This is a genomic window from Saccharopolyspora cebuensis (assembly GCF_039542665.1).
GTDB lineage: Bacteria > Actinomycetota > Actinomycetes > Mycobacteriales > Pseudonocardiaceae > Saccharopolyspora > Saccharopolyspora cebuensis.
Window position 1 is genome coordinate 1 of sequence record NZ_BAABII010000010.1, and the last position, 57,671, is coordinate 57,671.

At 71.4% G+C, this 57,671-nt stretch carries 47 protein-coding genes; 26 read left to right on the forward strand and 21 right to left on the reverse strand.

Annotated elements, in window-relative coordinates; translation table 11 throughout:
* The first annotated feature begins 96 nt into the window (after positions 1-96).
* From ABD976_RS14565 to ABD976_RS14605, 9 genes are all read left to right on the forward strand, one after another.
* Positions 97-1,326, forward strand: a complete 1,230-nt coding sequence (locus ABD976_RS14565; RefSeq protein WP_345363263.1) for a sarcosine oxidase subunit beta family protein — start codon at positions 97-99, stop codon at positions 1,324-1,326.
* Positions 1,327-1,338: 12 nt separating this feature from the next.
* Positions 1,339-1,602 (forward strand): sarcosine oxidase subunit delta, encoded by a 264-nt coding sequence (locus ABD976_RS14570; RefSeq protein WP_345363265.1) that lies wholly within the window; start codon positions 1,339-1,341, stop codon positions 1,600-1,602.
* Complete coding sequence (locus tag ABD976_RS14575; RefSeq protein ID WP_345363267.1) at positions 1,599-4,430, forward strand: 2Fe-2S iron-sulfur cluster-binding protein; 2,832 nt, start codon at positions 1,599-1,601, stop codon at positions 4,428-4,430. Before ABD976_RS14570 ends, ABD976_RS14575 begins: the two co-directional genes overlap by 4 nt.
* Positions 4,423-5,043, forward strand: a complete 621-nt coding sequence (locus tag ABD976_RS14580; RefSeq protein ID WP_345363269.1) for a sarcosine oxidase subunit gamma — start codon at positions 4,423-4,425, stop codon at positions 5,041-5,043. Before ABD976_RS14575 ends, ABD976_RS14580 begins: the two co-directional genes overlap by 8 nt.
* 52 nt (positions 5,044-5,095) lie before the next feature.
* Complete coding sequence (locus ABD976_RS14585; protein ID WP_345363271.1) at positions 5,096-6,178, forward strand: S-(hydroxymethyl)mycothiol dehydrogenase; 1,083 nt, start codon at positions 5,096-5,098, stop codon at positions 6,176-6,178.
* A complete protein-coding gene (locus tag ABD976_RS14590; protein ID WP_345363273.1) occupies positions 6,178-6,807 on the forward strand; it encodes an MBL fold metallo-hydrolase in 630 nt (209 codons plus the stop codon). The genes ABD976_RS14585 and ABD976_RS14590 overlap by 1 nt, the downstream gene beginning before the upstream one ends.
* A gap of 136 nt (positions 6,808-6,943) precedes the next feature.
* Positions 6,944-7,831, forward strand: a complete 888-nt coding sequence (locus tag ABD976_RS14595; protein WP_345363275.1) for a methylenetetrahydrofolate reductase — start codon at positions 6,944-6,946, stop codon at positions 7,829-7,831.
* A gap of 60 nt (positions 7,832-7,891) precedes the next feature.
* Positions 7,892-10,246, forward strand: a complete 2,355-nt coding sequence (locus ABD976_RS14600) for an FdhF/YdeP family oxidoreductase (protein WP_345363277.1) — start codon at positions 7,892-7,894, stop codon at positions 10,244-10,246.
* 284 nt (positions 10,247-10,530) lie between these two features.
* Positions 10,531-10,983 (forward strand): lactococcin 972 family bacteriocin, encoded by a 453-nt coding sequence (locus tag ABD976_RS14605; RefSeq protein ID WP_345363279.1) that lies wholly within the window; start codon positions 10,531-10,533, stop codon positions 10,981-10,983.
* Positions 10,984-11,613: 630 nt separating this feature from the next.
* On the opposite strand, the gene merA is transcribed toward ABD976_RS14605, so the two are convergent.
* Positions 11,614-13,035: a mercury(II) reductase gene (merA, locus tag ABD976_RS14610; protein WP_345363281.1), complete on the reverse strand. Its 1,422-nt coding sequence runs from the start codon at positions 13,033-13,035 to the stop codon at positions 11,614-11,616.
* Positions 13,036-13,111: 76 nt separating this feature from the next.
* Positions 13,112-13,987: an alpha/beta fold hydrolase gene (locus ABD976_RS14615; protein WP_345363283.1), complete on the reverse strand. Its 876-nt coding sequence runs from the start codon at positions 13,985-13,987 to the stop codon at positions 13,112-13,114.
* 78 nt (positions 13,988-14,065) lie between these two features.
* Between ABD976_RS14615 and ABD976_RS14620 the strand changes: the two genes are divergently transcribed.
* Positions 14,066-14,629 (forward strand): CGNR zinc finger domain-containing protein, encoded by a 564-nt coding sequence (locus tag ABD976_RS14620; RefSeq protein ID WP_345363285.1) that lies wholly within the window; start codon positions 14,066-14,068, stop codon positions 14,627-14,629.
* 252 nt (positions 14,630-14,881) lie between these two features.
* Positions 14,882-16,333, forward strand: coding sequence for an MFS transporter (locus ABD976_RS14625; RefSeq protein WP_345363287.1), 1,452 nt, complete (start codon positions 14,882-14,884; stop codon positions 16,331-16,333).
* A 305-nt stretch (positions 16,334-16,638) separates the two neighbouring features.
* On the opposite strand, the gene ABD976_RS14630 is transcribed toward ABD976_RS14625, so the two are convergent.
* On the reverse strand, positions 16,639-17,766 hold the full coding sequence (locus ABD976_RS14630; protein ID WP_345363289.1) for a diaminopropionate ammonia-lyase: 1,128 nt from the start codon (positions 17,764-17,766) through the stop codon (positions 16,639-16,641).
* Positions 17,767-17,892: 126 nt separating this feature from the next.
* Between ABD976_RS14630 and ABD976_RS14635 the strand changes: the two genes are divergently transcribed.
* From ABD976_RS14635 to ABD976_RS14650, 4 genes are all read left to right on the forward strand, one after another.
* Entirely contained in the window at positions 17,893-18,819 is a 927-nt protein-coding gene (locus ABD976_RS14635) for a LysR family transcriptional regulator (RefSeq protein WP_345363291.1), read from the forward strand.
* A gap of 270 nt (positions 18,820-19,089) precedes the next feature.
* Entirely contained in the window at positions 19,090-20,268 is a 1,179-nt protein-coding gene (locus ABD976_RS14640; RefSeq protein WP_345363293.1) for a M20 aminoacylase family protein, read from the forward strand.
* Between the two features lie 1,008 nt (positions 20,269-21,276).
* Positions 21,277-21,813: a DinB family protein gene (locus ABD976_RS14645; RefSeq protein WP_345363295.1), complete on the forward strand. Its 537-nt coding sequence runs from the start codon at positions 21,277-21,279 to the stop codon at positions 21,811-21,813.
* Positions 21,814-22,061: 248 nt separating this feature from the next.
* Positions 22,062-22,715, forward strand: a complete 654-nt coding sequence (locus ABD976_RS14650) for a GntR family transcriptional regulator (RefSeq protein ID WP_345363297.1) — start codon at positions 22,062-22,064, stop codon at positions 22,713-22,715.
* Between the two features lie 66 nt (positions 22,716-22,781).
* Here the strand turns inward: ABD976_RS14650 and ABD976_RS14655 are convergent, their stop codons facing one another.
* From ABD976_RS14655 to ABD976_RS14680, 6 genes are all read right to left on the reverse strand, one after another.
* Complete coding sequence (locus tag ABD976_RS14655; protein WP_345364259.1) at positions 22,782-24,122, reverse strand: MFS transporter; 1,341 nt, start codon at positions 24,120-24,122, stop codon at positions 22,782-22,784.
* Positions 24,123-24,433: 311 nt separating this feature from the next.
* A complete protein-coding gene (locus tag ABD976_RS14660; protein WP_345363299.1) occupies positions 24,434-25,420 on the reverse strand; it encodes a DUF2804 domain-containing protein in 987 nt (328 codons plus the stop codon).
* A 110-nt stretch (positions 25,421-25,530) separates the two neighbouring features.
* On the reverse strand, positions 25,531-27,030 hold the full coding sequence (locus ABD976_RS14665; protein ID WP_345363301.1) for an MFS transporter: 1,500 nt from the start codon (positions 27,028-27,030) through the stop codon (positions 25,531-25,533).
* Between the two features lie 331 nt (positions 27,031-27,361).
* Entirely contained in the window at positions 27,362-28,315 is a 954-nt protein-coding gene (locus ABD976_RS14670) for a sugar-binding transcriptional regulator (RefSeq protein WP_345363303.1), read from the reverse strand.
* A gap of 332 nt (positions 28,316-28,647) precedes the next feature.
* Entirely contained in the window at positions 28,648-29,427 is a 780-nt protein-coding gene (locus ABD976_RS14675; protein ID WP_345363305.1) for a MerR family transcriptional regulator, read from the reverse strand.
* Positions 29,428-29,431: 4 nt separating this feature from the next.
* Positions 29,432-30,199, reverse strand: coding sequence for an alpha/beta fold hydrolase (locus tag ABD976_RS14680; protein ID WP_345363307.1), 768 nt, complete (start codon positions 30,197-30,199; stop codon positions 29,432-29,434).
* A gap of 608 nt (positions 30,200-30,807) precedes the next feature.
* Between ABD976_RS14680 and ABD976_RS14685 the strand changes: the two genes are divergently transcribed.
* The 4 genes from ABD976_RS14685 (at position 30,808) to ABD976_RS14700 (ending at position 35,961) form a co-directional block, all read left to right on the forward strand.
* The gene (locus ABD976_RS14685) at positions 30,808-32,673 is read left to right on the forward strand and encodes a helix-turn-helix domain-containing protein (protein WP_345363309.1); all 1,866 of its coding nucleotides are present in this window, start codon (positions 30,808-30,810) and stop codon (positions 32,671-32,673) included.
* A 90-nt stretch (positions 32,674-32,763) separates the two neighbouring features.
* Complete coding sequence (locus ABD976_RS14690) at positions 32,764-34,029, forward strand: hydroxymethylglutaryl-CoA reductase, degradative (protein ID WP_345363311.1); 1,266 nt, start codon at positions 32,764-32,766, stop codon at positions 34,027-34,029.
* Between the two features lie 142 nt (positions 34,030-34,171).
* Complete coding sequence (locus ABD976_RS14695; protein ID WP_345363313.1) at positions 34,172-34,591, forward strand: hypothetical protein; 420 nt, start codon at positions 34,172-34,174, stop codon at positions 34,589-34,591.
* Complete coding sequence (locus ABD976_RS14700) at positions 34,588-35,961, forward strand: tripartite tricarboxylate transporter permease (protein ID WP_345363315.1); 1,374 nt, start codon at positions 34,588-34,590, stop codon at positions 35,959-35,961. The genes ABD976_RS14695 and ABD976_RS14700 overlap by 4 nt, the downstream gene beginning before the upstream one ends.
* Before the next feature lie 70 nt (positions 35,962-36,031).
* On the opposite strand, the gene ABD976_RS14705 is transcribed toward ABD976_RS14700, so the two are convergent.
* Together ABD976_RS14705 and ABD976_RS14710 are read right to left on the reverse strand one after the other, a co-directional pair.
* Positions 36,032-37,429 carry an amidase gene (locus ABD976_RS14705; protein WP_345363317.1) on the reverse strand — a complete coding sequence of 466 codons (1,398 nt, stop codon included), beginning with the start codon at positions 37,427-37,429 and terminating at the stop codon, positions 36,032-36,034.
* Positions 37,426-38,706 (reverse strand): Nramp family divalent metal transporter, encoded by a 1,281-nt coding sequence (locus ABD976_RS14710; RefSeq protein ID WP_345363319.1) that lies wholly within the window; start codon positions 38,704-38,706, stop codon positions 37,426-37,428. The genes ABD976_RS14705 and ABD976_RS14710 overlap by 4 nt, the downstream gene beginning before the upstream one ends.
* A gap of 150 nt (positions 38,707-38,856) precedes the next feature.
* Here ABD976_RS14710 and ABD976_RS14715 point away from each other — a divergent pair, with 150 nt between their 5' ends.
* Together ABD976_RS14715 and ABD976_RS14720 are read left to right on the forward strand one after the other, a co-directional pair.
* Positions 38,857-39,537 (forward strand): GntR family transcriptional regulator, encoded by a 681-nt coding sequence (locus ABD976_RS14715; RefSeq protein WP_345363321.1) that lies wholly within the window; start codon positions 38,857-38,859, stop codon positions 39,535-39,537.
* 84 nt (positions 39,538-39,621) lie between these two features.
* Complete coding sequence (locus ABD976_RS14720; RefSeq protein ID WP_345363323.1) at positions 39,622-40,629, forward strand: 1-aminocyclopropane-1-carboxylate deaminase; 1,008 nt, start codon at positions 39,622-39,624, stop codon at positions 40,627-40,629.
* Positions 40,630-40,819: 190 nt separating this feature from the next.
* On the opposite strand, the gene ABD976_RS14725 is transcribed toward ABD976_RS14720, so the two are convergent.
* From ABD976_RS14725 to ABD976_RS14750, 6 genes are all read right to left on the reverse strand, one after another.
* On the reverse strand, positions 40,820-41,392 hold the full coding sequence (locus tag ABD976_RS14725) for a DUF6461 domain-containing protein (RefSeq protein WP_425570095.1): 573 nt from the start codon (positions 41,390-41,392) through the stop codon (positions 40,820-40,822).
* A 192-nt stretch (positions 41,393-41,584) separates the two neighbouring features.
* Positions 41,585-42,235: an aspartate/glutamate racemase family protein gene (locus ABD976_RS14730; RefSeq protein ID WP_345363327.1), complete on the reverse strand. Its 651-nt coding sequence runs from the start codon at positions 42,233-42,235 to the stop codon at positions 41,585-41,587.
* A gap of 11 nt (positions 42,236-42,246) precedes the next feature.
* Positions 42,247-43,608, reverse strand: a complete 1,362-nt coding sequence (locus tag ABD976_RS14735) for an MmgE/PrpD family protein (protein ID WP_345363329.1) — start codon at positions 43,606-43,608, stop codon at positions 42,247-42,249.
* A gap of 2 nt (positions 43,609-43,610) precedes the next feature.
* Positions 43,611-44,891, reverse strand: a complete 1,281-nt coding sequence (locus ABD976_RS14740) for an MFS transporter (protein WP_345363331.1) — start codon at positions 44,889-44,891, stop codon at positions 43,611-43,613.
* A gap of 130 nt (positions 44,892-45,021) precedes the next feature.
* Positions 45,022-46,488: a dihydroorotase gene (locus tag ABD976_RS14745; RefSeq protein WP_345363333.1), complete on the reverse strand. Its 1,467-nt coding sequence runs from the start codon at positions 46,486-46,488 to the stop codon at positions 45,022-45,024.
* Complete coding sequence (locus tag ABD976_RS14750; protein WP_345363335.1) at positions 46,485-47,879, reverse strand: FAD-dependent oxidoreductase; 1,395 nt, start codon at positions 47,877-47,879, stop codon at positions 46,485-46,487. The genes ABD976_RS14745 and ABD976_RS14750 overlap by 4 nt, the downstream gene beginning before the upstream one ends.
* A 194-nt stretch (positions 47,880-48,073) precedes the next feature.
* Here ABD976_RS14750 and ABD976_RS14755 point away from each other — a divergent pair, with 194 nt between their 5' ends.
* Genes ABD976_RS14755 through ABD976_RS14775 form a run of 5 tightly spaced genes read left to right on the forward strand, consistent with a single transcriptional unit; the run spans position 48,074 to position 53,175 of the window.
* Positions 48,074-48,877 (forward strand): IclR family transcriptional regulator, encoded by an 804-nt coding sequence (locus tag ABD976_RS14755; RefSeq protein WP_345363337.1) that lies wholly within the window; start codon positions 48,074-48,076, stop codon positions 48,875-48,877.
* A complete protein-coding gene (locus tag ABD976_RS14760) occupies positions 48,874-50,070 on the forward strand; it encodes a CaiB/BaiF CoA transferase family protein (RefSeq protein WP_345363339.1) in 1,197 nt (398 codons plus the stop codon). The genes ABD976_RS14755 and ABD976_RS14760 overlap by 4 nt, the downstream gene beginning before the upstream one ends.
* Positions 50,067-50,945 (forward strand): HpcH/HpaI aldolase/citrate lyase family protein, encoded by an 879-nt coding sequence (locus ABD976_RS14765; protein ID WP_345363341.1) that lies wholly within the window; start codon positions 50,067-50,069, stop codon positions 50,943-50,945. Before ABD976_RS14760 ends, ABD976_RS14765 begins: the two co-directional genes overlap by 4 nt.
* Positions 50,942-51,763 (forward strand): cyclase family protein, encoded by an 822-nt coding sequence (locus ABD976_RS14770; RefSeq protein WP_345363343.1) that lies wholly within the window; start codon positions 50,942-50,944, stop codon positions 51,761-51,763. The genes ABD976_RS14765 and ABD976_RS14770 overlap by 4 nt, the downstream gene beginning before the upstream one ends.
* Complete coding sequence (locus ABD976_RS14775) at positions 51,760-53,175, forward strand: MmgE/PrpD family protein (RefSeq protein ID WP_345363345.1); 1,416 nt, start codon at positions 51,760-51,762, stop codon at positions 53,173-53,175. Before ABD976_RS14770 ends, ABD976_RS14775 begins: the two co-directional genes overlap by 4 nt.
* A gap of 67 nt (positions 53,176-53,242) precedes the next feature.
* On the opposite strand, the gene ABD976_RS14780 is transcribed toward ABD976_RS14775, so the two are convergent.
* The 4 genes from ABD976_RS14780 to ABD976_RS14795 all read right to left on the reverse strand — a co-directional run bounded on the left by ABD976_RS14780 (position 53,243) and on the right by ABD976_RS14795 (position 57,577).
* Positions 53,243-54,541: an Nramp family divalent metal transporter gene (locus ABD976_RS14780; protein WP_345363347.1), complete on the reverse strand. Its 1,299-nt coding sequence runs from the start codon at positions 54,539-54,541 to the stop codon at positions 53,243-53,245.
* A gap of 107 nt (positions 54,542-54,648) precedes the next feature.
* The gene (locus tag ABD976_RS14785; protein ID WP_345363349.1) at positions 54,649-55,809 is read right to left on the reverse strand and encodes a sialidase family protein; all 1,161 of its coding nucleotides are present in this window, start codon (positions 55,807-55,809) and stop codon (positions 54,649-54,651) included.
* A complete protein-coding gene (locus ABD976_RS14790) occupies positions 55,806-56,567 on the reverse strand; it encodes an HpcH/HpaI aldolase family protein (protein WP_345363351.1) in 762 nt (253 codons plus the stop codon). The genes ABD976_RS14785 and ABD976_RS14790 overlap by 4 nt, the downstream gene beginning before the upstream one ends.
* A 26-nt stretch (positions 56,568-56,593) precedes the next feature.
* Entirely contained in the window at positions 56,594-57,577 is a 984-nt protein-coding gene (locus ABD976_RS14795; protein WP_345363353.1) for an aldo/keto reductase, read from the reverse strand.
* Positions 57,578-57,671: the final 94 nt, after the last annotated feature.

Below are 57,671 nucleotides of genomic sequence, written 5' to 3' on the forward strand. Positions count from 1 at the left end.
CGGCTTCGACGAGGCCACCGCCACCGCACTGCGCGGCCGGGTCGAAACCCTGGCCAAGGCCAACCCCCTCTACCCCGAACTGGACGGAGGACGCTGATGCCGCGCACTCCCGGCGCCGACCTGCCGGAGCACCCGGATTTCCTCTGGGACTCGGCAGCTCCCGGGTCCTCCTACGACGTGGTGATCGTCGGTGGTGGCGGCCACGGGCTGGCCACGGCCTACTACCTGGCGGTCAACCACGGCATCACCAACGTCGCCGTGCTGGAGAGCGGGTGGCTGGCGGGCGGCAACATGGCGCGCAACACCACGATCATCCGTTCGAACTACCTGTGGGACGAGAGCGCCGGTCTCTACGAGCACGCCCTGAAGCTGTGGGAAGGGCTCGACGAGGAGCTGGACTACCCGCTGCTGTTCTCGCAGCGCGGGGTGCTGAACCTGGCGCACTCGCTGCAGGAGGTGCGCGACGGCGTCCGGCGGGTCGGGGCGAACCGGCTCAACGGCATCGACGCCGAGTGGCTCGATCCCGACCAGGTCGCCGAGATCTGCCCGATCCTGAACACCTCGGCGGACCTGCGGTATCCCGTGCTCGGGGCGACGTGGCAACCGCGGGCGGGAATCGCCAAGCACGACCACGTCGCGTGGGGATTCGCCCGCGCGCTGAACCGCATGGGCGTGGACCTGGTGCAGAACTGCCAGGTCACCGGGTTCGAGCGGGTCGGGGACAGGGTGACCGGGGTCCGCACCACCCGCGGCACGATCCGGGCCGGCAAGGTCGCGCTGGCCGCCGCGGGCCACACGTCGGTCCTCGCCGACGAGCTGGGGCTGCCGCTGCCGTTGCAGAGCCACCCGCTGCAGGCGCTGGTCTCCGAACTGCTGGAGCCGGTGCACCCCACCGTGGTCATGTCCAACGCGGTGCACGTCTACGTTTCCCAGGCGCACAAGGGTGAACTCGTGCTCGGCGCGGGCATCGACGCCTACAACTCCTACGGGCAGCGCGGGTCGTTCCACACCATCGAGCGGGAGCTGACCGCGGCCGTGGAGCTGTTCCCGGTCTTCGCCCGCGCGCACGTGCTGCGCACCTGGGCCGGAGTCGTCGACGTGACCCCCGACGCCTCGGCGATCATGGGACGCACCCCGTTCGACGGCCTGTACCTCAACTGCGGCTGGGGCACCGGGGGCTTCAAGGCCACCCCGGGAGTGGGTTGGTGCTACGCCCACACCATCGCCCACGACGAACCGCACCCGCTCAACGCCCCGTTCAGCCTCGAGCGGTTCACCACCGGTGCCCTGGTCGACGAGCACGGCGCCGCCGGTGTGGCGCACTGAAGGAGTCCTGCGATGATGCTCATCCCCTGCCCGTGGTGCGGGCCGCGAGACGAGACCGAGTTCCACTACGGCGGCCAGGCGGGCGTGGCCTACCCGGCCGATCCGCATGCCCTGTCCGATGCGGACTGGTCACGATTCCTCTTCTACCGCGCCAATCCGAAGGGCGTGTTCGCCGAGCGGTGGATGCACCAGGTCGGCTGCCGCCGCTGGTTCACCCTCCACCGGGACACCGCCACCAACGAGATCCACCCCGCGGCGAGGACGGTGACGACGTGAGCAACGAGTTCAGGCTGCCCGAAGGCGGCCGCATCGACCGGGCCCGTCCGCTGCGCTTCCGCTTCGACGGGTGCGACTACACCGGTTACGCGGGGGACACCCTCGCTTCCGCGCTGCTGGCCAACGGCGTCCACCAGGTCACCACGAGCATCAAGTACGGCCGCCCGCGCGGGATCATGACCGCCGGGCCGGAAGAGCCGAACGCGCTGGTGCAGATCGACAAGCCGTTCCCGGAGCCGATGCTCACCGCGACCACGGTCGAGCTGCGCGACGGGCTGGAGGCCACCGGACTGCCCGGGCAGGGCCGGCTGGCCACCGAACCGGATCCGGCCCGCTACGACTCGACCAACGCGCACTGCGACGTGCTGATCGTCGGAGCCGGCCCCACGGGCCTGGCCGCGGCGTTGTCCGCGGCACGCAGCGGTGCGCGCGTGATCGTCGCCGACGCCGGGACCGAATTCGGCGGCAGCCTCCTGGGCAGCGGCGAGGAGCTCGACCGAGCCCCGGCCCGGCGCTGGATCCGGCGGGTGGTCTCCGAGCTGGAGTCCACGGCGGACGTGGCGGTCCTGCCGCGCACGACGGTGTTCGGGCACTACGACGACAACTACCTGGTCGCGCTGGAGGACCGGGGGGAGGACGCCTTCACCCGCCAGCGGGTCTGGCACGTCCGGGCCCGCGAGGTGGTGTACGCGACCGGCGCGCACGAGCGCCCGCTGGTCTTCCCGGGCAACGACCGCCCCGGCACGATGCTGGCCGGATCGGCGCGGACCTACCTGCACCGCTACGGCGTGCTGCCCGGCCGGCGCGCTGTCGTGTTCACGACCAACGACAGCGCCTACGCCGCCGCGGTCGACCTGCACGACGCGGGGGTCGAGATCGCCGCGGTGGTGGACGTCCGCCCGGTGGTGCCGACGGTGTGGGCCGCCCGGTGCGTCGAGCGGGGCATCCCGATCCTCACCGGGTGCGCCGTGGGAGGCACGTCGGGCGTCGATCGGGTGTCCGCCGTGGACATCGAGCGGTTGCCTGGTTCCGACGTGGAACCTCCATCGGAGCTCGACTGCGACCTGCTGCTGGTATCCGGGGGCTGGAACCCTGCGGTGCACCTGCACAGCCAGGCGCGCGGCACCTTGCGCTACGCACCGGAGCTCGGCGCGTTCCTCCCCGGCCGCGGCGCGCTCGGCACCCGCTCGGCCGGCGCTGCCGCGGGCACCTTCGCCACGGCGGACTGCCTCCGCACCGGTGCGGCGGCGGGCAGCGACGCGGCGCGGGCCGCCGGGTTCGAAGCCGACGCCGCCGAGGTGCCCACCGCGCCCGCCGGCCCGGGCGTGGCGCCGCAGCCCACGTGGCTGCCGCCCACCGGGCCGGAGGCCGAAGCCGAGCAGTTCGTCGACCTCGCCCGCGACGCCACGGTGGCCGACCTCCGCAAGGCGATCGGGGCGGGGCTGACCTCGGTGGAGCACATCAAGCGCTTCACCACGATCGGCACCGGGCACGACCAGGGCAAGACCTCCGGGACGCTGTCGTCGGGGATCATCGCGGAACTGCTCGACGCCGAGCTCGCCGAGGTCGGTGCCACCACGTTCCGCCCGCCCTACACGCCGGTCCCCTTCGCGGCACTGGCCGGCCGGGACCGCGGCGACCTCTACGATCCGATCCGCGTGACCGCCGTGCACGACTGGCACGTCGAGCGGGGCGCGCCGTTCGAGGACGTCGGCCAGTGGAAGCGGCCCTGGTACTACCCGCACGACCGCGAGAGCATGGAAGACGCTGTGCTGCGCGAATGCCGCGCCGTCCGCACCGGGGTGGGCATGCAGGACGTGTCGACCCTCGGCAAGATCGACGTGCAGGGGCCCGACGCGGCCGAGTTCCTCGACCTCGTCTACACGAACAAGATGAGCACGCTGCGGGTCGGCCGCATCCGGTACGGGCTGATGTGCACCGCCGACGGCATGGTCTTCGACGACGGCACGGTGATGCGCACCGGTGAGCACCGCTACCTGCTCTCCACGACCTCCGGCGGCGCGGCCGGGGTGCTCGAGTGGCTGGAGGACTGGCTGCAGACCGAGTGGACCCACCTGCGCGTGCACCTCACCTCGGTCACCGAACATTTCGCCACCGTCGCGCTGGCCGGACCGCGCTCCCGCGAGGTGCTGTCCCGGGCGGCACCGGACATCGACCTGGACAACGAGAGCTTCCCGTTCATGTCCTGGCGGGACGGGGTCGTCGCGGGCCGCCGGGCGCGGGTGTGCCGGATCAGCTTCTCCGGTGAGCTGGCCTTCGAGATCAACGTGCCCTGGTGGCACGGACGCGAGGTGTGGGAGGCCCTCATCGACGCCGGTGCACCGTGGGACATCACGCCCTACGGCACCGAGACGATGCACGTCCTGCGCGCGGAGAAGGGGTTCCCGATCGTCGGGCAGGACACCGACGGCACGGTGACCCCGCACGACCTGGGCATGAGCTGGGCGGTGTCGAAGAAGAAGGACGACTTCCTCGGCAAGCGGTCCTTCACCCGGGAGGACACCGCGCGTGCGGACCGCAAGCATCTCGTCGGCCTGCTGCCGCCCGAGGGGTCCGCGGTCGTGCCGGAGGGCTCGCAACTGGTGGACGGCGCCGAGCTGCCCGAACCGCCCGTGCCGATGCTCGGGCACGTCACCTCCAGCTACCGCAGCGCCGCGCTCGACAGGCCGTTCGCCCTCGCCTTGGTCAAGAGCGGGCGCGAGCGCATCGGGCAGACGATCTACGGCCACGTCGGCGACCGGCTGGTCCCGCTCGAGATCACCGAGCCCGTGTTCTACGACAAGGAAGGAACGCGCCGCGATGGCTGAGCTGTACGGCGAATCCCCGCTGGCCGCGCACGCCGACGTATTCGCCCGCGCCTCGGCGCCGGGCTCGGTGCGCTTGTCCGAAGTGGCCTTCACCGCTCAGGTCGTGCTCCGGGTCGACCCGAAGGGCCCGGCGGCGGAGCGCATCGGCACCGCGCTCGGCGTGATGCTGCCCAACCAGGCAGGGCAGGTCGCGCACACCGACCGGCTGACCGTGCTGTGGCTCGGACCGGACGAATGGCTGCTGGTCGGACCGGAAGGCGGCGCGGAGCCCATCGAGGACGCCCTGTCCGAGGCGCTGGACGACGAGCACGGCGCCGTCGTGGACGTCTCGGCGCACCGCACGATCATCGCGGTGTCCGGGCCGAGCTCCCGCGAGCTGCTGGCCAAGGGCTGTGCGCTCGACCTGCACCGGCGCGCCTTCGGCCCGGACCAGTGCGCGCAAACCTCGCTGGCGCGCGCCGGCGTCGTGCTGCTGTGCCGCGACGCCGAGCTGCCGAGCTACTGGATCTTCGTGCGCGCTTCCTTCGCGCGCTACCTCGCCGACTGGCTGTCCGACGCGGCAGCCGAGTACCGCGAGGTGGTCCCGCACGCCGCGTCCGGGAGACACGGGTAGCGGCACCTCAGCGGGCTTCCCCCGAAACGCAACGGACGAACTGGAGCAGCAAGTGACCGAAGTGCGCGCAGTCGTGGCCACCGGCAAGGGCAAGCCGGTCGAGGTCACCACGATCCACGTGCCCGACCCGGGCCCGGGTGAGGCGGTCGTGCAGGTGCAGGCCTGCGGCGTCTGCCACACCGACCTGCACTACCGCGAAGGCGGCATCAACGACGAATTCCCGTTCCTGCTCGGTCACGAGGTGGCCGGGGTCGTCGATGTGGTCGGCGAGGGCGTGCGGAACGTCGAGCCGGGCGATTTCGTCGTGCTGAACTGGCGCGCGGTGTGCGGAACCTGCCGCGCCTGCAAGCGCGGTCGCCCGCAGTACTGCTTCGCCACGCACAACGCCGCGCAGCCGATGACGCTGGCAGACGGCACCCCGCTGTCGCCCGCGCTGGGGATCGGGGGATTCGCCGAGCGGACCCTGGTCCACTCCGGGCAGTGCACCAAGGTCGACCCCGCAGCGCGGCCGGCCGTGGCCGGGCTGCTCGGTTGCGGCGTGATGGCCGGCATCGGCGCCGCCGTCAACACCGGTCAAGCCGGTCCCGGCGATTCCGTGGCCGTCATCGGCTGCGGTGGTGTCGGTGACGGGGCCGTGGCGGGAGCGGCGATGGCCGGAGCGCGGCGGGTCATCGCGGTCGACAAGGACCCGGTCAAGCTGGAGTGGGCGCGCGGATTCGGCGCCACCCACACCGTCAACGCCGCTGAGACCGACCCCGTCGAAGCGATCCGCGAGCTCACCGGTGGCCACGGCGCCGACCTGGTCGTCGACGCCGTCGGCGTGCCCGCGACGTTCGAGCAGGCCTTCTACGCCCGCGATCTGGCAGGCACCGTCGTGCTCGTCGGCGTGCCCGACCCGCAGATGCGGCTGGAGCTGCCGCTGCTGGACGTCTTCGCCCGCGGCGGCGCGGTGAAGTCCAGCTGGTACGGCGACTGCCTGCCGGAACGGGACTTCCCGATGCTCATCGAGCTGTACCGGCAGGGCCGGTTGCCGCTGGAGAAGTTCGTCAGCGAGGAGATCTCCCTCGACGGCGTCGAAGACGCGTTCGAGAAGATGCACCGCGGCGAAGTGCTGCGCTCGGTGGTGACGTTCTGATGGGCCTCCGCGTCGATCGAGCCACCGCGACGGGCAAGTTCTCGCTGGACGGCGAGGTGCACGACGTCGAGAACAACATCTGGGTCGTCGGCGACGACCAGCGGTGCGTGGTCATCGACGCCCCGCACGACGTCGAGGCGGTCCGCGAACTCGTAGCGGGCCGCGAGGTGCTGGCCGTGCTGGCCACCCACGCCCACGACGACCACATCCGGGTCGCTCCGGACCTCGCCGAGGCCGTCGGGGCGGGGGTGTACCTGCACCCCGACGACCTGCCGCTGTGGGAGCTCACCCATCCGGCGCGGAAACCGCACAAGCTCCTCGCCGACCGGCAGGTCTTCCGGATCGGGCGCGCCGGGCTGAAAGTGCTGCACACCCCAGGGCACTCGCCCGGTTCGGTGTGCTTCTACTGCCCGGACCTCGGGACGGTGTTCACCGGTGACACGCTGTTCGCCGGCGGACCCGGGGCGACCGGGCGGTCCTTCTCGAACTTCGGCACGATCCTGACGTCCATCCGGGACCGGCTCCTCCCGCTGCCCGGGCGGACCAAGGTCCGCCCGGGGCACGGGCCGGGCACGACGATCGGCGAGGTCGTGCCGCAGTTCGACGACTGGGTCGCGCGGGGGTACTGAGATCTCTCCGGGGCGCGTCCGAATCCGATGGGGGGACGCGCCCCGTCCCGGCCGGCCTCGTCGCGGCTGGGACCGATCGCCGCCGAGTGCGGAACCGGACCGGCAGCCGAACGGAAGAACGGGAAGTGGTGCTTCGATGGCATCTCCGCATTGGTCCCCGAGATCGGACGACGAGCCGTCCGCGGCGTCCCGACGGAAGGCGGCCCTCGCCGAGGCCCTGCGCAACGCCACCTACGAGGTCCTGCCCTTCCGCAGCACCGAGGACAAGGTGCTCGACCACGTGCCGCAGGACGTGCCGCTGACGGTCACCACGACCGAGGCCAGAGGGCTGGAAGCCACCGTCGATCTCACCGTCCGGCTGGTCAAGAACGGCTACGCGGCCGCGCCGCACCTCGCCGCCCGGCTCGTCCGGGACCGCGCGGAGCTGGGCGAGCTCGCCGCGCGCCTGCAGGAGTCCGGTGTGGACCGCGTCTTCGTCATCGGCGGGGACGCCGCCGAACCGGCCGGTGACTTCCCCGACGCGCTGAGCCTGCTGGCCGCCCTCGACGAGGACGGCCACACCTTCACCAACGTCGGCATCGCGGGATATCCGGAGGGCCACGGCACGATCCGCGATGACGTGATGGAGGAGGCGCTGCGGCGCAAGGCCGGTTACGCGGACGAGATCATCACCCAGTTGTGCTTCGACGCGGGCACCACCCTGCGTTGGGCTCGGAGGCTGCAGGCTGCGGGGGTGCGGACGCCGATCCGCGTGGGACTGCCCGGCGCGGTCAACCGCCAGAAGCTCGTTCGCGTGTCGGCAGGTCTGGGCCTGGGGCAATCAGCCCGCTTCCTGGCCAAGCAGTCCGCCCTGTTCTGGCGGTTCTTCCTTCCCGGTGGCTATCGCCCGGACAAGCTGGTTCGCGGCGTGGGTGACCAGATCGCCTGCCCGGGCAGCAACCTCGGCGGCTTCCACCTGTTCACCTTCAACGACGTCGCCGGCACGGAGCGTTGGCGGCAGCGCTGGCTGACCCGCTTGTCCTGAGACGCCCGCGTCCGCCCCCGCTCGACACCAGCCCGGCCGACCAGACCGATCCGAGGACCCATGACCCGAGACAGCTCCCCAGGTCGTGCTGGACCGCCCGTCGACGAGGAGGAGGCCCGGATTCGCGTCGGCAGGCCGGCGAAGCACGCCGCTGGGATCAAAGCGGTGCAGGTTTCGCTGACCCGGGCCGTCAAGCAGATGGGCCTGGTGAAGTCCGCCAAGAACCTCCTGGCGCTGAACCAGGAGCAGGGGTTCGACTGCATGTCGTGCGCCTGGCCGGACCCGCAGGACCACCGCCACACCGCGGAGTTCTGCGAAAACGGTGCGAAGGCCGTCTCCTGGGAAGGCCAACGCGAGACCGTCGGTCCGGAGTTCTTCGCAGCCCACCCCATTTCCGAGCTGTACCAACGGACCGATCACTGGCTGGAACGGCAAGGTCGGCTGGTGCATCCGATGGTCCGCCGCGACGGAGCAGATCACTACGAGCCGATCTCCTGGGACGCCGCGTTCGCGCTGATCGCCCGGCACCTGACCGCGCTGGACTCGCCCGACGAAGCGGAGTTCTACACTTCCGGGCGCGCCTCGAACGAAGCCGCTTTCGTCTACCAGCTGTTCGCCCGCGCCTTCGGGACGAACAACCTGCCCGACTGCTCGAACATGTGCCACGAGTCGACCTCGGTCGCGCTCGCGCAGACCACCGGTGTGGGCAAGGGATCGGTGACCCTGCACGACCTCCACGACGCCGACCTGATCATCGTGTCCGGGCAGAACCCGGGGACCAACCATCCGCGGATGTTGTCCGCGCTGGAGAAGGCCAAGCGCGGCGGTGCCCGCATCCTGGCGATCAACCCGCTGAAGGAGCCGGGACTGCTGCGGTTCGGCAACCCGCAGACCCCCCGCGGGCTCACCAAGGGCACCAGCCTCGCCGACGAGTACCTGCAGATCCGCTCCAACGGTGACCTCGCGTTGTGGCGAGCATTCGCGCACCTGCTGCTCCGAGCCGACGACGAGAATCCGGGCCAGGTGGTCGACCGGGAGTTCATCGACGCCCACACCGTCGGGTTCGAGGCTTGGGAGAAGCACGTCCGCGCCCTCGACTGGGACCAGGTCCGCACCGCGACCGGTCTGACCCGCGCGGAGATCGAATCCGCCGCGCACCTGCTGGCGACGTCCCGTCGGATCGTGAGCTGCTGGGCCATGGGAATCACCCAGCACCGCAACGGGGTGGCGACCATCGAGGAGATGGTCAACGTCGCCCTGCTCCAAGGCATGATCGGCAAGGAAGGGGCAGGTCTGTGCCCGGTGCGCGGGCACTCCAACGTCCAGGGCGACCGCACCATGGGCATCTGGGAGCGGTCTCCCGACTGGTTCCTCGACGCGCTGCGGGACGAGTTCGGCTTCGAGCCGCCCCGCGAGCACGGCCACGACGCGGCCAACGCGGTGCGCGCGCTCCGCGACGGGCGGGCGCGGGTGTTCCTCGGCCTCGGCGGGAACTTCGCCTCGGCGATGTCCGACACCGCCGTGACCGAGTCCGCGCTGCGCTCGGCCGCGCTCACCGTGCAGATCTCGACCAAGCTCAACCGCAGTCACCTCGCGGCGGGCCGGGATGCGTTGATCCTGCCCGCGCTGGGGCGCACGGAGATCGACCGCACCGCAGGGGTGGAGCAACGGGTCACCGTCGAAGACTCCATGTCGGTGGTCCACGCCTCACGTGGCCGGGCGGAACCCGCGGGCCCGCTGCTGAGGTCCGAGGTGGATGTGCTGTGCGGCATCGCGCACGCCACGCTCGGCGACCGGTACGGCATCCCGTGGCAGGAGTTCGCTCGTGACTACTCCCGCATCCGCGACCGGGTGGCGCGCGTGGTCCCCGGTTTCGAGGATTTCAACGACAAGATCCGGCGCCACGCCGGATTCACGCTGCCGCACCCGCCCCGGGACTCGCGTTCGTTCCCGACGCCCGAGGGCAAAGCGGTCTTCTCGGTGAGTCCGCTGGAAGTCATGACCGTGCCGGAGGGCCGGCTGGTCCTGCAGACGCTGCGCAGCCACGACCAGTTCAACACCACGATCTACGGCCTCGACGACCGCTACCGCGGCATCCGATCGGGCCGGAGGGTGCTGTTCATCAACGAGTCCGACCTGCACGACCAGGGGCTCGCCGACGGCGACCACGTCGACATCATCTCCGAATGGCCGCAACGCGACGGCACCACCGACGAACGACGTGCGGAGCGGTTCCGCCTCGTCGCCTACGACACGCCCCCCGGCTGCGTGGCCGCCTACTACCCCGAGACGAACCCGCTGATCCCCCTGGACTCCCAAGCGCTCGGGTCCGGCACCCCCACCTCGAAATGGGTCGTCGTCCGCCTGGACCCGGCTGCGGCGAGCGGGTCGACGGCGGAGGGAGACCAGGTGTAGGTCGGCGGGTTCCGCTTCCGAGGGACAGCACACCACCCGACCACGCCCACCACACCTTCGACCAGGGCCCCGAGCAGCGAGCCCATCCCCGGTGCCGCCGCCCGCCGCGTGCAACGCGGCGGGATTCGCCGCGGTCCCGACCCGCCGGTACGCCGAGAAGGGGGACGACATGAGGCCGGGCGGACGATTCGGAATCGTCCCTTCAGCCGGGAATGAGGCGAAATGATCCCCCTAGTCTGAGACGGCTGGAAGATCCCAGATCGAGCACGAGGAGAACGAAGACGATGAACCGATTCCCGCGCATGATGACGGTCGCCCTGGGTGTCACGACCGCCTTCGCCGGCACGGTCTTCGCGGCTGGTGCTGCCGCCGCCGACGGTCCCGACCACACCGCCGAGCAGTCCGGTATCCGCATCATCGCGCAGGGCGTGACGGCTGACGGCGGCTGGGTCGAGTACACCGGCGTGGGCCACATCGTCGTCGACGGCACTGCCGACGGCGTGGGAGCGCGGGCCGTGGAGGAAGTCGGTGGCGGCATCTGGAGCTACGGCTCCACGCGGAACGCCATCGGGCAGAAGAGCTGCTACTCGCAGTACCAGCACGACACCGTCGCCCACGGCTCGTCGGTCTCGATGGACGGCAGGGAAGACTCCGAATGGGTCGGCCCGGGCGCGGTGTCGAGCGCACGGCTCACCGAGTACACCACGGCGACGTGCAAGACCTACTGGCGCAAGTGATCCCGGCCGCCGGCGGCCAGATCGGGCCGCCGGCAACCCGGCTCGGCACAGCCAGCGCCCTGCGCTCACCGGCCGTCCAGACCCTCGAACTCGGTCACCCTGACCGCGCACTCGACCTCGGCCAGCAGCAGGCATGGATCACGGCCACGGCAGCGCATCCACCCACAGCCACCTGATGGACCGGCCTAACCGCACCCGGTAGGTCAAGAGGTCGATTTCGACGCTGTACGGCCAGACCAACTCGGAACGCCAAGGAAACATGGCAACTCCTCTCCCGAAAAGGCGTTCCCCCACGCCTCAAGGTGAGTTTGCACCAACACCCGCTGCAGCGACCACTCGATACCGCGCCGCACTTCCAGCACGGCACTGCAACAGGCGGGAACACCCACAGCCTGGCCAAGCTGTGGGTGCACCAGGCCGGAGCAACTGGGCAGGCCGCCGCGGTCCTCGCCGGCGCCATCACGGGCGGATGGTGCTGAAGTTGGGGGCATCGCCACCTGGCACCCGGAACAGGACCGGCCCGCCCTCGCCGCGCTGCGCCCCGACTCGACGATGCCCGGGCTGGTCGTGACCCGTTCCGGACTGCTAGCAGGGGACGCCCGCGCAGGAGCAGTTGTCGTGCTCGGGCCGTCACTCGCGCACGGCAGGCGGTGCTTGCGCCGTGATGCGCAACGACTCGGCCATCGTGAGGAACGGGGCCCAGGTACCGGCCAGCTGCTCGACGGTGAAGCCTGCCGAGAGCAGGTACGTAGCCGCCGTGATGACCTCCCCGGCTTCCTCGCCCACCATGTGCACGCCCAGGATCCGCCCTGCTGCTGGCTCGGACACCAGCTTCAGCAGGCCGCTGGTGCGTTGGTTGACCATGGCCCTGGGCACGAAGGCGAGCGGCAACTCGCGGGTTTCGCACGGCTGTCCCGCTGCTTCCGCTTCGCGCGGCGTCAGGCCGACCGATGCGATGGCGGGCGCGGTGAAGGTCACCCGGGGAACGGCGGTGTAGTCCAGCGCCCGGGGCGTGTCGCCGAACATGTTGGACACGGCCGCGACGCCTTGGGCGCCTGCCACGTAGACGAACTGCCGCTGTCCGGTGACGTCGCCCGCTGCCCAGATCCGCGGGTGGGCGGTGCGCAGGTGCTCGTCGACGACGACTTCACCGCGCGAGCCCAGCTCCACGTCGACGGCTGCGAGGTTCAGCCCGTCGGTGACCGGGCGTCGCCCGGTGGCGATCAGGATCTTCTCCGCCGACACCTCTCGCTGGTCGCTGTCGGCGGTCAGCTCGGCGAGGACCCCCGTCCCGGTCGGCTGCACGCGGGTCAGCGTCGTGCCGGTCAGGAACTCGACCCCTTCCTCGACCAGCGCCCGCTGCAAGGCCGCGGACAGGGACGGGTCCTCGAACGGGGCGATGCGCGGGGCCAGTTCCACGACGGTGGTCCTGGCTCCCAGGCGGGCGAACAACTGGGCTTGCTCCAGACCGATCGCATTTCCGCCGATCACGAGCAGCGACTCGGGAACCCGGTCCAGCGACATGGCGCTCGCCGACGTCAGGTGGTCGACGTCGCCGAGGCCGGGGATGTCCGGGATCAGCGGCTCGGCACCGGTGCCGATGAGGACGTGCTCCGCAGAGATCCGCGTCTGCGCACCGTCCTGGCCGGTGACGATCAGCGCGGGACGTTCCTGCCCGGAGGGCGAGAACGACGCCGTGCCGCGCAGGAGATCGATTCCCGCCTGCTCGGTTCCTTTGACGTGGTCTTCTTCGCGCCGTTCGCGGAGCAACGCGTCCTTGGCTGCGACCAGCGGCGGCAGGTCGACAGGTCCGGCGGAGGTCGGGATGCCGGGGAAGCTGCTGTTCTGGGCCGATTTCCGCGCCTCGGCCGCGGCGAGCAGGCTCTTCGACGGGATGCACCCGACGTTGAGGCAGGTGCCTCCGGGATCGGCTCGCTCCACCATGGCGACCGACTTGCCGCGCCGTCGTGCTTCCGTCGCTGCGGCCTTGGCCGCGGATCCGGCTCCGATGACCGCGAGGTCGTAGTTCTGGATGTGGCTGGTGCTGTGCATCACGTGCTCCGGGGGAGGTGGTGGTCAGGCCGCGCTGCCGGCCGGGTGAGGAGTGGTTCGCCGACCGGCTCGCGACCTACCGCCAGGTGCGGTCGAGGAAGTCGGCGATCAGCGGCGCGATCTGGCCCAGGTGGTCTTCGAGGGCGAAGTGGCCGGTGTCGAAGAGGTGGAGTTCGGCATCGGGCAGGTCGCGCAGGTAGGCGCGGCCGCCGGGTTCGGGGAAGAACGGGTCGTTGCTGCCCCAGGTGATGAGCGCGGGCGGGGTGTGCTCGCGCAGCCAGGCCTGCCAGCGGTCGTAGCGCTCGATGTTGGAGTGGTAGTCGAAGAGCAGCGACAGCTGCGCTCGCTGGCGCTCCGGCTTGTCGAGGAAGTACTGGTCCAGGACCCAGCCGTCCGGGGCGATGAGTTCGGGCGCGGCCACACCGGTCTCGTACTGGCCGCGCGTGGTGGCCGGGGTGAGGAAGTCCCGGAGGGTGTCCTCGGCGCCGGGGTCGTCGGGGTGTTGGGTGAGTACGTCGCGGGCGAGCGCGGAGAGCCCGTCCTCGTAGGCGTTGCCGTTCTGCACGACCAGCCCGGCGATCCACTCGGGGTGGCGTTCGGCGAGGCGGAAGCCCGTGGGGGCGCCGTAGTCGAAGACGTACATGACGAACCGGTCCAGTCCGAGCCGCTGGACGAAGCCTTCGGTGACCTCGGCGAGCCGGTCGAAGGAGAAGACGAAGCCATCCGGGGTTTCGGTGTGGCCGAACCCGGGCAGGTCCGGGGCGATCAGCCGGTAGTGCGATCCGAGGACGTCGATGAGTCGGCGGAACTGGTGCGAGGCCGAGGGGAAGCCGTGCAGGAGCAGCAGCACGGGCGCCTCCGCCCGGTCGGGCAGTGACTCGCGGTAGAAGACGCGGACACCGTCGACCTCGACGTGCCGGTGAGCGGTGCGCGTGATCCGATCGAACGCCATGCTAATCCTTTCTTTGTTCGTTGATGCATTAGTACTCGACGCGTGCTAATGCGTCAAGGAGCGAGGTAGCATTAGCCCATGTCTGATGGAACCCCGCTCGTCGGCGAGCCGCTGGCGTTGGACCTCGTCAACACCCGCCCGGTCACGGGTGATCTGCTCACCACGCTCGACGAGCTGCGCACCTGGCTCAGGCTTCAAGGTGATCGGCTCCCGGAGGCGTGCGAGGTGTTCGCCCAGCTCACCGAGGAGGACCTGGCCGGCGTCCGGGCGATCCGCGAGCACGCGGCCGGCGCTCTCGCCCGCGTTCGCCGGGGCGAACGCCCCGACGAGGCCGACCTCGAAGCGCTCAACCGCGCGCAGGGTGCCGCGCCCCTCATCAACGAACTGAGCTGGAACGGGTCGACCACCACTGGCGCCCGACGGCGCATCGGCCCGCCCGGAACGTGCGTGGCGGGCTGGCTCGCCGAAGCCGCCGCCGACCTGCTGTCCGATCCAGCGGTCGCCAAGGTCCGCGAGTGCGCGGCCGATGACTGCGTGCTGCTGTTCCTGCCGGCTCACTCGCGCCGCCGCTGGTGCTCAGCCACCCGCTGCGGCAACCGAGCCCGCGTCGCCCGCCACTACCAGCGCCACAAGGCCGGATAGCCCGGAACCCCCTGGGGGTGTTCCGCACCCGCTCAGGCGGGAGGGTGCTCAGCGGCCTGTCGCCGCCGGGGGTGCAGACCCTGTCGCGTGCTGCGGAGTTTCCAGCTCGCTTCCTGGCCTGCGGGCGAGTGCCGTCGTCGTCGACTGTGCTCTTCGCCTCGCCGGATTGACGCGGGCGTCGTTCACGAGTACCCCTACCCCCTAGGGGTATCATCCCCGGAACGGACGTCCTGGAGACACGTAGGAGACGGTGTGACAACGAGGACAGCACCGCGAGGCGGGTTGATCCCGCTGCTGGTGATCGCCACCGCGCAATTGATGCTGGTGTTGGACGACTCGATCGTGAATATCGCGCTGCCGAGCATTCAGCAGGCGTTGGGGGTGGATGCGGTGCATCTGCCCTGGATCGTCAACGCCTACATCCTCGCCTTCGGCGCCCTGCTGCTGTTGGGGGGCCGAATCGGTGACCTGTGGGGGCAGCGCCGCACCCTGCAGGTGGGCATCGCGATCTTCGTGCTCGCCTCCCTGGCCGGCGGCCTGGGGCAGAACACGACGATGCTCATCGTCGCCCGTGCGGTGCAGGGCCTGGGGGCGGCGCTGGCCTCGCCGAACGCCCTGGCGCTGATCGCCACGACGTTCGGCGAGCGCAAGACCCGGGATACCGCGTTGTCGCTCTACGGAGCGATGTCCGGGCTCGGCATCGTGGTCGGCCTGCTGCTCGGTGGCGTGCTGACCAGCACCCTCGGCTGGCGCTGGGTGTTCTTCATCAACGTCCCGATCGGGCTGCTCGTGCTGCTCGGCAGCCGCACCCTCATCGCCGCCGAGCGCAACCGGGGCCAACTCGGCATCGGCGGCGCGGTCCTCGGCACGGGCGGGATGATCGCCCTGATCTACGCCATCACGCGCTTCGGCGAGGACGGGTTCACCGACCCGCTCGCCCTCGCCCTGGTCGGTGTGGCGGCCGCGCTGCTCGCCGTGTTCATCGCCACCCAAGCCCGGAGCCGCAGCCCGTTGATCCCGCTGAGCCTGTTCCGGGACCGCAACCGCACCGGCGCCTACGCCAGCGTGTTGCTGCTGGCCATCGGCCCCATGGGCACGCTCTACGTCATCACCCTCTACCTGCAGAAGGTGCAGCAGTTCACCCCGATGCAGACCGGTGCGGCATGGTTGCCGTTCGCCGCCGGACTCGTGCTCGGCACCGCAAGCGCTCCGAAGCTGCTGCTGCGGATCGCCCCGCGCGTCGTCGCCGGAGCCGGCGCGCTGCTCAGCGCCCTGGCCGCGTTCTGGTTCTCCTCCATCGCCGCCGACACGAGCTACTGGCTGCACCTGGCACCAGCCATGTTCCTGCTCGGGCTCGGGTTCGGACTCGGCATCCTGGCGCTGATCCAAGCGGCGGTCTATCGCGTCGACGAGGACAAGGCCGGGATCGCTTCGGCCCTGTTCAACTCCGCCCAGCAGATCGGCGTCGCCCTCGGCCTGGCCGTGCTCGCCGGCATCGCCGCCACGATCACCGCCAGCCCGGAGAACGCCGACCTTCCCACCGGGGCGGCCCTGGTCAGCGGCTACAGCACCGCGATGACCGTCGCCGCCGGCGTGCTCGTCGCGGCCGGGGTCCTGGCCCTGACCATGCTCAGCGCACGACCGAGCACCAAGCCCGGCCCGCACGACACCGCCAAGGACGAACCCGCCGAATCGACGACCTGACCGGACACAACCCCCGCCAACGGACGGGGAGCCCGCACCGGCCGACGCGGGCTCCCCGTCCTGCGGCTCAGCGCATCCACGGGAATCAACGTCCACGACGAGGTCTTCGTCGACGAGGTCTCCGGCCCGGTACCCGAGTTCGACCGAGTCGACACCACGCTTGCGCCCGCGTCGGCTTGCAGACTGGTCTCGGTACGGGGCGCGCGAGGCGAGGCAGGCCGCCACGATCCGCTCGCCAGGCGGCTCGATGTCTTGGTGCACGACGCGAGCGGCAGCGCGAGCCTCATGCCTCGGACGTTCTGTGTTCAGCGCAGCGGGTTCGCGGCAAGGCCTTCGGTGATGAGCAGTACGAGGACCGAGCTCCGGGTGATGCCCAACTGCTCGCGCCGGCTGCTGTCGGCCAGCACCTTCCGGACGCCGGCGAGCGTCGCCGCACCACAGGGGCCTGCGACTTGGCCGAGGGCGGTGAGGTCCCGGACCGCCTGACGGCATTCGTCCTCGGTGACGCTGACCGCTGCGTCGAGTCCGGCCAGGAGGCTGGGCCATCCGAGCCCGGACGGCGTACCGCAGTTCAGGCCGGTCATGATCGAGGGGTAGCTGGTGTCGACGCTCACCGGATGGGCGGCCACCAGCGACTCCGCGATGCAGGCAGCGGTCTCGGGTTCGACGCTCAGCAGGGCGGGCGGGTCGCCGTCCGGGGACCTGTAGTGGTCGACCATCGCGTGGGCGAACGACCCGACGCCGACCGGGCACGCTACGAGGTGCGGGCCGGGTAGCTCGTAGGCTGCCATGGCGTCGTCGATCTCGCGGAACAAGGTTCCGTAGCCTTCGACGATCCAGCGCGGGATGTCGACGTAGCCCTCCCACGCCGTGTCCTGGATGAGCAGGTCCGTCTCGCTGTTGGCTGCTGCCTCGGCGGCGGCTTCGATGACCTCGTCGTAGGTCCGGTCCAAGGCGACGAGCTCGGCGCCCTCACCTCGGATGCCGGACACGGCGTTCTCGCTGACCCCGGTCGGGATGTAGACGCGCGCGGCGAGGCCGAGGAGAGCCGCGACGCGCGCCACCGCCCACCCGTGATTTCCGTCCGTCGCCGTGACCAGGACCGGGCGTGCCGCCACCGGCAACGCCGCGAGGAGGTGGTCGCGCAGCCGCGGGAGGGTCATGTCGACCGCTTCGAGCCCCAGCCGCTCGCACAGCGCGCGACAGGTGGCCCAGGACGCACCAAGCACCTTGAACGCGGGAAGTCCCAGGCGCTGGGACTCGTCCTTGGCATGCACCTGGCCGACGCCGAGCTCGTCGGCCAGGGCTGGCAGGGAGGTCAGCGAAGTCGGTTGGTAGCCGTCAAGGGACCGGTGGAACGCCAGCGCCGAACGAGGCGGCTCGGTGCGCCACTGGCGGGCGTCGGGGTTGTGGTACCAGTGCTTGAGCGACATGCACCCCATCCTCCGCGCGGAGACCGTGCAGGAAAAGCACGAGTTCCCGCACTACCATTGCAACTTCTGCTTCACGATTGGGTGGGGGCGCACCAGGAGCGCGGCCGTGCCGGAGGAGTGAGCAGGATGCTGAACGTCGGTCGACTGCGAGTGCTGCGCGAGCTCCACCACCGCAAGACGTTGTCCGCGGTCGCCGAGGCGCTCTCGTACAGCACCTCGGCCGTCTCGCAGCAGGTGCGCCAGCTCGAGAAGGAAGTCGGCGTCCGTCTCATCGAGCCTGTCGGGCGGCGAATCCGGCTCACGCCGCAGGGACTCCTCCTCGCCGACCACGCCGAGAAGATCCTCGGCCTGGTGGAGCGAGCGCAGGTCGATGTGGCGGCATCGCTGGAGCATCCGCGAGGCACGGTCCGGCTGGCGGCGTTCCAGTCCGCGGCGTTGACCTTCGTGCCGCGCGCCCTCCGTGAGCTGCAGGACCGGTACCCGGACCTGATCGTCGAATTCCACCAGGGCGAGCCGGAACGAACCCTGCCCGCCTTGAGCTCGGGCGACTTCGACCTGGTGATCGCTGAGTCCTACCCGGGTATCCCGCTGCCGTCGATGCCCGGCGTCGTAGTCGACACGCTCCTGGAGGACGGCCTGTGGCTGGCGATGAACGCCTCGATCGCGGACTCGATCGACCCCGCGTGCGACACCTTCGCCCAGTTGTCCGGTGCCGGGTGGGCCGTGGAAGTGGCGGCTTCGGCGCCTCGCACCTGGGTCGTCGACGAGTGCCGCAAGCACGGGTTCGAGCCGAGGATCGTCTGCTCCTCGGAAGACCTCGCCGTCCAGCTCCAGTTCGTCGAAGCCGGACTCGCGGTCGCCGTGCTACCCGGGCTGGCCCTCGAAGCCGCTTCAACGAGCCTGCGGAAGTTCCCGACGGCGCCCGGCATCCAACGCCGCCGAGTGCTCCTGGTGTCCCGTGAAGCCTCGTACTCGCTCCCGGCCTCCTCGGTCGTCCGCACGGCACTGGAACGCGCCTCCGCCCAGCTCCGGGTAGGCGAACTCGGCCGATAGGGGCCTGCACCCGATCGTCCACTTCTACTTCACTCGAACGAACACGAATCACCGCTTTTTCTTCCCCGTCGGGTTCACGGAGGATGAGGCCTCGTCCAGTGATGCAGGCCGCACGGTGCTGGTTCCAGCCCGCCTCGGAGCGCGGAGGTCCTCGCCGCTGGGCTCCACCGCCGTCGACTGGGCCGATCGAAGTACCGACGCGGCAGCGCTCGGGCACCTACCGCGCGGGGCGCTCGACCGGCGACGAACGAAGGAATGGGGATTGTCACCGTGGAAACAACGCTGACCTCCGAGCTCTGCGAGAACCTGCGCTCGTGGCGCCACCACCTGCACCGGAACCCCGAATTGCCGTTTCAGGAGCACGGCACTGCGGCCTATCTCGCCGGCATCCTGGAGACGCTCGGCGGGGTCGAGGTGACTGGTGGAATCGGGGGCACCGGTCTCGTCGCCACGCTCACCCGTGGCTCGGGAGCCGGAGTCATCGGGCTCCGCGCCGACATGGACTGCCTGCCGCTGGCGGAAGCCGGGGACCACGCCCACATCTCCCGGAACGGCGGTGCGATGCATGCGTGCGGGCATGACGGGCACATGACGATGGTCCTGGGTGCCGCCGCCGCACTCGCAGCCGGTGGGGGCTTCGACGGGACGGTGCGCTTCATCTTCCAGCCGGCCGAAGAGCCGGGGCGGGGCGCACGCGCCATGGTCGACGACGGCCTCTTCGACACGTTTCCGGTCGACCGCATCTATGGCCTCCACAACCTGCCGAGCGTCCCGGCCGGCCACTTCCACCTGCGCGAGGGTGCCCTCCTGGCCAGCGAGGACAACTTCGAGATCCGCATCCGCGGACGCGGCGGTCACGCCTCGATGCCCGAGGTGCTCGTCGATCCGCTCGTGGTGGGTGCTGAGATCATCCTCGCACTGCAGACGGTGGTGGCTCGAAACATCCCGCCGAGCCAGTCGGCGGTCGTGTCCTGCACCGAGGTGGTGACCGACGGGTCGCGCAACGCCATCCCGAGCGAGGTCATCATCCGCGGCGACACCCGAAGCTACACGCCCGAGGTCCGCGAGATCCTCGAACGACGTATCCGTGGAATCGCCGAGGGCCTGTGCGCCGGCTACGGCGCCAGTTGCACCGTGAGCTACATCCATGAGTTCGAGCCCACCGTCAACCACCCCGGTTGCGTCGAGGCCGCCGCCCGCGCCGCAATCAGCGTCGTCGGCCCGGACGGCGTGAACACCACCGCGGACCCCGTGATGGGGAGCGAGGACTTCGGCGTCTTCGCGCGCGAGGTTCCCGGCTGCTTCGCCTTCATCGGCAACGGAACGGAGCCCGGCAAGGGTGGAACTCCGCTGCACAGCAGCGACTACGACTTCAACGATGACATCCTCGCGGTCGGCGTCGAGTACTACGTGACCCTCATCCGGTCACTCCTGCCTGTCTCGACCTGACCTCGAGGCAGACTGCGTCTGGCCTGGCGCGTCCCGCGGGCCGTCCAGGCACGTCCTCCAGCGCGACGTGGCTCGCAGTCGATGCGTTCGGCTGTTTCGTCGCTCGTCGGGTAGCGGTGAGTTCGTGCCCTGGCTGCACCGGTACCGGTGCGACCGCGGTGAACCCCCTCGTGCCGCCGAGCGGCATGCAGTCGGGTGTGCCGCGCCTGTCGCGTGCCAATCGTGGCGTCCGCCCGGGCGGGATTGCGGCGGGCGCGGCAGAGGGCTAAGTTGGATGCAACTTGGATCCCAAGCAGGTGGTGTCGACCGCCGTACCGCGTGGTGCGGACCAGAAAGCCGGCCCGCAGTTCGATGGTCGCGCTGGTGAAGAACTCCTCGGGGAAAGGGCGAGATATCGCGTTTCGGCATGATGCGGCAGTCGGAGGAAAGGCTTCTGATCGATGCCCGTTGCTTCGCATCACGCGGTCCAGGTGGCCGAACCCGATGGGTTCCTGGCCGCCGCTGAGGTCGTGCCGCCGGAGCCGTTGTCGGAGAGGTGCGTGCGCGGGTACGTCACCGGCAGTCCCACCGAGATCCAGGACGCCCCGCGCTTCGCCGCTCGAACGGGGATCCGTCCGTGGGCCGAAACCCGCGCGCTCGGCGAGGCCGGTGCTGCCGTGGCGGCGACGCCCGGTTCCGGCTGGTCCTGCAGCCGTGAGCGGAACGGCTCCCGGGGCAGGTTTCGGGTGCGGCGGGGCGGGGAGCGCACGGACTGGCCGATGCGCTCGCGGCGAAGCTGCCGGAGCCCGCACCTGTCCTCGGGGGCGGGCGTCGGGGACGGACTACGCCCTGTTCGGCCACTCCCTCTACCGGCAACCGGCATGGGACGGGAGGCTGCGCCGGGCCTCCGCCGAGATCTCGACCGCAGCACCGGGCCACGTCGAAGGAGCGCTCCAGGCCGCGGAACGCGCCGTCGAGGCCGTTGCGTCCGCACCAGCCGTCACGCACTGAGATTCCCGGGAGGACGAGATGTTCGAGATCGCTGAACTGCTGGCCGAGTACGACCGCGCACGCGCCCACACCGATGAGCTCTGGCGCGACCTGACGGCCGAGGAGCTGCACTGGCGTCCCGTCCAGGACTTCAGCCCCATCGGGTGGCACCTGGGGCACCAGGCGCACGTGGCGCACTTCATGGTCCGCAACCTCACCGCCGCCGAACCGAGCCCGGCACCGGAACTGGACGGCATCATGGACTCGGCCAACCCGGAGGCGAACCGGTTGCCGCTGCCGGACCCCCGGCGCCTAGCCGACTTCCGCGCCACGGTGGCCGACGTCGTCCACGCTCGCATGAACGACATCGGAGCTGGCGCGGTCGGGGCTCCGGGGCAGCTCAAGATCGTCGCGCAGGCCCTGCTGACCGCGGTGATCAACCACGAGTACCAGCACGACCGCTGGATCGGGGAGGTCCGCCACCGCGACCTCGGCCACCCGCTGCCCGACGACCCGACCTCTGACCGGATCACCACCGTCGACGGCTATCTGGTCGTCTGCGGGTGGAACCCGTGACCGCCGTCGCTCGTGAGCGCAGAACCGCTGCGCACCACGAGGTGCGAGCCTGCCGGTCCTGCTGGTGGCCGGGCTCGCGGGCATGTCGGGTGGGCGTTTGGTGATCGTCTCCTGCCTGGCGGACCGTGCTCACCTGATCCTTCGCGCCGGACCGCGGGTGCTGCGGGCGACTCCGGACGCCTGCTGACCGGGGCCGTTATCGTGTGAGCATGTCCTCGAAGCTCGGAGCATCGTCGAAGAGGTCCGCGGTGAGCGCGGTCGATCGCGCGCACGCGGAGATCCGCGGGGCGATCATCGAGGGCCGGTACGAGCCCGGCGTCATGCTGAGCGAGAGCGAGCTGGCCAGCGCGCTCGGAGTCAGCCGGACCCCGGTGCGCACGGCGTTGGCCCGGCTGCAGGACGAGGGCTGGGTGACCATCTACTCGAAGCGCGGAGCCCTCGTTCGGGGGTTGAGCGCCGAGGAGCTGCACCACTCGGCTGACGTGCGGCAGACCCTGCAGATCATCGGGGTCGAGCGGGCGGGGGAGGAGGACCGTGCGGCGGTCCGGCCTCGTCTCGAGGAGATGCTGGTCAAGCAGGAACGGGCGCTGGCGGACGGTCCGTTCGACACCTTCGTCGACTTCGCCATCCGCTTTCACCGCGTGTTCGTCGAGCTGGCCGGGAACCCGCTGTTCACCGACTTCTACGACAAGCTGCGGGATCGCCAGGCGATGATGCTGCTGCGAAGCGAATCCGTGGTCGTCGAACGCGCCTCCGAGGTGGTCGGAGAACATCGCGAACTGATGGAACTGGCCGTGGCGGGCGAAGTCGTGGCCTTCGCCGAGACGCTGCGCCAGCACCGGGACGAGATCTTCAAGCCGCTCGTGCGCGCCGCGGGCGGTGAGGGGGAGAGCGTCGGCTGAGACAGCGGTCGGTGCCCGGTCCGACCGCGTGGCAGCCCGCACCGATCCGCGGCGCACCTGGAAGTCCTACGCTGCTGCGCGCCTGAGGCTGCGGCGCACCAGCGAAGCGCACACGGGCAGCAAGGTCGCCGCGGCGACGAGCGACAACCCGTCGAACCCCACTGCGGCCATCAGCGGGCCTGCCAGGAACGCACCGGTCGCGGCGGCCAAGTGCGAGCTGGCGTCCGCCAGGCCCTGGATCGACGGGCGTGCCGCATCGGGCACGGAGGCGCTCAGCCAGCTCGATCCGGCCACGCTCATGAACGACCAGCCGAGTCCGAGCAGGACGAGTGCTGTGGTGACGAGTGCGGTGCTCGACTGCCCGGCCACGGCTGCCACGAACGACCCCGCGAACAGGACGAGACCGACGAGGATCGCGGATGGCGCTCCCGCGCGGTCGGTGACCCAGCCGGCCACGGGTGCCAGGGCGTACATCCCGACGATGTGCAGGCTGATGGTCAGCCCGATCACCGTGAGACCGTCGCCGTGACCGGCCAGGTGAACCGGGGTCATGGTCATGATGGCGACCATCACGACCTGCGCGCTGACGACCGCGAGGAAGGCGGTGCGGGCGGTGCCGTGGGCAGCGAGAACCCGGAATCCGTCGCGGAACCTCCCCGACGGATTCGCCGTTGCGCCCAGACCACGCCCCTGATCGCCGCGCGCGTCGGTGGGCGTGGACCTCGCGTGGTGGCGCGCTGCCAGCAGCGGGTCGGGACGCAGGAGCAGCGTCGTCAGCACCGCAGCGGCCGCGAGCGCGACGGCGGCGAAGACGAAGGCACCGCCCAACGGCGCCAGGCCCGCGGACTCGGCCAAGGCAGCGCCCGGTGTGCCCAGGTTCGGGCCGAGCATCGAGCCGATCGACCCGACCCACACCACGGTCGCCAGCGCGCGTCCGCTGTGCGCCGGGCCTGCCAGGTCCGTGGCGGCGAAGCGGGCCTGGAACTGGGCCGCGGTACCGGCACCGGTCAGGAGCAGCCCGATGAACAGAGCGGTCGCGCTGTCCTGCTGAGCGGCCATGACCAGCAGGGCCGCACCGATGGCGGCTACGGCCCACCCCGTGGACAGCGCGCGGTTCCGGCCGCTGCGGGCGGCGAGCAGGGCCAGGGGCACTCCGGCGAGCGCAGCGCCGACCGTGCTGCCCGCTCGCGCCAGCCCGGCCCAGACATCGCTGTCGGTGATCTCCCCGGCGAGCAGCACGCCGACCGTGGGGATGACGCCGATCCCCACGGTTCCGATGATCTGCGCACTCGCGAGCGCGCGGACCGTCCTCCGCTGGACGCCCGCGATGTCCGGTTCAGCGGAGTGCGACGCTCGGCTGGCGGATGTCTTCGGCTGGGTTCGCCTCGCGTTCCGACGGCGCGGCATGTTGGACACAACTTGGATCCTAGATGCACGATCGGGTGATGTCGACCCGGTCCGCTGGTGGTCACGGCGGACCGGTCGGCGAGTTCGGTCCCTACGATGCGGTCATGGCTGAGCGTGGACGGGATGCGGTATGCACGGGCCGTCGCGGACGCGGGCAGCCGCCGCTGTCCAGGACAGCGATCCCCAACAGGAAAGGGCCCGCGAACGTTCCCCGCTGTTCGTCGCCGCGACCGAGCGCGCGATGAACCCGTGGTGCAAGCTGTGAGTTTCCACCGCCGACGGCGTCAACGCCGCCTCGGCAAACTCGCCCGCTACCAGCGGCGGTGCACTTCTTCGGCCCAGCCGAAGTGGTCGCGGACCTGGTAGGTGCGTCCGGCTCGCGAGGTGACGGTGCCGGAGAATCGACCGAACACCTGGTCCTCCCGGCTGCGGACGATCACCTTGTCGAACTTCGAGGCGCGGTGGAAAACCGGCTGGAACCGCACGTCGACGCCGCTGCCGCGGATCCGCCACGGCGCCATCCAATCCGCGGGGTCGTAGAGCCACTCGAGCTCGGTGCTGATCTTCTCGATGTGGCCGTCGATGCGCAGCGAGTTCTCCGTGGAGGGCGTGCCAGCCGTCCACTTCGCACCGAACTGGAGGCCGATCTCGTGTCCGTCGGTGGAGCCGCTGGCCGATGCCCAGTTCCACACGATCGAATAGGGCCAGCGGCCCCGGCCGTGGTCCATCGTCGCGTAGGAGTCCTCACCGCCGACGACGTGCTCGCGGCCGTCGAGGACGATCCGGCCCGTCACCGGTAGGCAGTTGTCCTTCCGGGTGTACTGGAAGAGCCTGCTGCTCCAGGGAACGAGGACGCCCATCGACTCGTGGTCCTCGCCGATCTCCACGAACAGCTCCGCCGTCACGCGGCCGGCGTTCGCGGTCAACCGAACCCCGCCGTCGCACGGGTGGATCCCCACATCGAAGCGCTTTCCGCTGCCCACGATCGGCCGGGTACCCCACGGGGCGGACATGGCGTGGTTGCGCTGCAACCACCTGACCTCGGCGTCGGCCACCGATTCACGTGTCGCCAGGTCCAGGCAGAACAGGGAGAACCCGGATTTGTAGTCGGTGTCGGAGATCGAGAACGCCAGCACCACCTCGGGAGTGGTCACGCACCAGTAGTCGAAGCGCTTGTTGCGGCCCCAACCCGTCAGGTTGTCCCGGTGCCGGGGGAACCGGCTCCAGCCGATCGCCCGAGGGTTCAGCCTGCCGTTGGGAAGGCACAGGTTCACGGTGTGGTCGATTTCTCGTTCCATTGACGGCTCCATACGGAAGGGGTTGTTCAGTCGTGCGGGCTCCCGGACGTGGCCTCGCACCGGTGCGTCGGGCCTCCCACTCGCCACCGGATCGACTCGGGTGCGCGGGACTACGCGCGCCACCGCGGATGGTTCACGCCGGGGCTCTTGCCGAGGTCCTCGAGGATCTTCGGGTATTCCGCGTCGAGCTTGTGGAAGAACAGCAGCACGATCATCATGAGGCTGACGACCACCGGAACCCAGATGAACAGCGCGGAGATCGCCGAGATCGCCCCGGGCGACTGCACGGCCTGGGTGCCGACGTAACCGCTCAGCGCGAGACTCCAACCGATCAGCGCGCTGCCCAGTCCGGTCCCGATCTTGATGCCCATGCTGGCGCCGCTGTAGATCAGACCTTCGATCCGGATCCCGGTCCGCCACTGGCCGTACTCCATCGTGTCGGCCAGCATCGCGAAGATGATCCCCATGACGGCCGCCTTGCCGAACCCGCGCACCACCTGCCCGATGGTGGCCAGCGCAACGTTGTCCGGGTCGATGAGGATGATCAACGATCCGACGACCGCGACGGCGCAACCGACGATCGCGGTGTTGCGCTTGCCGAAGCGCTTGGCCACCGGGACGACGAACAGGATCCCGATCAGCGTCGAGAGGGTCAGCGCGGTCGCCAGCGCACCGACCAGCGCTGGGTCTCCGACGACGTACTTCGCGAAGTACACGGCCATGCCGGCGGTGATGCCGTTGAACACGTACATCAGCAGCAGCACCGCGGTGACGATCGCCCAGTACTTGTTGCGCAGCAAGGAGCCGAGTCCGTCCTTGACCGACGGGCGGGTATCGCCACCCCGCTCGTTCGACGACGGGTCGGTGCGTTCCACCGTGGACCGGAAGGTGATGAAGTAGATCGCGGCGGCGATGATGCCGTACACGACGAACGCGGAAATCCAGCCGGACTGGCCGCCGCCGAGTGCGTCGACGAACGGGATGGTGACGTTGCTGATCGCGATGATGGCCACGTAGGCGCCGACCATCTTCGCCACGTTCAGGATGGACCGCTGGTGCTGGTCGTAGGTCATCAACGCGCCGAGCGTGCCGTGCGGGATCTCCACCGCCGTGTAGATCAGCAAGGCGATGTTGTAGGTGATGATGACGTAGACGATCTCCGTGACGCCGCTGCTGCCAACCGGAACGGTGAACAGCAGGACCGCGGCGATCGCGAAGGGGATGGCAAGCCACAGCAACCAGGGCCGCGCTTTCCCGTGCCGGGAACGGGTCTTGTCGAGGATGACGCCCATCGCCACGTCGCTGACCCCGTCGAGGATCCGGGAGAAGAACAGGATGGTGCCGATGACCCCGGCAGCGATACCCGCGACGTCGGTGTAGAAGAAGACCAGGAACGTCGAGATGCCGGTCCAAATGACGTTGTTGGCGGCACCGCCCATCCCGTAACCGATCTTTTCCCAGCGACCTGGTTGCCCGGATGCGTCGTCGGCTGTGCTTCTCGCTGTGTCGAAGGTGCTTGAACCCGGCGTTGACATCGTCGTCCTCGCTTCAGTTTCTTCAATACGAAGGTCCGCCCGGTGATCTCGGCCGACCGCAGGTGGGCCGCTCACGGATGGCCGCAGACCTCAACGCCCATTCCAGCGAAGTGGTCGATCACCACGAGCGCCTGCATGGGGCGAGCCATGGATGCCGCGCAAAGAGGACGGACCTCACGTTTCGAGTGGTCCTCCGAGGGGAGGGGGTGACGGGTCCGTGCTTCGCGTGCTCGACACCATCGTTCTCCCCATCGATCTGCCGCATGAGCAGTCAGAGCGGCCCGGCGGCGGCCTTGACGGGAAGTTCGCACACGTCAGCACAGTGGTGCAAGATCGTGCACGGACGTGCACGGTCACGGATGAGGCGTGGGAATCCTCCCATTCATCCGGCTGGTGAAGGGCCTGATCACGGATGGTGTTGACGAAGCTGGCCAGCCGTGTCCTCATCGATGATGAGATCGGTGATCGTCCCCGCGCGCAGTGCGGCGCGGAGCGCCGGGACCTTCGATTCGCCGGCGACCACGCAGACGCGGCGCCTCACCAGTTTGAGCTCGTGCGGTCGGGGGCCCGTGGTTCGCTCGTTGAGCGGGATGTCCGCGTACGAGCCGTCCGCGCGCAGCATCACCGTGCAGACGTCACCGACGACCTTCTCCCGACGCAGCGTCTCCATGTCCTCGTCGTCCAGATAGCCCGCCGCGTAGACGTGGGACGCCAGTCCACCGGCGAGGGAACCGACTCCGAACAGCGCCATGTCAGCCCGGCGTTGCAAGGCGAGCACCCGGCGTATCGAACGCTCTCGCCACATGGCTTCCTTGGTCGTCGTGTAGTCGAAGAACGCGGGGACGGGAAAGTGGTGCATGCTGGCGTCGAAAGCGGTGGCGGCAGCGGCGACGATCGCGCCTGCGTGGTTGACGCCCGAGGTGTTGGCATTGGCGGCACCGTTGAGCTGGACGACCGCGCTTTCCGGGCACGGGTGCGGGGTGAGGTGCTGGGTCACTGCCGCGATCGTCGTGCCCCACGCGATCCCGAGTACCGTGCCGGGCTCCATCCAGCTGGCGACCAGGCGTGCGGCGACCCGCGCGACGAGGTCGAGGCGGCGCACCTCGGTGTCGCTTTCGCGCACGGACACGAGATGGACGCGCACGCCGAACTCGTGGCCCAGGTCGCTCGACAGGGACTCCGGGGTCGTGCCGGGATCCTGGAGGCTGATCTTCACGACGCCGGTTTCCCGAGCCTCGGAGAGCAGGCGGGAGACGGTGGACCGGGAGACCCCGAGGCGGCGTGCGATGGCCTCCATCGTCTCGCCTTGGAAGTAGTACAGGAGCGCCGCCTCGTAGGCGGTGTGCTCGTTCTTCCTCATACCGCACCCTCACCGGGCGTGGTACGAGTAGGCGCCGGGTGGCGAGTGGGGCGTCCGATGGCTTTCACGTCCCCATCATCTCCTCCACCTGCACGTTGCGGGAGCACGTCGAGCTCGTCGTGCTCCGCGCTCGGTCGGCTGGAAATTGGTGCTCGCGGGGGATTGACGCTCTCTTGGTGGTCGTCCGAAGGTTCTCGGCCAGGACGCTATCGCGGTGACTGGCTCCGCAGGTACTCGTCGGAGATGCGTCGGACCACGGGTGCCGTGTCGGGGTAGGGGTCGAGGCAGTGCAGCCGGACGCCGTCGCGGCTTTGCCGGGTGCACGTTCAGCCTCAATCCGGTCTGGGAATGTCGATGCCGGCGGCGCGGAGCTTCGTCTCGACGAGCGAGGCCAAGCGAGCGGCGGCGGAGTTCTGCTCCTCGCCGTGGTGGGCGATCAACCGGTACCGGGTCGCGGTCTCCGTGTGGGCCTGCAGACCGGTCACGATCCGCAGCTGCGCAGGGTTGGCGAGGTAGTGCTCGGCCATGTCGGTGGCCAGTTCGGCGACGCGGGGATCATTCGGTTCCCATCCGATGACCTCGGCGCTGCGCTTGGTCAGTTCCACGAAGCCGGGGTCGCGCAGCGCGTGCTCGATGTCGGTGAGGTAGTCGTCGAAGCCTTCTGGGACCAGGGCCTTGGCCAGCACGAAGGATTCTCGGGCGGTCAGCACGTCCTGCGGGGTGAAGCCGAGGGCCGGCATCCCCTCCAGCATCGCCACGGCGCGGTCGGGCAACAAGGTTCGGTCGCCGGAGGTGAGCCGGTGGAGCATGTCGCGCTGCGCGGTCAACTCGGCGATCCGTGCGGTGAGGAGCTGCTCGACGTCGGCGAGCGCCTCGGCGAACAGGGCGGTGTCGGAGTCGAGGATCGGGCCGATGTCGGCCAACGGCACCCCGGCGGCGGCCAGGGTCCGGACCTGGACCAGTCTCAACAGCTCGGCTGAGCCGTATCGCCGGTACCCCGAGCTGTCGCGCGCCGGCTCGTCGACCAAGCCGAGCTTGTGGTAGTGCCGCACCGCCTTGATCGTCACATCGGCGAACGCGGCCGCCTGGCCGATGGTCACCCCGTCGGTCATCGACTCAGCGATCCTTCCGGGCTCGCTCGGCAGCGACCTCCCGTGCAGCGGCGGCGATCGCCCGGAAGTCCTTGCGCAGGATCTGCGTGTGGTTGCTCCCGACTTTGGCGCTGACCCGCAGGTTCAGGTTCCGGCGGAGCACCGGTTCCAGGGAGGCGCGCATCCGCTCCATCTCCGCAGCATCCCCACCGAGGTTCGCACCCGAGGCCAACACGTAGCGCACCGGGCAGGACAGCCGGTCCAGAACCGGTTCGAGGGCGGCGCAGACCTCGTTGATCTCGATGTTGACCTCGGCGTGCTGGGCGGCGGTCATCGAGGCGGCCAGGCCGAACGGGCGCGCGAGCGGCAGTCCCAGCCGCATCGTGCGAAAAGCCCGCCGGATCCGTTCCTGGTTCTGCTCGCCGGTCAGCCCCCAGGGCACCGCACCGTCGACCGACACCACACCGGCGACCCGGTCCGGGTTGCGGTCGGCCCAGTGCACCGCCAGTGCCGCCCCGTAGGACCAGCCGACCAGCAGCGGCTGGTCCACCCCGGTCGCCTCGACCACTGCGTCGACGTCTCGGAGACATCCCTCGAAGGAGTAGTCCGCCGACCGCTTCGATCCGCCGCGAGCCCGCTCGTCGTAGGTGACGTGCCGCCATTCAGGGCCGAGCTCGGCGATCACGCGCCGCCAGGACCGCTGGCCGGCATAGGAGCCGTTCAGGTACACGACGGGACGACCAGGGCCGCGGCTATCGGTGACCGACAGGGCCGTGTCGTCGACGGGCACCATGCTGGCCGAGGATGAAGAACGAGCCATGCGACCAGCCTCCACCTTGACCTCGGGTCAAGGTCAAGGTGGCCACCAGGCCGAGTGCCGTGACCGCGCCACGCCTGCGCTAGCGACCGCATGGCCGGGGTCAGCACCGGGCGAGCCCTTCGCCGCATCCGCGCGGACGCGCTCGCGGCGGACTCCTGCAGGGACGGGGTGCTGTGCTGGCCTGGGCCATCGCGGGCACCGTGCTCTCCATCGTCACGCTGGTCGCGCCCGGTAGCCCAACCTCGCGGAGGCTCCTGAAGTGGGGCTGCGGCAGGCGTGGTGCCGCGGGACCGCCCCAGCGATGCCCGCAGCGGTGAGGCCGAGGTCCGATCAGACCCATCCGGCGAGCTTGAGCAGGAGACCGCTTCGGACGACGTGGTCGAACAACCTGAGGAGGTGGGCGGTCCAACGAGGACACTCGTCAGTCCGGCCGGGGGGCAGCCGAGCGCCGTCTGCGTCGACAATCCACGGGTGCCGAGTATGGACCACGCTCCACGGAGCGTGCCGGTGGCGAAGGCATTCGCCCGCTAGCCTTTCCCCATGCTGTTCGACGTTGGCCTCCCGTGTTCCGGGGAGATCGTGTGACCACCGACCTGCGGGCGCTGATCGAGCTGGTCATCGCCGACTCCCCGGTCACCGAGGCCGAGCTCCGGAGGGCGGCTCGGGGGCTTGACGCGGAAACCACCGGCGTCCTGGTCGACGCCCGGGCTCGCCTGGACCGTCTCAGGGCGAGGGACCGGGAGCTGTCGGTGTTGATGTCGAGCCTGCGGGAGCTCGCCGAGGTGCGCGACCTGCAGCCGCTGCTGCAGAAGCTGGTGGACCGCGCCCACGAGTTGATGGGCACCGACCTCACCTACCTCTCGGAGTACGACGAGGGGACCGACGAGCTCTTCGTCCGGGCCAACCGCGGTGCGGTGTCGACGAACATGCGGGAGCTGCGGGTGCCGGCCGGGGTGGGCCTCGCCAGCAAGGTGGTGCGGACCCGCGCGCCGCAGTGGACCGCGGCGTACGACGTCGGCTCCTTCCCGCGCGACCGGGAGGTGACCGCCGCGGTCCAGGCCGAGCAGATGCGGTCGATACTCGGAGTGCCGCTGATCGCCTCCGAGCGGGTGCTCGGGGTGCTCTTCGCGGCGGATCGCTCCACGCACGGCTTCAGCACCGAGCAGATCGCGCTGCTCACCGCGTTCGCCAACCAGGGGGCGGTGATCCTGCAGACCGCCCGGCTGCTGGCGGCCGAGCGCGAGGCCGCCGCCCGGGCGGAGGCGGCCAGCGCCGAGACCGAACGGCGGGCCGCCGCGATGGAGGCGTCGGCCAGCCTGCACGAGCAGTTGACCCGCTTGGTGCTCGCCGGTGAGGGGTCGGACGCGATCGCGCGGACCTTGGCCGACTCGTTGGGCAGGCCGGTGGCGATCGCCGACCGGGACCTGGCCGCCTTGGCCACCAGCGGCGAGGAGGCCGCCGCCTGGTGGACCGCGGGCCGGCTCGCACCGGAGGTGCTGGCGGCGGTGGAGACCAGTCGAGGTACCGCTCGCTGGGTCGACGTCGGCCACGGCGAGGTCCTGGGGCTGGTCGCGGCGATGGCCGGCCGCACCCTGCTCGGCGTGCTGCTCGTCGGCGGGGAGCCGCTCGACGACGTGCAGCGGCGCACCGTCGAACGCGGCGCCCAGAGCCACGCGCTGGTCACCATGCAGCGCGACGCGGTCACCGATGCGGAGGAACGGGTCCGCGGGGAACTCGTCGCCGACCTGGTTTCGGGGCGCGGCGACCGGGCCTCCCTGCGGCAACGCGCCCAGCAGCGCGGAATCGAGCTGACCGGGTGCTGGACGCCGGTGCTCGCCGTCGGTTGGGAACAACAGCGGTGGAGCCTCGGCCGGACCCTGACCGGCCTGGACCGGCGTTGGCTGGTGGCCCAGCACGATGCCGGGGTCGTCGCCCTGGTGCCCGGCTCGCCGGATCCCCACGACCTCGCGGGTCGCGTGCACGCCAGGCTCGCCCGGGCGGGGGACCGGGGCCTCGTGGTCGTCGGTGGGACCCAGCGCGTGGAGCAGATTGCGGGCGAGGTCGCCGACGTCACTGCGCTGTCCAGGATGCTGCCCGGTGTCGGCGTGGCCGACGCGGGGGTGGCGGCGCGCGACTACGCGCCGTACCTCGCGCTGTTCGGCGCCAACGGGCAGCGCGCTCGGGCCTTCGCCCGGGGGTTGCTGGCGCCGTTGCTCGAGTGGGATGCCGATCACCGGAGCGATCTGGTCGCGACCTTGGCGGCCTACCTGGCGCAGAACGCGAGCATCACCCGCTCCGCGGACGTGCTGTTCGTGCACCCCAACACGGTGAAGCAGCGCCTGGAGCGGATCACCGAGCTGCTCGGGCCGGGGTGGCGAGGACCCGAGCAGCAGTTCCGCCTCGGCATCGCCGTGCAACTGCACCGGATGTCCGAAACCGACATGTGAACGGGCTTTTCCCTGGCCGGTTCGGACCTGTGCGCGCCGTCACCTGCTGGTGTTTCCTGGGTTGATTACCCGATCGAGGAGGAACCACTGGTGAGCAGCCGGATCCCGGGCATGCGCGACCTGAGCATCAGCGAGCGGCGCGCGGTCGTCGCCGAGACGGCGGGTATCGACGTCGCCGAGCTCGCGGCCTTCGACGCGGGCGGCTTCGACGGCGAGGCCGCGAATCAGCTGAGCGAGAACGTGCTCGGCACCTTCGCGCTGCCCGTCGGGGTGGCCGCCAACCTCACGGTGAACGGCGCGGACGTGCTGGTGCCCATGGTCACCGAGGAGGCCTCCGTCATCGCGGCCGCCAGCAACGGCGCCCGGATCGCCCGCGTCCTCGGGGGCTTCCACACCTCCAGCACCGGCCCGATCATGCAGGCCCAGATCCAGCTCGTCGACGTCGTCGATCCGCACGCCGCTCGACTGCGCCTGCTCGAGGCCCGCGCCGAGCTGGTGGAGCTCGCCGCCGCCCAGGACCCCAAGCTCGCCGAGGTCGGTGGTGGGGTGCGCGACCTGCTGGTGCGCACGGTCGGCTTCGAGGACCAGACGTACCTCGTCGCCCACCTGGTCGTGGACGTCCGCGACGCGATGGGCGCCAACGCGGTCAACACCATGGCCGAAGCGGTCGCCGACCGGGTCGCCGAGATCGCCGGCGGGCGGGTCGTCCTCCGGATCCTCACCAACAAGGCCGACATGCGGCTGGCCCGGGCCCGCGCCGTCCTCGACGCCGAGGCCCTCGGGGGACCGCTGGTCGTCGACGACATGGTGCACGCCTACAAGCTCGCCGCCGGCGATCCCTACCGCGCCGCGACCCACAACAAGGGCATCATGAACGGGATCTCCGCGGTCGTGCTGGCCACCGGCAACGACACCCGGGCCGTCGAGGCCGGCGCCCACTCCCACGCGGTCGGCTCCGCGGGCCGCTACACCGCGCTGTCGACCTTCGAGAAGGACGCGGACGGCAACCTCGTCGCCACGCTGGAACTGCCGATGCCCGTCGGTCTGGTCGGCGGCGCCACCAAGACCCACCCCGGCGCCCGGGCCGCCGTCGCCCTCACCGGGGTGTCGTCGGCCGCCGAACTCGCGGAGCTGATCACCGCCGTCGGACTGGCGCAGAACATCGCGGCCCTGCGGGTGCTCGCCAGCGAGGGCGTCCAGCGCGGCCACATGTCCCTGCACGCCAAGAACATCGCCATCGCGGCCGGTGCGGGACCCGACGAGGTCGGCCCCGTCGTCGCGCGGTTGATCGCCGACAAGGCCTTCGGGTACGACAACGCGGCAGCCGTGCTCGCCGAACTGCGGCGCGGTCGATGACCTCGCCCCGCGCGCGGGGACTGCCGATGGTCGTCGGCGACCCGGCCCTCCCGCCCCGGGTGCGGATCTGCACCTCGGCGAGCCGACCGCCTCGCGGGTCGCCACCGCGCTGAGCCACCACCGATCGAACGGAGCACGACCGATGTCCCGACTCATCGAGGTCTGGGGTGACACCGTCGACACCAGGCACCTGGGCATCTCCATCGCGCTGGGCGTCGGGATCGCGGCCCCGGCCTTCCTGCTCGGCAGGGCCTTCTTCACGGCGACCGTGGACGATGAGACCTTGGCGCAGTCCTACGCGCTGCTGCTCGGCCTCGCGGCCTGCCTGGTCGCCGCGGTGATCGCGGCCCGCTTGTTCAAGCCGAAGCGGATCGTCCGGGAGACCGCGACCGCCACCGAGAGCCGGCGCGAGGCGCTCGAGGCCATCGCCGCCGACGGCGGCGAATGGACCGATCCCGCCGAGCTCGCCCCCGAGGTGCGGGAGGAGCTGCGCCTGCTCGGGCTGTACGACGTGCTCGTCGACGCCCACGAGGAGGCCGAGCGGCGGGAGGCCCGCCCATGATGGACGCATTCCTGTGGGCCCTGGGCATGGGCCTCGTCGGTGCCGTCGTCTTCGCCGCGATCGGCCTGGTGTCGGGCACGGACGAGACCGCCGTGGTCGCGCCGCTGACGTTGCTGGTGGTGCTGCTCGGAGTCCCGCCGTCCGGGGTGTTCAGCTTCTTCCTGGCCGCAGTGGTCGCCAAGCACATCACCCACGCCGTTCCCACGACGCTGCTCGGCATCCCCGGCGACACGATGACCGTGCCGCTGCTCGGCGACGCGCAGCGGCTCCGCGAGCTCGGGGTGCCGCACATCGCGCTGCGCAAGGCGATCTCCGGCGGCGTGATCGCCGCGGTCATCGCGGTGCCGCTGGCGGTGCTGTTCGCCTGGGTCCTCTCGCCGATCGCCGACGAGATCGGCGAGCTCGCACCGTGGATCTTCGCCGGTGCGGCGATCCTGATCGCGCTCACCTCGAAGGGGCGGTGGGCGGCGGTGGCCGCGCTCTTCCCGTTCGTGCTGCTGATCGTCGGGATCGACCAGTTCGTGACCGCCCAGCTCGGTCACGGGCTCAGCATCAGCTTCTTCCTCGGCATCGCGACCGGTCCGCTGGTGGCGGACCTCTTCTTGGCGCTCTCGCCCACCGGTCGCAGGACCCTGCACCGGGACGGGCCGACCGAGTTCGGACTGGCCCCGGACGTGCGGACGTGGCGCGGAAGGCTGCCGAACCCGCTGAAGGTGCTCGACCGCAAGCAGACCGCGTACACCTCCGGGGCCGCGGCCATCTCGAGCGCCACCTTCGTCTTCTCGCCGGTGGCGATGACGGTGCTCATGGGCGAGATGGTCGGCGCCCGGATCAAGAACGGCTACCACAAGCTCACCTCGAAGATGGCGGTGCGCAACGGCACCACGGAGTCGACCTACATCGCGGAGACGATGATCCCGCTGATCGCGCTCGGCCTGCCGCTGTCCCCGATGGCCGCGGGCCCGGCGGCGCCGCTGTTCAACGCACCGCCCGTCTACACCGTCGACACCGAGACGGGGCAGACGCACAACCTGCACAACCTGCTGGAGACCTGGGAGTTCCTGGTCTTCGGGCTGCTGGCCGTGGCGATCGCCTGCCTGATCGCGTACCCGTTCGCGATGACCAACGCCCACCGGGCGGCGTCGTGGGTGATGAAGAACGTCTCCCACGAGGCGATCATCGGGGCGTTCGCCGGCCTGATCCTGGTGATCTGCCTCTACGAAGGTGGTCTGCTCGCCGTGCTGGTGACCTTGACGGTCGGTCTGGTCGGCGGCCTGATGAACCGGATGTTCGGCGTGCACTCAGGCGTGCAGTTCATGGGCTACTACGCCGCCGTGCTGACCGTGCCTGCGATCACCGCGCTCGTCTGATCCCGGGGGACCAGCAGCTCCGGGTCGAGGGTGCGGTGCTCTTTCGCCGGCACCGCACCTACCAGGGGATTCACCCGCCAGCAGCTGCCGGGTTCACCGGTTCGGGAGGCCGCCGCCTCCCGGCGCGGCAGACCTCTTCGATGGCGGCTCCGATCTCCAGCACTGCGCGGTCCTGCCCGAGCGGCCCGACGATCTGCAGGCCGACCGGCAAGCCCTCCGGCGTGAAGGCGGCCGGAACCGAGAGGGCGGGGCAGTGGGTGGCGGAGAACGTGGAACAGGCCCCCATCCAGGCGAGGTAGTCGGACATCTCGACCCCGGCGACCGAGGTGGGGTGGACCAGGTCGGCGTCGAACGGGACGACCTGGCTGACCGGGGCCAGCAGCGCGTCGTAGCGGGTGAAGAACTCCGCCACCTGCCGTTGGAGCGCGGTGTGGAGCCGGTCCGCCCGATCGAGGTCGGCGTCGGTGAGCGCGCGCCCCTGCTCGATGTTGCGCACCGCGTCCGGCTTGAGCGCCTCCCGGTGCTGGTCCAGGAGGGTGCCGTACGACCGCTCCAGCTGCCAGGCACGTCGTACCCGGAACACCTCGTCGGCTGCGGCGAGGTCGGGGCAGTCGAGCACGACGTCCGCGCCGGACTCCTGCAACCGGCGCACCGCCGGTTCCAGGGCCTCGATCACCGCCGGTTCCACCGGGAGCAGGCCCCCGAGGTCCGGCGTCCACGCGACCCGCAGTCGGCCTGGGTCGCGGTGCAGCGGTGCTGCGAACGAGTCGTCGCCGGCCAGCACTGCCATCAGCAGGGCCGTGTCCGCGACGGTGCGCCCCATCGGGCCCTTGGTGGACAGGGATGGCCACGGCGTCGGGCTCGGCCCGGAACGGACGCGTCCGGGTGAGGGGCGCAGCCCCACGACGTTGCAGAACGACGCCGGGTTGCGCAGCGACCCGCCGGTATCGCTGCCGTCGGCGATGGGGATCATCCCGGCGGCGAGCGCGGCGGCCGCGCCGCCGCTGCTGCCACCCGCGCTCCGGTCCAGGGCGTAGGGGTTGCGGGTCACGCCGAACACCGGGTTGAACGTGTGCGAGCCGAGACCGAGCTCGGGGGTGTTGGTCTTGCCGACCGTGACGACGCCGGCTGCCCGCAGCCGGGTGATGATCGGGTCGTCCCGGGTCGGCACGTGCTCGGCGAACAGCGGTGACCCGTACGTGGTCCGCAGGCCCGCGGTGTCGGTGAGGTCCTTGTGCGCGATCGGCAGGCCGTGCAGCGGGCCCACCTCCTCGCCCGCCGCGAGGCGGTCGTCGGCCGCGGCAGCCTCGGCCGAGGCGCGCTCGACGTCCAGCGTGACGATGGCGTTGACCGCCGGGTTGGTGTCCTCGATGCGTCGCAGGTGCGCCGCGAGGACCTCGCGGCTGGAGACCTCCTTGCGGCGAATCGCCGCGGCGAGGTCGACGGCGTCGTCGAAGTGCAGGCTCATGTGGACAACGTCTCCATCAGTTCGGTGGCTCCGAGGTAGACGAACAGCACGACGATCGAGCACAGCAGGACGTTGCTGACGACGCCGTTGCGGTGCTCGGGGCTGAGGCGGCGGGAGTTCAGCAGCACCAGCAGTCCGACCGACAGGAGCGGCATGAAGATCGCGCCGGAGATGCCGTAGATGAGCACCATCATGATGGGCGCGTCGAACAGCAGCAGCAGCATCGGCGGGAACGTCATCAGGGCGAGGTAGCCCCGGAAAGCGGTGTCCTTGTCGGACGCCGGTGCGACGCCGTCGAGGTCGGCCTTGCGGTGCCGCACGATCCGGACGAAGTCGGCGAACAGGTACGAGCACCCGTGCCACGGGCCGATGATCGAGGTGAACACGGCCGACCAGACCCCGATCAGCAGGAGCCAGCGCGCGGTGTTGCCGAATCGCTGCCCGTACGCGTCGGCGAGCTCGACCAGGCCCTGGTTGCCGCTGATGGTGACGCCGGTGCCGAACAGCAGCTCGGCGGCGATGATGAGCACGGCGACGGCGAAGATGCCGGTGAGGGTGTACGCCGTGGTGATGTCGACGCGCATCGTGCCGAGCCACTTCTTGCCGGCCCAGCCCTTGGCGGCGATCCAGTACGAGTAGCAGGTCAGCGAGATCGTGCCGCCGACACCGCCGATGATGGCCAGGATGCGGGAGAACGACCCGTCGGGGATGGACGGGGCCAAGCCGTAGGGGACGTCGCCGAGGTTGGCGAGGATGATGGCCGCCGACCCGACCACGGTGACGAACATGATGCCGATGAACACCGTCATCGCCTTCTCCACCAAGGCGTACCGGCCGAACCGGACCAGCAGGAACCCCGCGAGCGCGGTGAGGATCGCCCACATCGCGAAGGAGGTGCCGGGGAACATCGCGGTGAGGACGAGGGCGCTGATCGCGGGTTCGGCCGCGCCGTAGATGATCGCGAAGAAGACGAGGTACAGGCCGAAGTAGACGGTCGCCCACGAGCCCAGCGAGTGCCACCCGCGCAGGAACGACTGCCCGGTGACGAGGAACCAGCGCCCGATTCCTTCGCTGAGCACCAGTTTGATGCCGGCCCCCGCGACGATCGCCCAGAGCAGGCTCCACCCGAAGCCGGCACCGGCGAGGGCGGCCATGATGAAGTCGCCGGCGCCGACACCGGAGGCGGCGACCACGATGCCGGGGCCGATGAACCGCAGCTTCTGCCTGGGCGTGCTCGGCGGCTCGACCGGAGTGGGGACGTCTGCGCTGTCTGCCATCGTGCTCCCCTTCGGGCTGAAGTGGCCAGGTGAGCTGGTGGCTGAGCCTGTAGCGGCGCGTGTCCTCGTGTCAAGACCCGGAATTTCGGCCCCTCGGCGCCTGCGAGCGACCCTTGACAGGGGTCTGAAGTGCGGTGTGCAATATTTCGCATGCCGGTGCCGAAGGAGCAGGGACTCGTTTCCCGGTCGTTGCTGCGCGACGCGGCGTACCGCTCCATCCGGGATGCGATCGTCGACGGCACTCTCGCGCCGGAGGAACGGCTCAACGATGCGGACCTGATCAGTTGGCTCGGAGTCAGCCGGACACCGATCCGCGAAGCCCTGACCCGGCTGGAGCAGTCCGGGCTCGTGCAGACCAAGCCGGGACGTTTCACCATCGTCAGCCCGCTGGACGTGCGGGAGACCCGTGCGGCCCAGTCGGTCGCCGCCGCCATGCACGAGTTGGCCGTGCGCGAAGCCGTGCCGGTGCTGTCGGCGCAGGAACTGGATGCGATGCGCGGCGCCAACGAACGTTTCGCCGCTGCGCTGCGACGGGACGACGCCGCCGCCGCGCTCGCCGCCGACGACGAGTTCCACGACGTCGCCATCACCGCTTCGGCCAACCCGGTGATCCGGTCCGTCCTCGAACAGGTCACCCCGGTCTTGCGGCGGCTGGAGCGGCTGCGGTTCTCCACCCTGACCGGGCGCGGATCCGTGGCGATGCACGACGAGATCATCGAACTGTGCGCTGCCGGTGACGCCGAACGGGCGTCCGTCGCTGCGCGAACGAACTGGCAGGCTTTGGCGCCGCTGCTCGACGCGGAGCCGGGCCTCGACGGCCCAGACCAGTAGCCGGTCAGGCCAGTAGCCGGGCCGGTCCACCTCGACTCGGTGCGCCTCCGCGCCGCCGCTGCCCCCAGCTAGGAGATCCGCAGGATGCTCGACGATTTCCCGCGCTATCCCTTGACCTTCGGCCCCACTCCCGTCCACCCGCTCGACCGGCTCTCGCAGCACCTCGGTGGGGCGGCGGTGTGGGCCAAGCGGGAGGACTGCAACTCCGGCCTGGCCTTCGGCGGGAACAAGACCCGCAAGCTGGAATACCTGGTGCCCGATGCGCTGGAGAAGGGCGCGACCCACTTGGTCTCCATCGGCGGCGTCCAGTCCAACCACACCCGGCAAGTCGCCGCCGTCGCGGCCAAGCTGGGCCTGAAGGCCCATCTGGTCCAGGAAAGCTGGGTGGACTGGCCGGATGCGGTGAACGATCGGGTCGGCAACATCCTGCTGTCCCGGCTCATGGGAGCGCACGTCCAGCTCGTCGACGCGGGCTTCGGCATCGGCATCAAGTCCAGCTGGGAACAGGCGTTGGAGGACGTCCGATCCGAAGGCGGCATCCCGTACCCGATCCCCGCAGGAGCCTCCGACCATCCCCTGGGCGGGCTCGGGTTCGCGAACTGGGCCGAGGAAGTGCGCCAGCAGGAACGTGAACTCGGCGTCTTCTTCGACACCATCGTCGTCTGCAGCGTCACCGGGTCCACGCACGCGGGCATGATCGCCGGCTTCGCCGGCCAGGACCGACCTCGCCGAGTCCTCGGCATCGACGCCTCGGCGAAGCTCGACGAAACCCGGGCCCAGGTGGCCAAGATCGCCCGGAACACGGCCGAACTCATCGGACTGGGCCGCGCCCTGCGCGACGACGAGATCACCGTCCTCGACGGCTGGGCCGGCGATCGCTACGGGATCCCCGTGCGGTCGACGCTCGACGCGATCCGCCTCACCGGCCGACTCGAAGGGATGATCCTCGACCCCGTCTACGAGGGCAAATCGATGGCGGGCCTCATCGACCTCGTCACCACGGGCGAGATCGGCAAGGACTCCACGGTGCTCTACGCGCACCTCGGCGGCCAACCCGCCCTCAACGCCTACAGCGCCCTCTTCACCGACTAGAACCCTCCACGAGCGGCCGTGCTCGGCAACTCGGGGGATCGCTGAGGGCGAGCGTGCCCAGCGGTTTGCGTCGGCTCGGTCCAGGAGTTGAACCAGGTCCGGCGCATGGTGTGGTCCCGACCGGGTAGCCGTCAGCGCTCGAACGTTTCGCGGTGGTCGCCCGGCCTGGGAGGAGTCGCCGCGGAACGACTCAATCCCGTACCAGGCCAGCCACCAGCGGTGCGTCCAGCACGAGGTGGCGATCGAGCTCGACCCCGAATTCCTGGCGGATGAGCTCCAGCGCCCCGCCCGGGCCGGAGGTGAATTCCTCGTCGGCACCCAGGCCGACGCGCTGCATGGCCTCCGCGAACCGGTCCGGTTCCGTGCCGCCGCAGCTTTCCGGCATCGTCGGCTCGAACCACGTCACGACTTGACCACCAGCGGCGTAGTGGAAGACATCCGCCCCGGACCCCGACGAGAACACCGATACCACCTCGGTGTCCGCCGCAAGCGGCTCGAGGAGCTCGGGCCTGGCGCCCTGCCAGCTCAGCAGCTCCACGACCACGGACCACCCGGGATCCAGCTCGGCGGCGCGAGCGATCCACGCGCCCTCGTCAGCGGTGGGATGCGAGGCTGCTTCCCCCGCGGTCAGCTTCTCCGAGACGGGTTCGGCGCCCAACCGCCGCAGCGCTTCCACCGGCGACGCCCCGCGCACGAAGGTCACGCACCACATCACGACCTGCGGATCGCCGAGCCAGGAGAACCGCTCGCCACCACCGCTCATGGACGCATCTTAATCGGGTATCCCGGCCAAGAAGGTCCCTGCTCAGCAAACTCTCGTGGGGAGTCCCACTCGCGCTGGTCCTTGCCATGAGCTCGCCCAGCTCCGCGGACACGACGTGGAACGGTCGGCTGGCGTTGGAGCCGTCCCCGCGTGCGGCGGGAAGCCGATCCGTGGCGGGTCCCGGGGCCGCGCTCAGCGGGTCGGGGCACCGCCGAGTGCCCCGAGCACGCCGAGGCCGGTCCGGATCGGGTCGAGCACCAGGGGGAGGCCGGGTTCCTGGTCGGTGGCGGTGTCGACCGCCGAGCACCCGTTCACCACCGCGGTGACCCCGGCGGCGCGGGCCGCGCTCAGCGCGGGGCGCATCGCGGCGGACCAGCGCGCGGGGTCGGTGATGTCGGCGACCGGGAGGGCCAGCACGCCGACCTCGTGGAACGACGAGTCCCAGCCGTAGCGGGTGATCCGGTGCCGGAGCTCCGCCGCGATCGCCGCGTTCCGGGTGATCGCCCCGACCCGGTGCCCGGCGGCGACCGCGGCACCGACGGTCAGCCGGAGCAGGCCGAGCGCGGGGCGGCCGTTGATCGTGCCCCCGTCGGCCGGTACCGCGGGGTCGAGCACGCAGTCCGGGAGCACCGCGTCGCAGTCGGGCGCCTCGGCCAGGGCTTCGCCGACGAGGGTTTCCGAGTGACGCACCTCGGCCGCGGTGTCGAGCGCGCGGGGACCGTCCGGGCGGAGGTCGGTCAGCACCACCTTGATCCCGGCGGGGGAGAGCGCGTCGTACCGGGCCTGGCGGCGGGCCAGTTCGGACCGCCCGACGGTGATCGGGGTGACGGCGTGGACGAACATGCGGTTCCTCCTCATCGGAAGTGGGTCACTCGGCCGAGGGCCCGCAGCGGTTCCCCGGCGTCGGCCGCCTCCGGCAGCGCGGCGCAGCGGTCCCGGATGCCGACGACCACGTCGGGCGCGCCGAGCAGCTCACCCAGGACGCGGGCCCGGTCGTCCGGGGTGAAGGGGTGGTACGCGGCGTCGCCGACCGGGTTCGGCCGTTCCGCGACGAACCGGCCCCGGGCCGTGCGCACGGTGACCCGGACGGGGCGCTCGGCCGGTAGCCGGGCGTCCAGGTCGGCCGCCGCCCGCACCACGACCCGGCGGGCGAGGTCCGCCGTGGCGGGGTCGGCCAGCGCGTCCGCGGACAGGTCGGCCGGGACGACGCGTCCTCGGCGCAGCGCGGTGGCGACGACGAACGGCAGCGAGAACATGGCGGCCAGCGGGGTCGGCCACCGCGTCCGGTCGAGCTGCGCGCCGAGCGAGTGGATCTCGACGAGGACTTCCGAAGGGTGGTCGTCGACCCGGTCCCGCAGGGAGAGCGCCGCGTCGGCGGCGGCGTGCGTGAACGAGCACGACGCGTGCTGCTTGAAGTAGCCGCCGAGGATCTCCCAGCGCTCGCCCAGGCCGTCGTCGAGCGCGCCGGGGTCGAGATCGCCGAGCAGGTCCCCGAGCGACTCGGCGGCGACACCGGTCGAGTGCCCGGTCCCGGACGCGGCCAGCCGGGCCGCGGCGAGTCCGGACTGGTTCGCGGCGCCGACCCAGGCGTCGCGAACCGGGTTCCCGTCCAGGGCCGCGGCGAAGGGCCCGGCGATCGGCAGGCCGCTCGCGGCGTCGATCGCGACCGCTGCGCCGTCGGAACGCAGCCCCAGGACCCGGGCGCAGCCCGCCCCCGCGCCGGCGACGCCCCAATTGCCGTGCGGGTGCGTGCCCGGCCGGAGGCGGGTCGCACGCCCGAACCTGGCGGCGACCTCGTAGGCGGCGAGCAGCGCGCTGCACAAGTCCGCTCCCGTCGTCGCTCCCCGCGACGCCAGGGCGAGCACGGCGGGGAAGCCGTGCGCCGCCGGATGGCCACCGGCGAGCCGGTGGCCGTCGTCGAGTTCGAGCCGGACCGACGCGGTGGCGTTCAACCACGCGGCGGCATCGACCGCGACCGTCCGGGCCGTCCCGAACAGGGGCGCCGGCCCGGTCGGCGGGTCCCACGCCTCGACGAGCGCCCGCTGCGCGGGCTCGCGCGAGCCGAGCGCGGTGACCGCGACGGCGTCGACGAGCACGGTCAGCAGCCGTTCCCGGACCTCGGCGGGGACCTCGGACCAGCGCAGCCCGGCCACCCAGTCGCCCAGCCGCCCGACGGCGGCCCGGACGAGGTCGTGACGCGTCTCCCGCGCGGCCATGGTCAGGACCGCGCGGTGACGTTCGTGGCCGCATCGGCGGCGGCGCGCTCGCGCGGGACGAGCAGCATGAGCAGCGCCCCGGCCACCGCCAGCCCGGCCATGACGACGAACCCGCTGGTGAAGCTGCCGGTGCTGGACACGATGAAGCCCATCACCGACGGGGCCACGATCCCGGAAGCCGCGAAGGCCGCGTCGGCGAATCCGGCCGCGCTGCCGGGTTGGTCCGGAGCCGCGTCGATGGCGGCGACCCACCAGATGCCGCCGGTGATGAAGCCGAAGCCGACGCCGAGCGAGATCGAGATCAGCGCGACGGTCAAGGTCGGCGCGATCGCCAGCGGTACCAGCGAGCACCCGGCCAGCAGCAGGGCCACGCCCATGACCGCGAACCGGCTGCGGATGCGCGGGCTGCGGCGGTAGACGCGGTCGACGATGACGCCACCGGCCAGCGCCCCGACGATGCCGCACGCCCACGGCGCGATCGAGAACGCGCCGGCCTGCTCGACGCTGAGCCCGTAGGCACCGGACAGGAACGAGGGCAGCCAGTACATGAAGCCCCAGAACATGAAGCCCCAGGCGAAGTAGCCGCCCGCGACCACCCACAGGTTCCGGTTGGTCAGCAGGGGGCGCCACCGCACCGGCGACCGGCCCGCGCCCGCCTCCGGTTCCTGCCCCGACCGGATGAGGGCCCGCTCGGCCGCGTTCACCCTCGGCGATTCCTCCGGCAGGTCGCGCAGCAGCGCGAGCGCGAGGACGGCCCAGACGACGCCGAAGATCGCCAGCGTCCAGAACATGCCGCGCCAGCCCACGAGGTCCATCAGCCAGGTCAGCAGCGGGCCGGAGATCAGCAGGCTGCCCGCGACCGCGACACCGCCGCAGAGGGCCAGCGCGACCCCGCGTTCGCGGACCGGCAGCCAGCGGCTGACCGTCCGGGTCGCCGCCGGGAACGCCGGTGCCTCCCCGATCCCGAGCAGCAGGCGGACGACCAGCAGGCCCGCGAACGACCCGGCGACCGGGATGAGCGCCGTGGTGACCGAGAACAGCGCGACGGCGGCGAGCAGCACCCGCTGGCACCCGAACCGGTCCACCAACGGCCCGGACAGGAACGCGGCGACCATGTACCCGACCGAGAAGACGGAACTGATGATCCCGTACTGCGCGGTGGTGATCCCGAACGCTTCCTCCAGCGGTTCGACCGCGTAGGAGACCGCGCTGCGGTCGAGGTAGTTGATGACGATGAGGCCGACGACCAGCCCCAACGTCACGAAGCGGAACCGTGTGCTCATGAGCGTTTCCCTTGGCTCGGATCAGCTTTCGCGCGGATTCTGTTGCGCCCCGCGAAGCGGGAGTGGTGTCACCGGAGAACCCCGCAGTGTGGGCGGCGATGGCCGGGAATCCCGCGCCCGGTGCGTGGTGTCAACGACCCGTGGGGCGGTGCAGGTAGCTCCCGCGCGGCTCGCCGCGCACCTTGCCCTCGTCGAAGATCCGCTGTCCGCGGAGGAACGTCGTTTCGACCGTCGAACCGATCTCCAGGCCGCGGAATGGCGTGTATTCCTGAGTGGACTCGGAGTCCGCCGGGTCCACCACGAAGGAGCGGTCCGGGTCGACGAGCGCGATGTCGGCGTCGAAACCGGGGGCGAGGTCGCCCTTGGTGGGCAGGCCGAGCCGCCGGGCGGGGTTGGTCGACACGAGTTCGGCGACGGTCGACATCGGCAGTCCCCGCTTGCGGCCTTCGCCGACGAGACCGGGCAGGAGGTACTCGGTCCCCCCGAAGCCGGACTTCGCCGCGAACACGTCGTCGCGGTCCGGGCCGAACTTCTTCTCCTCCCGGCAGCAGGCGTGGTCGGAGACCACCCAGCTGACGTCACCGGCGAAGACGTGCTCCCACAGCTTCTCGACGTCGGCCCGCGGGCGCAGCGGCGGGTTGACCTTGCCGCCGATCCCGTCGGCGGTCGTCACGTCGGCGAGCAGGTGCCCGATGGTGACCTCCCGCCGGAAGTCGACGTGCGGGAAGGTCCCCGCCATCAGCATCGCGGCCTCCATCGCCTTGGCCGACGACAGGTGCAGCAGGTTGATGGTCGGCAGGCCCGTCTCGTGCGCGAGGTAGGAGGCGATGGTCACCGCCAGCCCCTCCGAGTGCGGCGGGCGCGAGGCGCTGTAGGCCTCCAGCCCGGACAGCGCGCCCTCCTCCTCGACCAACCGCGTGTAGGCGGTCATGATCTCGGCGGTCTCGCAGTGCAGGGACAGCGAGATCTGGTCGGCGATCTCCGGGTTCGCCTCGCGGACGGCCTGGATCCCGCGCATGACGAACTCGAAGTGGGCGATGTCGTAGCGTTCGCCCTCGGGGATCATCAGGAAGTCGCTCTGGTCGGTGGAGCGGCCGTGCAACCCGTGGCTGCCGTAGAACATGAAGATCTTGAACGACGTGACGCCGTGGTCGCGGACGAGGGCCGGGATCTCGTCGATGTGCGACACCTGCATGGGCGCGAGGTGGAAGGCGTAGTCCACGTACGACCGGCCCTCGGCGGCGGCGAGCACCTCCGGGAACACCTCGGAGTAGGGGCCGCCGCGGTTGAGGTAGTACTGCCCCGTCCGCATGTAGGTCAGCGAGGTCGTCACGCCGCCCTGCGCGCACGCCCGGCTCTCGGTGGTGGTGTCGTCGGACAGCGGGTTGTAGATGCCCCAGTGCTGGTGGGCGTCGACGACACCGGGGAACGCGAGCAGGCCCCGCCCCTCGTGCACCTCGGTGCCCTCCGGGACGGCCAACCGGGGGCCGACCTCGGTGATGACGCCGTCGGCGACGGCGATGTCGGCGGGGACGGGCTCCCCGCCGCCGGGGCGGACGACGCGCACGTCGCGGACGATCAGGTCGGGCTGGGTCATCGGACACCTTCCGGGGTGCGGGATCGGCTGGTGGGGACCGACCGGGCGAGGTGCCCGGCGGCGATGTAGGCGAGGCCCAGCGCGGGCAGCAGACCGTTGCCGGCCAGGTAGCCGGCCGCGCCGTGGCCGGAGATGCCCGCGGCCGCGCCACCGGAGGCGTACAGCCCGGGGATCGGGGCGCCGGCGGGGTCGAGGACGCGGGCGTGCTCGTCCACGAGCAGCCCGCCCTGGGTGTGGAACAGCGCCGGAACGATCTCGACGGCGTGCAGCGGTGCGCGGAGCGGCTGGGCGGTGGTGCGGCCGAACCGGTCGACGTGCTCGCCGGCCGCGACCCGGGCCAGCGCGTCGAGTTCGGACTCCAGCGGTGCTGCCGGGACGCCGGTCACCGCGGCCAGCTCGGGGATCGTGCCGGCGGTGCGCACGGCGCCGGCGGCCAGGACGTCCTGGTAGTCGCCGAAGGCGCGGCACAGCCCGTCGATGCGCTCGTCGAACACCAGCCACCCGCGTCCGCCCGGACGAGCGGCGAGCGCCGCGGCGTACTCGGAGTAGCCGGTGGTCTCGTCGCCGAAGCGCCGCCCCCCGGTGTCGACGACAGCGGCGCCGTGCATCACCGCCGTCCAGGTCACCAGGGTGTGCGCGGCCGCGGAGAGGGCGGCGTGGCCCTGGTAGGCGTCCAGGAAGCCGGTGGCCGCACCGAGCTCCCCGCCGATCCGCAGCGCGTCGCCGCGGGAGTGCTCGCCGCCGTGGTAGTGCGCACCGGCGATCTCCGGCAGGTGGGTCGCGACGAGCGCGGCGTCGGCGCCGTACCCGTTGGTGGCGAGCAGCACGGCACGGGTGCCGATCTCCTCGCGCGCGCCGTCCGGGGTCTCGACGACGGCGACCCTGCTCCCGTCCGGTCCCGCCTCGACCGCGGTGAGCCGCGCGGGGACCAGGAGGTCGATCCGCTCGCTGCGGTCGGCGGCGTCGAGCAGGTGGCGCAGCAGCGCCGACCCGTGCCGCCCGGGCAGGCTGTGCACCCTGGGCGCGGAGTGCCCGGGGTAGGCGAAGTCGGTGGGCAGCTCGATCGGCATCCCGACGTGGTCGGCGAGCCATTCGACGAGCTCGGCGCCGACGTGGGCCAGGGCCGTGGCGATCCGCAGGTCGGCGGTCCCCCCGGTCTTGCGCGCGATGTCGGCGACGAACCGCTCCGGGGAGTCGGTGATCCCCGCGGCCGCCTGGAAGCGCGACCCGGGGCCCGGGATCATCGCGGTGGACATCGAGGTGTTGTTGCCGCGGCGGAAGTGCGGGTCGGAGTCCACCACCAGCACGTCGAGACCGAGCTCCGCGGCCCGGACCGCGGCGGTCAACCCGCCACCGGCACCCGCGACCACCAGGTCGACGTCGAACGTCATCGTTCCTCCTGCCCCGACCGGACTCGCTCTGTTCCGGTGAGCGAAACGCGCTGCCCGGCCGTTCGGTGAGCTCGATAACACCAGTAGGACCTGCACAAGTGCAATACCTCCGATGTAAATTCCTTGACACGCCGCACGATGCACCACATGCTTGTTCCGTCCAGCGGTACATGTCTGAGCGCGAGGAGACCGGCGTGGCGGAGTCGACCGGAGGGACCGGGGCCACCGAACGGGTGGCGGACGTCCTGCTGCTGTTCACCGACGGGCCGCCGACCCTCGGCGTGAGCCGGGTGTCCCGGGAGCTCGACCTGTCCAAGGCCGTCGTGCACCGCATCCTGCAGTCGCTCACCAGCCGGAACCTGATCGCCTACGATCCGGCCAGCCGGGAGTACCGGCTGGGACCGGCGGCTGCCGCGCTGGGCAGCCGGGCCCTGCGCGACTCCGACCTCCGGACCGCGGCCCTGCCGTTCCTGGCCGACCTGCGCGACCGCTTGCACGAGACGGTGACGATCAGCGCGAAGGTGCACGGCGGTCGCGTCTACCTCGACCAGGTCGTCGGCACCCACGAGATCACCATGTCGGTGGAGCTCGGCCGGCGGTTCCCCTTGCACGCGGGTTCCTCCGGCAAGTGCATGCTCGCCCACTCCGCCCGCGACGAGGTCGACCGGCTGCTCGCCGACGAGCTCACCGCGCTCACCCCCGCCACGCCGACCGACCCGGACGCGCTGCGGGCCGAGCTGGTCCGGATCCGCGAGCGCGGCTACGCGGCCTCCGCCGGCGAGCGGCAGGGCGACGCCGGCTCGGTCGCCGTGCCGGTGTTCGGTCCCGGCGGGCTGGTCGGCGCGGTCTCGGTGTGCGGGCCGCGATTCCGGGTGACGGAGGAGTTCGTCGCCGCGACCGCCCCCGAACTGATCGAGGCCGCCGACCGGATCACCGCTCGGCTCGGCGGCACCGCGCCCGCGCGCGCCGTCCCCACCCCCACCGGAAGGACGCCATGAGCCACGACCACCCGGTTGCGCTGGGGGGCCTGAAGGTCCTCGACGCCTCCACCCTGTTCGCCGGCCCGCTGGCCGCCACCCTGCTGGGCGACCAGGGCGCCGACGTGATCAAGATCGAGCACCCGCGCGGTGACCCCGCCCGGACCCACGGCGCGCAGAAGGACGGCGTCGGGCTCTGGTGGAAGATGCTGGCCCGCAACAAGCGGGCGATCACGCTGGTGCTCTCCACCCCTCGCGGGCGGGAGCTGTTCCTCGACCTCGCCGCCGACGCGGACGTGGTGATCGAGAACTTCCGGCCGGGAACCCTGGAGCGCTGGGGGCTGGGCTGGGAGGAACTGTCCGCCCGCAACCCGCGGCTGGTGCTGGCCCGGGTGACCGGGTTCGGCCAGACCGGGCCGTACGCGTCCCGGCCCGGCTTCGGCACGCTGGCCGAGGCGATGAGCGGGTTCGCCGCCATGACCGGCGAGCCGGACGGCCCGCCCACCCTGCCACCGTTCGGCCTCGCCGACGGCGTCGCCGCGCTGACCACGGCGTTCGGCATCATGACCGCGCTGCGCGCCCGCGAGACCACGGGCCGCGGTCAGGTGCTGGACACCGCGATCATCGAGCCGTTGCTGCACCTGCTCGGGCCGGGGCTGATCGCCTACGACCAGCTCGGGGTCCTGCAGCCGCGCACCGGCAACCGCTCGACCAACAACGCTCCGCGCAACACCTACCGCTGCGCCGACGGCCGGTGGGTGGCCGTGTCCACCAGCGCCCACTCCATCGCCGAGCGGGTGATGCGGCTGGTCGGCGCGCCCGAGCTGATCGACGAGCCGTGGTTCGCCAGCGGCGCGAGCCGGGCCGAGCACGTCGAGGAGCTCGACGCGGCCGTCGGGTCCTGGATCGCCGCCCGCGGCCGGGACGAGGTGGTCGAGGCGTTCGAGAAGGCCGAGGCCGCGGTCGCCCCGATCTACACCGCCGCCGACGTGCTCGCCGATCCGCACTTCAACGCGCTGGGCAGCATCGTGACCATCGACGACGACGAGCTCGGCCCCGTCCGCTTCCAGAACACCCCCTTCCGGTTGTCGGAGACCCCCGGATCGGTCCGCACCACGGGCCCGCGACTGGGTGCGCACACCGCCGAGGTCCTCGGCGGGCTCGGCGTCGATGCCGACGAGCTGGACCGGCTGCGGGCGCAGGGGGTCGTGTGACCGCCGTCGGCCTGGCCCGGAGCTGGCTCTACGTCCCCGGGCACCGCGCCGACCTCGTCCGCAAGGCGCTCGACGGCCCGGCGGACGCGGTCGTCGTGGACCTGGAGGACGCGGTGCCGCCCACGCACAAGGAACAGGCCCGGGACACCGCGGTGACGACGTGCGCGTCCCGGCGGAACCGGGTCTGGGTCCGCATCAACGGGGCCGGCACCGCCTGGGCCGACGACGACGCCGCGGCGCTGGCCGGCCGCGACGCCGCGGGCCTGCGGGTCCCCAAGGCCGAAGATCCCGCGGCCGTCGCCGCGCTGGCGGAGCGGACCGGGCTCCCGCTGCACCTGCTGGTCGAGAGCGCCCGCGGGCTGCGTCGGGTGTTCGAGCTCGCCGAGTGCCACCCGCTGGTGGTCGGCGTCTCGCCCGGCGAGACCGACCTCGCCGCCGACCTGCGGATCCGCGACCGCCGCGAGCTCGCCTGGGCCCGCGCCCGGATCGTCACCGCGAACCGCGCGGCCGAGCTGCCCAGCCCGGTCGCCAGCGTCTGGACCGACCTGTCCGACACCGCGGGGCTCACCGAGGACAGCACCGCGCTGCGCGACGCCGGGTTCTTCGGCCGCTCCGTGATCCACCCGGCGCAGATCGCCCCGGTGCACCGCGCCTTCACCCCGGACCGCGACGAGGTCGAGCGGGCCCGGGCCCTGCTCGACGCGCTCGACGTCGCGGGTGACGCCGCCGCGTGGGTCGACGACCGCGGCCGCTTCGTCGATCCGGCCGTCGTCGCCGGCGCCCGCTGGGTGACCGACCTCGCCGACGCGCTGGCCGACTCCCCGAACGACCACGACGAACCGGCCCGCACCCGGCCGGGAAGGAGCACCCCGTGACCACCGCACGCCCCGACCTGCTCGACGCCGTCCGCGCCGGGACCCGGGTGATCGAGCTCGGCCACCCGCTCTACACCGGGATGGCCGGCTCGCCGAACCACCCCGGGTTCCGGATGACGCTGGAGCGCCGGCACGGTGACGCGGTCCGCCCCGACGGCGGCTCGGCGTCGAACGAGGTGATCGTCACCGGCGGGCACACCGGCACCCACGTCGACGCGCTCGCCCACGTCAGCCACGACGGCCTGCTGCACGGCGGCATCGACGCCGCCGAGGCCCAGCGCGGCGGGAAGCACACCGCGCACGGCGCGGAGACCATCCCGCCGATGGTCACCCGGGGCGTCTTCCTCGACGTCGCCGCGGTGCACGGGGTGGACGTGCTGGAACCCGGGTACGGCGTGACGGCGGAGGACCTGGCGCGGGCCGCCGAGCGCGCCGGCGCCGAGCCCGGTCCCGGTGACGTGGCGGTGGTGCGCACCGGCTGGGGCCGGTTGTTCGGCGACCCGGTCGCCTACGTCGGCAAGGAATCCGGCGTGCCCGGCATGACGGTGGCGGGCGCGCGCTGGCTGGCCGAGCGGCGGATCGTCGCGACCGGCGCGGACACCACCGCCTACGAGCAGATCCCGGCCGGCGCCGGGCACCGGGTGCTCCCGGTGCACCGGGAGCTGCTGGTCGACGGCGGCATCCACATCGTCGAGCACATGGCGTGCGAGGACGCCGCGGCGGCCGGTCTCGGCGAATTCCTGGCCGTGTTCGCGCCGCTGCGCGTCGTCGGCGCCACCGGTGCCCCGGTCCGCCCGCTGGCGGTGGTGGCGGCATGAGCACCCCGGCGCAGCGGATCGGCGAGGTCGGCGCCCGGCTGGCCGCCGACGGCGTCGACGACCGGTTGGCCGACGACCTGGTCCGGCGGATCGTCGACGTCGTCGGCAACTCGCTGGCCGCCACGCGCGAGGAACCGGCCCGGATCGCCGGCGCGGTGGTCGCCGAGTGGGGCGGCACGCCCTCGGCGACCGGGATCGGGCTGGCGCAGCGGGTACCGGCGCCCTCGGCAGCGCTGGTCAACGGCACGCTGGCGCACAGCCTGGACTTCGACGACACGCACCTGCCCTCGGTGCTGCACCCCTCGGCGGCGGTGATCCCGGCGGCCCTGGCCACGGCGGAGCGCACCGGGGCGGGCGGTCGGGCGCTGCTGGCCGCTGCCGCGGTGGGCGTCGAGGTGACCTGCCGCCTGGGCATGGCCGGCTACGACGAGGAGCTCGGCAACTCGGTCTTCTTCGAGCACGGCCAGCACGCGACGGCGATCTGCGGCGCGGTGGGTGCGGCCGTCGCCTCGGGCATGCTGCGGGGGCTGGACGCGGATCGGCTGACCTCGGTCGTCGGCATCGCGGCGAGCATGGGCGCCGGTGTCATCGAGGCCAACCGCACCGGCGGCACGATCAAGCGGGTGCACTGCGGCTGGGCCGCGCACGCCGGTGTGGTCGCCGCCGACCTGGCGCGGCACGGCCTGACCGGGCCGCCGACGGTGGTCGAGGGCCGCTTCGGATTCCTGCGCGCGTTCTGCGGCGAGCGGGTGCACCCGGAACGGGTCACCGACGGCCTCGGCGAGCGCTGGGAGACGCCGGGCGTGTTCTTCAAGCCCTACCCGTGCAACCACTTCACGCACGCGGGCGTGGACGCGGCGCTCCGGCTGCGCGAGCGGGGGGTGACCGCCGACGAGGTCCGCGGGCTGGTGCTCGGGGTGCCCGCACCGGTCCTGCGGACGATCGCCGAGCCCGCGGCGGAGAAGCGCCGGCCCCGCTCCGGGTACCACGCGGCGTTCTCCGGTCCCTACACCGTGGCCGCGGCGCTGCTCGGCGGCGGGGGACTGGGTGTGTTCCACGAGGACTTCACCGATGCCGCCGCGGCCGACCCCCGGCGGCTGGAGCTCGCCGGGCGGGTGCGGGTCGTCGCCGACGACGAGGCGACGGCCGGGTTCCCGCGCCAGTTCCCGGCCGTGCTCACCGCCGAACTCGCCGACGGCAGCTCGGTGACCGAACGCGTCCGGGAGAACCGCGGCGGGCCGCAGCGTCCGCTGTCGGCCGACGAGCTCGCCGCCAAGTTCACCGGCAACGCCGAGCGGGTCGTGGACGCGGACCAGGCGACCGGGATCGTCGGGGCGTTGTGGGACCTGCGCGACGACCGCCCGGTCGCCGAGGTGATGACCGGCTTGCAGCACGCCGCTGCGCGAAGCTGACCGGAGACCTCTTCGTGGGGTGGCGCGATCACCGCCGCGATCGCGCCACCCCTGATCCGGTGCCCGGTCAGCCCAGGAGGGTTCCCACGATGCTGGTGCAGAGTTCGTAGGTGGCCCAGAGGCCCACCCCGCCGATGAGCGCCAGGAGCGCGGTCTCCCACCACTTGTTGGCGTAGCCCTCGGCCATCAGGGACCGCTTCGAGGTCATCACGATCAGCCCGATGATGATCATCGGCACGGTCAGCACGTTGATCGAGTTGCCGAGCAGGGTCATGATCACCATGCCGGGCATCCCGGGCAGCGAGAACACGATCGGCACCGTCATGATCACCGTGAGGATGATCCAGAACAGCGGGTCGTGGGAGAACGCGTCCTTGTCCGCGACACCGGTCAGGTCCCGGTTCGAGCGCAGCCGCGCCAACCGCTCGGGCCGGGACTTGTGCAGCGACTCCACGAACATCCGCACGAACACGCGCGGCTGGGTGACGATGTTGTTGAACACCGTGAAGAAGATCGCCAGCCACATGATCGGCGGCCCGGCCGGGCCGATGGCCTTCTCCATCATGCTCGCCAAGCCGTCGGCGGAGGACACGCTCTCCCCGGTGCCGTGCAGCGTTTCGGCCGCGACCACCCAGACGGCCAGCACCAGGCCGAACATCACCAAGCTGCCGAAGCGCAGGTCCAGCCGCTGCAGCTTGAGGTAACCGCTCCCGCGCCACCCCTTCTCGTGCATCAGGTACGGGTAGAGCAGGTTGGCCGCCGAGCCGCCGACCGCGCCGATGAGCCCCACGGCCGTGCTCGCCGCCGTGATGTAACCGGCTTCGCCCGGCGGCATCTCGAACAGCAGGCCGCCGAACAGCTTCGGGATGTCGATGCCGGTGCCGATCAGCGCCAGCAGGAAGCAGACCACGAGCACGGCCATGGTGATCTGGGCGACGATCTCGAGCCCGCGGAAGTGCCCCTTGCGCCGCGCGGCCAGCGCGTAGGCCACGGCTGCGGTGAACAGCGCCCACAGCGGGATCCCCCAGCTGCCCAGCGGCAGGACCGGGCGGAACAGGGAATCGAGCGCGGTCGCCGCCGCCAGGGTCAGGAAGGAGACGTAGACGAAGCCGAGCACGCACGTGGTGGCCCCGATGAACATCGGGAAGCCCTTCCACACCCGGCCGTACCCGTCCAGGATGGTCTCGTCGCCGACCGCGTTGCACAGCTGGTACTTCGACATCGACGAGACGATGAAGTACCGCGAGAAGGTGGCGATCAGCAGCGTCCAGACCAGCGCGTAGCCGAAGGTCGAGCCGGAGACCGAGGCGCTGATGAAATCGCCCGTCCCCAGCCAGGACATCACCACGACGATTCCCGGGCCCATGCTCCTGAGGAAGCCGGACCAGGTTTCGGGTGGGCCTGGGTGGTTCACCGCCGCGGATTTCGCATTGACGTCACTAGCCATGGCTGCTCCATTGCAAAGGCCGGGTTTCAGCCGCCGAACCAGGTGGGGGACACGCGCACGTGCTTGATCGCCCGGCGGAAGTAGGTGAAGGCGACGTGCAGGTCGCCGTCGTCGGTCTGGGTGATCGAGGGGTAGGACAGCTCCCGGTTGAGGCCGTCGCGGGAGTTGTTGGTCAGGCAGTAGCCGTCGCCGACCTCCACGTCGCGGCGCACCGGCCAGCTGCGCCCGCCGTCGGCGGACAGCGCGACGGTCAGCGGGGCGCGCGGGGCTCCCCAGAACGCGGTCCCGGGCGCCTGGTCCTGCACCGCACCGGGTTCGGCGATCGAGTCGCCGTCGATCTCGTCGTAGAGGGAGGCGCGGCGCTCGGTGGCGTCGGCGGCGCTGCTGGCGTTGTAGGCCAGCGCGAGCCGCCCGTCGTGCAGCGCGGTGACCTGGATCGACGAGTTGTTGTTGGGCAGCTCGGTCGGCTCGGGAGCGCTCCAGGTGGTGCCGTCGGAGGATCGGCTGGCGAAGATCGCATCGGCCTGGCGGCGCCGGAACAGCGCGAGCAGCCCGCCCCCGGCCAGCGGCACCACGTTCATGTGCACGCAGCCGGTGCTGCCCGGCACGTCGTGGTGCGACCAGGTGGCACCGCGGTCGTCGGAGACGAGCACCGCGCTGGTGTCGTCATCCCCGCGCCACCGGCCGGTTTCCGGCCGCACGCAGTGGAACACCGGCAGCACCCAGCGGCCGGAGCCCAGCACCACCACGGGCTGCCGGACGAACACGCCGCCGGTGTCCGAGGCCGGGACGAGGGTGCGCGGCTCGCTCCAGCTGCGCCCCTCGTCGCGGGAGGTCACCAGCCGCACCTCGGCGGTGTCCTGGTTCCCGGAGCGCTGCGCGGTGTAGAGCAGCCAGAGCTCGCCGCCGGGCGTGGGGAACAGCACCGGGTTCTGCTCGGAGCGCTCGGGGTCGGCGGAGACCTGGACCGGTTCGCTCCAGCGCCCCCGGTCGTCGAGCCGGGCGAACCAGACGTTGATGTCCGAGAGCCCTTCCTGCGTCCCGGCGAACCAGGCGCACCCGAGCTCGCCGCCGGGCAGCGGCATGAGGTTGGCGGCGTGCGACTGCGCGGTGCCCGCGCTCAGGAAGGTCTCGCGGCGGTGCGGCTCCACCTCGCGGAGCACGCCGTCGGTGATCAGGTCGGTCACGACTTCGCCGCCTCCAGGTGCTCGCCCGCCACCCGTTCCAGGTGCACCAGGTCGCAGGCGATGCTGGCGAAGGTGTAGCCCTGCTCCAGCCTGCGCGCGGCGGTGGCGCCGTCGGGCGTGTGGATGCCGGCCGCGATACCGGCTTCGGCGGCTGCGCTCCGGACGTCGGCCACCGCCTGCTCGAACTCCTCCGCCACGGCCGGGTCACCCGGGAACGTCCCGCCGACGGCCAGGCACAGGTCCGACGGTCCCACGTAGACGCCGTCGATGCCTTCGGTCGCGCAGATCTCGCGGACGTTGGCCAGGCCCTGCGGGGTTTCGATCATCGCCAGCAGCGCGGTGCTCCCATCCGCCTCGGCCGGGCGCGGGCCGATCCGCAGCCCCGACCGCATCGGCCCGTAGGAGCGGCGGCCGTGCGGCGGGTAGCGCGTGGCGGCCACCGCTGCGCGGGCGTCCTCGGCCGAGTCGACCAGCGGGACGATGACCCCGCCCGACCCGGCGTCGAGAGCGCGCCCGATGGCGGCCGGATCGTTGGCCTCCACCCGGGTCAGGCCGACGGACCGGCCGCCCGCGTCGATGGCCATCATGGCGTCGCGCAGACCGGAGTAGCCGAGCAGGCCGTGCTGTGCGTCCACCGCGACGTAGTCGTAGCCGAGCCGGGCGATGCGTTCGGTGCCGATCGGGTTGTCGAGCACCACCCAGTACCCGACGACCCTCTCCCGGGCGCGCAACTTGCGCGCGAATTCCGTTGCGGACACGGAGTTTCCTTTCGATCGAGACGGGTTCAGCGGTTGTAGGCGGGCATCGGTCCGCGCAGGAACGCCCCGACGGCGTCGCACGCCTCGACCACGTCCGGCGGCAGCGGCCCGGCCCCCAGGGCCGCGATGTTGGCCTGGAGCTGCTCGACCTTCGAACCGCCCAGCAGCACCGCCGAGGTGGCGGGTTTGCCGAGCACCCAGCGCAGCGACAGCTCCACCAGCGGGATCCCGGCGTCCTCGGCGATCGCGGTGAGGCGTTCGATGGCGTCGAAGAGCCGCTCGTCCCAGTAGCGCTCCCGGTACATCTCGGCGAGCCGGGAGTCGGCGAAGCGGCCCGAGGACGGGTCGCGTTCGAAGCGGTGCCGCCCGGTGAGCAGCCCACCGGCCAGCGGGTTGTAGACCATGGTCAGCAGGCCCGCCGCGTCCGCGAACTCGACGTACTCCTCCTCGACGCGGCGGGCCAGCAGGTTGTACAGCTGCTGGGCGATGACCGGGCGCGGCGCGCCCACCTCGTCGGCGACCTGGTTGAGCTCGGCGATCTGCCAGGCGGCGAAGTTGGAGACGCCGAGCGCGCCGATCTTGCCCTCGGCGACCAGGCTCGCGATCGTGGCGAGGGTGTCGGTCAACGAGGCCGCGCGATCGGGCTGGTGCAGGTAGAACAGGTCGACGCGGTCCACGCCCAGCCGGGACAGGCTCCCGTCGACGCCGGCGCGCAGGCCTTCGGGGGACAGCGGTGAGTGCTCGCCCGCGTCCGGGTGCGGCATCCCGGCCTTGGTGGCCAGCGAGATGCGGTCGCGCCGGGAGGGCAGGAGCTCGCCGAGCATGCGCTCGGTCGCACCGCCCGCGTACCCGTTGGCCGTGTCCACCGCGGTGATCCCCGCGTCGAGCGCGGTGTCGAGCATCCTCGCCGCTCCGGCGGCATCGACGGTGTCACCGAACGTCATCGTCCCGAGCACGAGGGACGACAGGGGCACCTCGACGCCGGGCACCTCCAAACGCGGCATGGTCATGCGGGGACTCCTCGGGGAACGGCGATGGCCACTCGGCCTCGTTGCGTGGCTCACGTTCGCAGGGTTGCGCGTTTCGCGCAATAGCTATGGCGCG

Bases quoted from the DNA above. Each gene is read 5' to 3' on its own strand.
- ABD976_RS14565 (WP_345363263.1), top strand. From the start codon at position 97: ATGCCGCGCACTCCCGGCGCCGACCTGCCGGAGCACCCGGATTTCCTC.
- ABD976_RS14570 (WP_345363265.1), top strand. From the start codon at position 1,339: ATGATGCTCATCCCCTGCCCGTGGTGCGGGCCGCGAGACGAGACCGAG.
- ABD976_RS14580 (WP_345363269.1), top strand. From the start codon at position 4,423: ATGGCTGAGCTGTACGGCGAATCCCCGCTGGCCGCGCACGCCGACGTA.
- ABD976_RS14590 (WP_345363273.1), top strand. From the start codon at position 6,178: ATGGGCCTCCGCGTCGATCGAGCCACCGCGACGGGCAAGTTCTCGCTG.
- ABD976_RS14595 (WP_345363275.1), top strand. From the start codon at position 6,944: ATGGCATCTCCGCATTGGTCCCCGAGATCGGACGACGAGCCGTCCGCG.
- ABD976_RS14600 (WP_345363277.1), top strand. From the start codon at position 7,892: ATGACCCGAGACAGCTCCCCAGGTCGTGCTGGACCGCCCGTCGACGAG.
- ABD976_RS14605 (WP_345363279.1), top strand. From the start codon at position 10,531: ATGAACCGATTCCCGCGCATGATGACGGTCGCCCTGGGTGTCACGACC.
- merA (WP_345363281.1), bottom strand. From the start codon at position 13,035: ATGCACAGCACCAGCCACATCCAGAACTACGACCTCGCGGTCATCGGA.
- ABD976_RS14615 (WP_345363283.1), bottom strand. From the start codon at position 13,987: ATGGCGTTCGATCGGATCACGCGCACCGCTCACCGGCACGTCGAGGTC.
- ABD976_RS14620 (WP_345363285.1), top strand. From the start codon at position 14,066: ATGTCTGATGGAACCCCGCTCGTCGGCGAGCCGCTGGCGTTGGACCTC.
- ABD976_RS14630 (WP_345363289.1), bottom strand. From the start codon at position 17,766: ATGTCGCTCAAGCACTGGTACCACAACCCCGACGCCCGCCAGTGGCGC.
- ABD976_RS14635 (WP_345363291.1), top strand. From the start codon at position 17,893: ATGCTGAACGTCGGTCGACTGCGAGTGCTGCGCGAGCTCCACCACCGC.
- ABD976_RS14645 (WP_345363295.1), top strand. From the start codon at position 21,277: ATGTTCGAGATCGCTGAACTGCTGGCCGAGTACGACCGCGCACGCGCC.
- ABD976_RS14655 (WP_345364259.1), bottom strand. From the start codon at position 24,122: ATGCCGCGCCGTCGGAACGCGAGGCGAACCCAGCCGAAGACATCCGCC.
- ABD976_RS14660 (WP_345363299.1), bottom strand. From the start codon at position 25,420: ATGGAACGAGAAATCGACCACACCGTGAACCTGTGCCTTCCCAACGGC.
- ABD976_RS14670 (WP_345363303.1), bottom strand. From the start codon at position 28,315: ATGAGGAAGAACGAGCACACCGCCTACGAGGCGGCGCTCCTGTACTAC.
- ABD976_RS14675 (WP_345363305.1), bottom strand. From the start codon at position 29,427: ATGACCGACGGGGTGACCATCGGCCAGGCGGCCGCGTTCGCCGATGTG.
- ABD976_RS14680 (WP_345363307.1), bottom strand. From the start codon at position 30,199: ATGGTGCCCGTCGACGACACGGCCCTGTCGGTCACCGATAGCCGCGGC.
- ABD976_RS14695 (WP_345363313.1), top strand. From the start codon at position 34,172: ATGTCCCGACTCATCGAGGTCTGGGGTGACACCGTCGACACCAGGCAC.
- ABD976_RS14700 (WP_345363315.1), top strand. From the start codon at position 34,588: ATGATGGACGCATTCCTGTGGGCCCTGGGCATGGGCCTCGTCGGTGCC.
- ABD976_RS14705 (WP_345363317.1), bottom strand. From the start codon at position 37,429: ATGAGCCTGCACTTCGACGACGCCGTCGACCTCGCCGCGGCGATTCGC.
- ABD976_RS14710 (WP_345363319.1), bottom strand. From the start codon at position 38,706: ATGGCAGACAGCGCAGACGTCCCCACTCCGGTCGAGCCGCCGAGCACG.
- ABD976_RS14715 (WP_345363321.1), top strand. From the start codon at position 38,857: ATGCCGGTGCCGAAGGAGCAGGGACTCGTTTCCCGGTCGTTGCTGCGC.
- ABD976_RS14720 (WP_345363323.1), top strand. From the start codon at position 39,622: ATGCTCGACGATTTCCCGCGCTATCCCTTGACCTTCGGCCCCACTCCC.
- ABD976_RS14725 (WP_425570095.1), bottom strand. From the start codon at position 41,392: ATGAGCGGTGGTGGCGAGCGGTTCTCCTGGCTCGGCGATCCGCAGGTC.
- ABD976_RS14730 (WP_345363327.1), bottom strand. From the start codon at position 42,235: ATGTTCGTCCACGCCGTCACCCCGATCACCGTCGGGCGGTCCGAACTG.
- ABD976_RS14735 (WP_345363329.1), bottom strand. From the start codon at position 43,608: ATGGCCGCGCGGGAGACGCGTCACGACCTCGTCCGGGCCGCCGTCGGG.
- ABD976_RS14740 (WP_345363331.1), bottom strand. From the start codon at position 44,891: ATGAGCACACGGTTCCGCTTCGTGACGTTGGGGCTGGTCGTCGGCCTC.
- ABD976_RS14745 (WP_345363333.1), bottom strand. From the start codon at position 46,488: ATGACCCAGCCCGACCTGATCGTCCGCGACGTGCGCGTCGTCCGCCCC.
- ABD976_RS14750 (WP_345363335.1), bottom strand. From the start codon at position 47,879: ATGACGTTCGACGTCGACCTGGTGGTCGCGGGTGCCGGTGGCGGGTTG.
- ABD976_RS14760 (WP_345363339.1), top strand. From the start codon at position 48,874: ATGAGCCACGACCACCCGGTTGCGCTGGGGGGCCTGAAGGTCCTCGAC.
- ABD976_RS14775 (WP_345363345.1), top strand. From the start codon at position 51,760: ATGAGCACCCCGGCGCAGCGGATCGGCGAGGTCGGCGCCCGGCTGGCC.
- ABD976_RS14780 (WP_345363347.1), bottom strand. From the start codon at position 54,541: ATGGGCCCGGGAATCGTCGTGGTGATGTCCTGGCTGGGGACGGGCGAT.
- ABD976_RS14795 (WP_345363353.1), bottom strand. From the start codon at position 57,577: ATGACCATGCCGCGTTTGGAGGTGCCCGGCGTCGAGGTGCCCCTGTCG.